Raw genomic sequence first — 57,671 nt, 5'->3', positions numbered from 1 at the left:
TTAATGGAAACCACGACGGGCAAATCAGCAAGAATAAATTCACCTATAATCAGGGTGTTTATATGGGGGCCGCGCTTGAACTTTACCATGTGACTAATAATGCCGATTACCTCGCCGACGCCGTACGCAATGCCAAAGCTACCATTAACGACACGGATATTTCGCCGGGTGGTTTACTGAAATCAGAAGGACAGGGCGACGGAGGGTTGTTTAAAGGTATTTTGGTGAGGTATCTTACTTTGCTGATTGAAGAGCCGGCTGTAAGCTCGACCGACAGGGATGCCTTTGTTAAATTTTTGAAATTTAATGCCCAAACTTTATACACCAAAGGCATTAGCCGGCCGGCGCTTTTTGTAAGTCCCGACTGGAAAAGCCTGCCATCGGGCACCACAGATTTAACCACACAATTAAGTGGCGTAATGATGATAGAAGCTGCCGCAGCCTTAAAAGCCGATGGTAAGTTTTAATTTTGAAAATATCTTCCGGAATTCATACCGGAAGATATTTTCTATCACCCTGCATATACCTATGAAAAACATAATATTAACCATCAGTTTTTGCCTGGCAATAGTTTTGAATGCTACCGCTCAAACTACTGCCAGTTATAAAGAACGTATTTCCATCATTAATAAAAACGTCTATGATGGGTTTTACGATGCCAAGGCAAATCTGTACTTCGAAACCAATGATAGTGCGGCCAATAAAGGTAATCACTCCTTTTTGTGGCCCCTGTGCGCAATGGTGCAGGCCGCCAATGAAATGGAGGCTGGCAACCCTTCAAAAAATTACATAGCTTCCGTTATGAAAGCTATTGATCAGTACTATTCTGCCAGGCAGCCGGTGCCGGCTTACCAGGCTATGGTAGTTAAAGAAAAAGTTGATTCACGTTTTTATGATGATAACGAATGGATTGCCATCGCCTTGATGGATGCCTATGCGCGCAATCATAAAAAGGATTACCTGGAAACTTCTCAGATGATTTATCGCTTCCTGTTATCGGGCCATGATATGGTTGGTGGCGGTGGCTTTTATTGGGTAGAGGGCGATAAAAAAGGGAAAAACACCTGTTCTAATGGTCCGGCTATATTGGTGGCGTTGCAATTATACCAGGCTACCCATCAAAAAGCCTATTTGGATACCGCAATCGTAACTTACAATTGGGCAAAAAAACATTTGTTATCATCTAATGGCGTTTATTACGACGCAGTGAGGGTACCATCGATGAAAGTGGATTCGGCTTATTATACTTATAACGCGGGGACAATGCTTCAATCGGGTGTGATGCTATATAATATTACCAAAAACAAAAGGTATCTCAATGATGCACAAAATGTAGCCAAAGCTGCCGAACAACATTTTTACCGGAACGGCCGCTTACCGGGCAACTACTGGTTTAACGCCGTACTGCTTAGGGGATACATTGAATTGTATAAGGTGGACAAGAACAAAGCCCAATTGCAGTTCATGATAAACGATGCCAACCGTATCTGGGCCCAGGAAAAAGATGATCAAAACCTTGTAGGCCCTAAAAAGATAAAATCATTGATAGACCAGGCCGCTATGCTCGAGATTTATTCCCGGCTGGATAATCTGAAGCTGGATTAGTTGTCCGAGGTTACAAAGTGCTATATGTCCATTTTCTTACTAAAAAATGGACATATAGCACTTTTGTGTTCATTTTATGATGGTTTTTTTATCATGTGTTCATTTTTTAACAAAAAATGAACACATTATTGATTTTTGTCGATAATTCTTTGTTAATTTGCAACATGTTCATTTTTTGTTAAAATGTGAACATGTAAATTATGCCATACGACAGGACCAAACCATTTAACGATTTACCATTACTCCCACCGGATCCGGTTATTGAGAATGATATAGATATTTTAAAGAAGCTGGTAACCGCATCAAGGGCGCTGGCAGCTGTAAATGTTGGTATTTTGCGATTGCCTAATCCTTTAATGCTGGTAAACACTATAGCGTTGCAGGAAGCCCAGGCATCTACCGCGATTGAAAATATTTTTACAACAGAAGATGAATTGTACAAAGCAGTTTCGGATACCGTGCAGGAAGACAGGGCCAATATAGCTACCAAAGAAGTTTTGCGCTACCGTGAAGCGTTATGGGAAGGCTACAGGCTAATAAAAGAGAAAAATCAGATTGATTTAAAAAGCATAACCGGCGTATTCAGGCAAATTAAACAGTTATCGGCCGGTTTGCGGTCGCCTGCATCATTAACGGTAATCCAGCGCGGGCAGAGTGAATTCAGGGCAGGGGAAGTGATATACACTCCCCCAAGAGGCCTCGGATTAATAGAAAAACTGATGGATAACTTATTGGAATATTTAAACGATGATAAGCAATACCCAACCGACCCGTTGCTTAAAATGTGTTTTTCTCATTACCAGTTTGAAGCGATACACCCCTTTTCTGACGGAAATGGCCGCACCGGCAGAATATTAAACCTGTTGTACCTGGTGCACGCAGGATTGCTGAGCCAGCCGGTACTCTATCTGTCAAAATACATCATTGTAAACAAGGAAGATTATTATTACAATCTGGGAATTGTTACGCAACGGGGATCATGGAAGCCCTGGATATTATACATGCTTGATGCCGTCGAAAACACATCCCATTTAACAAGCCAGCTTATTAATAACATTATTGCCCAAATGGAAGCGACGCTTATCCACGCTAAAGGTAAAATTAAATGGTATAGCAAGGAGGTAAACGAATTGATTTTTAGTCAGCCATACATCAAGCCCCAACTAATTGGCGATCGTTTAGGCATCACGTCCAGAACAACACTTACCAAATATTTTGGTGAATTGGTTGATGCAAAAGTTTTGAGCCAGATTAAAGATGGTAGAGAAACGTTTTATGTTAACGATGACCTGGTGCGCATTTTAGAAAACTAAGCAGGCAGCTCAGCTAAGCACCTTTGCGAATTTTGCTGTCTTTTAGTTCCCGAACTTCCTGCTGCAGGATAGCCACTTCGCCCTCAAGAACTTTAAGGCGTATTTCATTAACCCGGTTTTGAGTTTCCTGTGTTGACCGCACATCCCGGATATCGCCTTTTAACTGGAAGTAAGTTGTCATCACAGAAACAACTATACTTATCGTGCTGATAATAGTAACGGTGATGTTTTTGAGGGTGATCCCCCTGATTTCACGTTGATCGAGTGTTGTCATAACTGGTTGAATTAATTATTTTTCCGAAGCTGTAGTATCGGGTTCGGATTGTTTTACTGCAAGCTGGGCAATTGCCCCCATAGTTGTGCCCACAGCAGCTATTATGCCTGTAACGGCAACCGGAATGATGCCAACTCCGGTGAGTGAAACCGAAATAGCCACAAGGCCCGCGCCTAAAATTTGAACTTTTTTAAAAAATGAGGGCGTATCACTGGTGATACGCTCCCAGAACGAATATTTCTTTTTCATGATTGGGGTAGTTTAAACAGCCTTAGTTTTAGAATAGGCTATGAGGGGAATGAGGTTATTTAAGGATAAAAGGTAGCTTTACGCTTCAAAAATTACCTATCAAACGCGTTCTTAAAGGGTTTTTTAAATTCCTTCTGTGAATTTAAAAAGACATTAAAACGATTAAATAGTATTTACAAAGTAAGTTTATGTGTTGCTTTAGCTAAGTGGCCAGCATCGTTAGGGTGCAAGCCATCTGGTCTCAACAACGATGCGCCACCATTATTTTTCATATAGGCATAACTATCGTCGAATACAACGCCGGTTTCTAGGCAAGCTTGGTTTGCCGCCAATACATGCGCTTCATGCCGTGTTAAATCAGCGGCTATAGTTACACCATATAGCCCAACATACCCGTCTCTGCCAGACTGTTCATAATATGAGGGGCTTTCAACGATAATATCTCTTAAAGGCCAGTTCTTTGAAATGGCAATTGAAATTACTTCTTTTAGCTGTTGTTTATAATTGGCTGCGGTGAAGTTTACCAGATTTAGTCCTACATCATTAGTTCCGTATGATATAAATAATTTACCATATCCTATAATATAAGTAGGTATTAGCTGACTGGCCGCGTCCCTGAAATTTGGCGCACCCGTGGGGTTCAAGGGAGTTGAATTTTGTAAAGGACTACCGCTTACTCCATGATTTTCTTCAATATCGCCCTTTGCAGCACAATATAAAGCAGACCAACGGTGCGCGTCATTAGATGCACCAACGCCCATCGTAATGCTATCACCAAAAAAAATATGAATTTTTTGGCCCTTTAAATTTAATATGTGTTTTAATATACTCATCGTGAAATTGCTGCAAATAAGGTTGACATAGCTGTATCTAATATAGCTGCTTGTGTTGTTGTTAAGCCTTTGCCGACAGATATAAACCCTAATTCTTGTGGTGAAAACGAATCAACCGTACCTCCATCGATACTTGCGAAAGCCGATAGTTGTACACTATTGGTGCCTATGCTTGTGTTGAAAGCAGTACTTGCAATAGTTACGCCATTTCGCAAAATAAAGGCATTCGGACTTATATTGCTTGCGATAAAACGGCCATTTGTATCGATAGTAGTAGGTGTAAAAGTTACGCCACCTATACTAAAATAGCTGGTGTAGCCAGACGAGGCGGGATTCACGCTTAAATAGTTCTCTCCGGCACCCCGAACGCCGATAGCATCATGCCCAGCACCACTGCCCCCAGCTTCGTTAAGGCGAAGATAACCGGCAATGTGTATCGACTGCATGTTGCCTATGGGAATAGCGGTGCCGCCCGGGTCTGGGCTAATACCCAAATCCATATGTCCGGTTGAGCCGTCACCCTTTGAGCCGGTAGCCGAATGAGTAATAGTGCCGTGAATAACACCATCTGATACTCCCTTAAAACCTAAAACATTTGTGGCGGCCGTGCCTCCTTCAAACATCCATGCCTCTGTTATGAGATTATAAATACCATTTTGTTTCATGGTATCCCAAAATGCCTGATATGCAGCCCTGCGCGGACTTGAAATACTGTAGCCTGCTATAGATAAGCGCGCCACCCACGCCGCAACTTCAGTATTTGCATCAGGCAATATAATCTCTCCATTTTGGGTTATGGCGGTATTAAAGGAAATGCCGTCATAAAAGAATACTAAAAGATTAACGGTACCAACGCCGTTATTATAGGCAGATGATGAAGCTAATATTTTAAATGCTGATATGTCTGGGATATTAGTGCCATCCGAAATTATCCTCTGCACCGCCCCACACCCCGCAACCGCACCAACAGTATTTGGTGTTATAACCAATGCTCCGCTCATGGTATGATCGCCAACCACGGTAAGCATATTATTAAAAGGAATACTATTAGTATCTGCAATACTAACGGGTAATGAGCCGCTACCGCCGCCAGATGGTGTTACCCAGGTGGTGTCTTGATCTGTGTTGCTGGCTTTGGTTAGTACCTGCCCTGTTGTTCCACCGTCGGGTACATCGCCGCCTGTGGCTGGTAATTGCGTTAAAGGAACCTTCCCCGTGCCGTCTAATCCTGCATAGCCATTGGCTGTACCTTTGTTTGCGACGTTTTCGGGGGTAAAGCCTAAAGGTTCCTGTTTAGTGTTCGCCTTCGAGGCAATATCGTTAATTTCTGCGGCGGTTAAGGTATCGCCGGTGTTTTTGGTTGCAACTGTGTTGTTTGCCATGTCTTTAGCTTAGTATTAGGGGTAATGTGTAAGTAAATCCTTCACCTTCTGCAGGCAGTTTATAGCGTAGTTCGCCTGTGCTGGTTTTGTACAATGTATAAGCCGTCAATCCTGCTGTTGTTGCGGCCGCCTCATCTGCACAAACCGGGGCAGTTGATATAAATGCCCGCATATCAAAGCTGCCTGCCAACGCATCTATCTGCCCCTGCAATTCCTCGTCCGCCGCACTTCTCAACTCAGCCTCGTTAGCTATGGCTTCGGCATCTGTGTTATCCAGCGAAAATCCGGCCGGCCAAACACCGGCTGTCTTTGGGCCGAAAAAGGTGTAGGTTGCGGTGTTAACATAATAATCGCCATCGGTGCCGGTATACAAATTGGATGGGTTGGTGATGCCGCTTAAAATAGTTTTGCCATTGGCACCGGCGGGGCCGGTAGCGCCTTGCGGACCGGCAACGCCGGCAGGGCCTGTTTGCATGGAAAATACCTGCGCCCACACGCCTGCCGATTTTTTGTAGAAGATGCCTGTGAGCGTGTTTATATAGGTGTCGCCATTTTTGCCGGTGGCGGTTGCCGGAATGCTGGTGCCGTACAAAACGGTTCCGTCGGCTGCATTTCCGGTAGGGAAGGTGTAAACCACTGCCCAGGTGCCTGCTATTTTTTGTGCCATGATACCAGCGGCGGTGTTAATAAAAACGTCGCCATTTTTGCCCGATATATTGGCAGGCAGGGTAGTGCCGAAGGAGATGGCCGCGCCTACGGTTAACCCGGCGCCGATAAACTCCAGCAGGGTGCTGAATGCAAACTGGTAATCGGTGCCGTTTTTAACCAAAATGGAGCTGTCGGACGCAGCGATGGCGGATGCTACCGGCAGGTCGGTTATTTTTTTGTCGGTTGCCATCAGTTTAAAAATTCGGTAATGGTTAAATTGTAATTGTTATAGCTGCCCGGGTAATTAAAGTCGGTTTTATCCACACCCCTTATCCGGGGGCCGGCCTGCCTGCTGCTTTTGTTTTTGGCGTTATATCGCCATAGCGGGAAATCGGCCTTATTATCCCACAAAAACTTTTCAATGTCGTTGGCATAGGCATTGGCAATGCTGCGTTGCTGCTGTACCAGTTTTACCACTTCGGGCGATGTAAGGGCGTCGCCGTTTTCATGGCGTTTAATTACCGGGCCGGTGGCTGTATAGTGCACGGCATCGTTTTCAATAAAACGCGCGAAGGTGAAGTAAACCATAGTAGGGGCCAGGCCTTCGTACAATACAATATGGCCGTAATCGTCAAGGTACTCGCTGCCATTCAACAGGTCTTTATAAGGTTGCGGGGCATCATTCTGCAGGGTGCCATCTTCATTAAAATGGCTTAAAAAATCATAGTAAAGGGCATGCCCCAAAAAAGGTTTTAAATCCAGTTCCTGCGCTTTTTTGATGAATACCTTCAAGCGTTCGGGTTTTATATTTACAGTAATATCCTCGTATTGCTGAAACGTGGTTTGGTTGATGAGATAGATCATAGGATAGCCCCCTCTAAATCTCCCCCTGAAGGGGGAGACTTTTGATTATGTTAATAGATAAGTTTATTGTAAGCCCCCTCTGAATCTCCCCCTGAAGGGGAGACTTTGGGCCGATGGATTAATGTTTGTTTTTAACTCCTCCCTTCACGGGTGTCCGGGAGAAATAAAAAAAGCGGCGGGGGGTGCGATTCCTTCCTTGGGGAAGGAGGAGGTAGGGGTTAAATCAGGCGTTCAAGCCACTTTGCAACTCTCCGCTCGTGTAAACCCCTCCCTGCCTTTGCGCTCATTTCCGACCGCACCCCTCCCGTGGGGAGGGACTAAAAAGTCTTCCGAACACATATGGTCCTTCCTCGGGGAGGATTAGGAGGGGCTGACTGCTATTTACACATAGCCTCCGCTTCGGCTTGTTTAAAGCCATAGGCATAAACCAGGGCAGCAATTTTATTTTGCAACGGGATGGCAGATGCAAGCAGATCGTTGATAGCATTACCCGCTTTAATCCCAGGGCTATCATCGGCGGCTATGGCAGGCACTGGTGTAATAGCCCAATTACCGGCCGGATTGATATTGGTATAAAAATGACTGAATACTTCGGCAAGGGTTTCAGCAAGCTCCAGCCTGTCGGGCGCGGTATTATCGTTAAATTCGATGATGGCCTGTTTCTTTTCGCCGCCGTTGCTTAAGCCAGATGATTTGTCGGGATTAACCAGTTCCTTGGGTACTGAAAATCCTTTGATGATGCGGGCTTCAACAGATCGTTCGGTTGTTTCAAAAAGCTTATCGTTATTCTGGATAGGATAGGCCTTAAACTCCGGTTTTGAGTTTTCATCCTCATATTCTATAACAATGATTTTTTGAGCGCTTTTCGTTCCCTGGAAAGCACCTAAATCCTGCTCCAACTGCGATGGGGTATTTATTCCTGCAAATTCATCTGCATTAGGTCTGCTGTTATCGGCCTCTTCGCGGCGCGATTTCATGAACAACATGGTTGACGGCAAAAAGCCCGTGGTAACCTCCCGGTTGTTAAAAATCTTAATGCCTGCTTCGGTTTCAAAATCCTCCCAAACAGAATCTGCTTCTATCAGGGGATAATCATCAATCTCGGGATTAAAATAAAGCAGCTGCCCTTTGTATTTATCCCACCCGCCGGCATCGTCAACCTGTTGCTGCACAACCGCGGGGTCGGGGTCATATTTATCTAAGAATATAACCTTGCTGCGCATGATGTTTTTCCAGGTTTTGCGGCCCCAATCGTTATAAATGGCAAACTTGTTGGCCGTTTCGGGGCAATCGGTATCGCCCATGCGGATGTCTTCGAACTTAATGTAATTAACCGAAGCTATTTTAAAGTTGGCATTGTAATTTGCATGAATGCCGAAGCCGGTAAAAAGCGCCTTATCTGTTGCCAACGCTTTCAAAAGCTTAGCCAGGGTCAATCCTTTGGGATTGATGATCTGCTTGCCTAAACCAGTGGCTTCAAACCCATTACCGCCTATAAATTTGGTCCTTTTGTTCCAGCAATCTTTAGCCGTTGGCGATCCGGCAACCAGTTCCAGCATCCGCTGCGGGTAAGCGTTATCCAGGTCGTAATTTAATATCCCGTAGGTTTGGTTGGGCCTTACCAATATTCTTCGCTCAATTTGCGGTAAGTAAGTTTTCATTTTAATTATTGAATGAGTGAATTATTGAATTATTGATTGATAAGGGGGGGTAATTAGTGAGTTATTGAATGAGTGAATTAGTGATTGATAAGGGAGGGTGAATGGAGTGCTCGGATTTATAATCAGTCATAATTCAATGAATCACTAATTCACTAACTCGCCAATTCACTAATTAAGCCGCCAACAGCGCCTCGATTGCTGCAATAGTGCTGGTGTAAGTGGCCGAACCTGATTCGGGCGCGATGGAGATGGCGCGGGGAGGGTAGGGCTCTTTTAACTTATCGGGATTGGTTAATTTTAGTTTGTAGCCACCATCCAGGGTTTCATCGGCTGCGTTACGTTCGGCATCGGTCAGGATCAATCCGTTCACGGCACCAAAAAGTTCGATTGCCGAGTCGCTCGATTTGTAGTTGTTAACCGCTATGGCGCGTAAACGGCCGTAGCCCATCGCCATCAGCTGGCCTTTAATATCAACCGATAAGCCGGCAATATTAAAATCTATCTCTTCGGTATAACGTGGCCCCACCTGTGTTTTGGTGAGCTTGCTCATGGTGTTGAAGCTATTGTTGGTACCCTCAAACTTGTAGACCTTTGCAGTACCTACTGCTGTTAAACCGGTTATGATAAGCGGGTTGGCCACATCATATGTTAGCGTGATATCATCCTGGTTAAAAATGTAAATAACATCCTCTATTCCCGATGTTACAGGCTCGTCTGTACCCAGTTTAAAGCCCGCGTTTATTTTATTGTAAATTGACATTGATTAATTATTGAATTATTGAATTATTGATTTAGTAGCAAGTAGTTAGTATCAAGTATCAAGATTTTTGACTTTCGGACAAAAGGCTTTCGGATTCAAACTTCCTGCAGCTGTCTTGCTACTTGATACTTACTACTCTTAAGCGCTTAAGTAAAACAGCTCGTTGGCAAATTTGAAGTTTACGGCTGCTTTCATGCGGGCTTTCATGCGTACTACGTTATCATTGGTATAGGGCTTCATGTAAACTGTTGAAAGTTCGGAAGCATCGCCCAGTAAATCGACCCCTAAAAACAGGTTTGATGAACGGGCACCCAGTATAGTATTAGCCTGCCAGTGGTTCATGATCTGCAACGGAATACCCAGGTAATCCATTTTCTTCATATCCGTAAAGGCGTTGATAACGTTCAGCGCTTTGTTGGCCTGTGCCTGCGCATAGGCATAACCTACGTGTAAAGGAATCTGCAGGTTAAAATCTTCCTGGATCCGGTCGGCAGGATCAAGCTGGGCGTAAACGCTGCCCAAAACCTGCAATACGTTGCTTACGTTAATGTAGCTGATGGTTGCCGCAGATGAGGTATTCAGGAATGTTGCCGGTTTGCGGCTGTTAACCTCGTTGTAGTTGCGCACCAGCCTAAACGTGGTAGGCGTTAACACCTGGATAAAGTACGACTGGCCGGTTAAATCGATACCCGGCGCGCCGTTGGTGGTATCCTTGCTGGTACCGGTAACCTGGGTAACGGTTACTACATCGCCATCGGCTAAGGTTGATGTATCGGCCACGGTAACCACGCCTAAAGCGCTGATGGCTGTAGCACTCATAGATGTTGTTGGTTTACCCAGGCCTACTTTGTACACGCCCGATGCCGCTGCAATGGTTGGCAGTAAGCCGGCAAATGGGGCGCTAAAGGTGGCTTCTTTAGTTGATCCTTTACCTAACCAGTACAGTCGCTCGTTGGCTACCTGTATTTTGGTTAAGTAGCGCTGCACCATAAAGTCGGATAAGTCTACAATGCCTTCGTAATCCATAAAGGCGCCGGGTTTAAGGGATTGGGCTTCCCAGCTTTGGGCCAGTTTGTCCCATTGTTCCTGTTTCATAAATTCGTAAACTACGGGGTCAAGGTAGCTTTCGGTTTGCATGGTGGTGGTACCCTGGTCGTGGAAAATGCCCGATGGGTCTTGCAGTACCACTTCGTCGTCAACATCAAGGATAATTTTGCGGGCTTTAACGTCGTTAATAACGGTGAGCAGTCCACGCTTTACTGAATCGGCTTCCAGCAGCGTGCTTGCCATGAACCCGGCCAGCGCTTCGCCGGCATAGGTGTTGTTGGTGAATGTAAATTGAGCCATTTTTTTGTTTTAGAGTCCATAGACCATAGTCGATGGTCCATGGTTTGGTAATTGTAATTTTTTATCTATGGTCTATCGACTATCGGCCATCGACTATTTCGCTACCGCCCTTTTCACCGCATTTTTAGCTAATTCGCTTTGCGGGGCGAAGAAGGGTGTGGTTTCGGTTTTTGCTTTGTTGCTGCGTTTGGAGCCTTCGGGGCTGTAGGTTGATTTTATTTCGTTTTTAACTTCGGTGCGGGTTTTTTGCAGGCGGTTGCTTGCTTCTTCAAGGGCTGTGCGGGCTTCGGTTAACAGCGCGTTTTGGGCATGTAACCTGGCTTTTAGTTGCTGCAGGCGGTTTTGAATTTCGGTAGCTTTTTTTGCCGGGTTAAGTTTGCTTGTTGGTACATCGTCGTCCTCATCTTCGGCCTCGGGGTCGGCTTCGGGCGCGGGGGCTACTTTTTGCACCTGGCCTTCTTTAACGTCAATCTTTTTACCGTCGGCGGTGGTGTAGGTGTCTGTAGCCGCCGGGGTGCTCATGTCTTCGTCGTTGTACACTTCGGCACCTTCGGCCAGTTCGCCGGCGTGGTGCAGCGTGCCTTTGTCGGTAATGGTTTGCTTGTTTACCACTTTTTTGAAAAAGTTCATAATCTTATCCAAAACCGACGTGGTTTTCTCGATAAGTTCTTTGTTTTCGATGTTCATATTGTTTTTATTGTTTAAGATTTTGTTAATGCATCGCTGGTAAACCGCTGGGGCTGTGGTAGTGTATTTTTTGATGAGGGCGCTGTTGGTAATATCAGGGCTATAATCCTCCACCTGGTCAATAAAGCCCATGTCAAGGGCCTGGTCGGCAGTCATCCAGGTGACGGAGTTTATTAAACTGTTTACTGTTACTCCGTCCAACCCGGACTTGTCCATGTAGATTTGCGCCAGGCGCGATTGTACTACATTCAACATCTGCACATCTTTTAAAAGCTCATCGGCATTGCCGCCGCTGCCAACCATTGGTTTGTGGATCATGAGCAGCGCATATTTGCTCATCACTATGGTTTTGCCACCCATAGCTACTATAGAGGCCGCCGAGGCGGCCAGGGCATCAATGTAGGTAGTTACATTGCCCGGATATTTTTTAAGCAGATCATATATGGCAATGGCATCAAACGCGCTGCCGCCTACCGAGCTGATGTGCACCTCCAGGTCTTGCCCGGCGGCTTCCTGCAACTGCGTTTGTATGTATGCCGATGATAAACTGCCCGACCCGATGCAGTCGGTTTCGGTATCGTATAAGTAAATTTTGTAACTCATCTTTTTGAGATTTGGGATTTTTGTCCGGAAGTCCGGTAAGTCGGAAAGTCCGGAAGTTTTGTTTGGCTCAGATCAGCCTGAATTCGATTATTATTACTAATGTTATTAATGCCGATTGGCATAGTTCAAAGATCGGTATTAGTTTTTGTTTTGGTGGTGACAGTAGTTTGTCAGTGGTTGATTTTTTTGTCTGAACTCGAATTAAACGAATTAGTTGAATTTTTCGAATTTTGAAATTCTGTTAATTCTTTAATTCGATGAATTCCGGTTCAGGCGACTGAACTATACAAATATCGGGACAATGTTTTAATGCAATGGTGACACTAGTTTGTCAGTGGATTATTTTTTTGTCTGAACTCGAATTAAACGAATTAGCTGAATTTCTCGAATTTTGAAATTCTGTTAATTCTTTAATTCGATGAATTCCGGTTCGGACAGCCGCAACTGATTATTCTGTAAAACAATTCAACGCGCGCCAGATGGTACGCTCGTCTTTGCCAAATTTTACCTCGGCTTCCAGCACCGCCTGGTTTTTGGTGATATTGCGGATCTGCATCTGGGCGTGGATCCAAAGGTAAATTTCGCGGTAAGTGAAAATTTTGGTGGTAATAAACCCCGCCCTGTACATGGCCGAAAATACGCCATCGTCAAATAATGTGTTTGCTGTTTTGATATTCATTTTTTAAAGTCAAAAGTCAAAAGTCAAAAGTCAAAAGTCAAAAGTCAAAAGTCAAAAGTCAAAAGTCAAAAGTCAAAAGTCAAAAGTCAAAAGTCAAAAGGTATGTTCGTTATGCTTTTTGGCATGGATATTCTTCAGGATACTCCTGTTTTTGACTTTTTAATTTTGACTTTTGAATTAAAGATTCACCCTATCCACCGTTTGTGCCAGTATATTTTGCTGGTTGTTAACGTCTTTTACGTCCACATAAATAGGGGGGAAGTTGTTGATCATTTGGTAGGCTACCGTGTTGGCAAGTTCTTTTACATCATTAACCGGTTGGTTATAGTAGCGGTTGGCGTTGCCACCGTCGGTAAATATGCCGCCGATGGCGTAACCATTGCCCGGGTTTGGTGCCGAGAAATCACGGCCGCCATGGGCCACGTTGATGGCGCTTACCAGGTTGCGGGCCCAGGGATTGCGCATGGCTTCGGATACTACAACCGCTTCGCCCGAGCGCAGATAAGCGTTGGTATTATCTGTTCGGCTGTAACCGGGTAATAATGCGCCACGGCCATCAGAAATAAACTGGCCACCCCGTGCAAATTTTGGCGGCTTTTGCGATGCTATGGTTGCTATTTGCATGGCCGTCATGGCTACATCTGCCGCTATAAACGGAATGGCAGCCGGCAGGGCCATGGTCGACAACGTTTTTGTAACGGCGATGGCCCCGTTAATAACCGCCTGGGCTATTTGCATTTTTTGCTCGGCTTTAAAGGCTCTTACTTTTTCGTCGTTTTCCTTTTTCTTGTATTTGGCCTCGATGGCTGCTTTCTGGCTTTTGGTGAGGTTGGTGTTGCTTAGCTCTTTGGCCTTATCACTTTCTAATGCCTGTATTTTGGCTTCGCTGGATGATTTGATGCTGTTGCTGATGAGGGAGAAGGCCGCGCTTGAAACTTGTTGGGCGGCCTGAATGGCAAATGCCTTACGCTGTTCTTCTGATTTTTTGGTTGCTTCGGTAATTTTTTCCTGGTACTCGAGCCTTAGGGCGGCGGTATCCTTACCTGCTTCAGCTGCCTTTTGTATCTCGAAGTTGTATTTGTCTGTTATCAGTTTTTTTTCGGCTTCCAATTTGTTCCAGGGCAGAATGGCTTTGTCAACATCGTGTTGGTCTTTACTAATAAGCTCTTTTTGTTGTTGGGCTTCTACAAGTTCTTTTTGCTGTTTTTTAACTTTTTCCAGGTCTTCGGCATTCATACGTTTGATGATTTCGCCAATGCCAACGTGATATTTTTCTTCCAGTTGAGTACTTTCCTGTTGGTATTGTTCCTGGTTGATGAGTTTGCTATCATACAAACGTTTTAAAGTTGCCTGTTCTTCGGTATAACTATTGTGTTGCAGTTCAGCCTTTTTGGCTAAGCCATTGGCGGTGGCTTGTATTTGTTTGATGAGGGAATCCTGGTAGGTTTTTTCGTTGGTATCTGTATTCGTTTTTGGGGTTAACTCCTGTTTGCTTGCATCTGCTTCCTCTTTGTGCATTTGCATTTTTTCCCGATGCCGCGTTTGATCGTTTTTATGTAAGGTTCCCTTAGCGGCCTCTGTTTTTTTTGTTTCCTTTTGCGCTTCTTTATAAGTGTTGACTATTTCGTTACCTGCATCTACAGCGGCTTTTTTTGTAGCGTCAAACGCAACTTTAATTTTGTCAGTTGCATGGGTAACGCCTGTGAAACTCTGTAATACCCCGTCTGCTACCTTTTTAAAATCCAGATGCATAATACCATCAAGTATTACCGAGAATGATTTAAACCGGTTTATAATATTTTCCTTGATTATGTTTGCGAGGTTCTTTATACTATCAACAGGGTGGGTTACCGCATTGACTATAAATTCTCCTAAACTTTGAAAACCTTTCTTTACTTTTTCTACAACAAGGCCGATAGCGGCCATGAATCCCTTTAATTGCTTTATACCTTTGGCATTTTTTGTGAAGTATTCAACCAACGATTGAAGAACCAGCACCAACAATCCAAAACCAGTAGTTTTAATAGCTCCGCCAACGCTTTGAAATCCGGTTTTTACAGCCGATAGTCCGGTTTTCATGGCATTAAATCCTTTTGATACTTCTTCTATCGTAGGGCCAAACTCTTTATTCGACTCTTTTAGCTTATCAAGCGACGATTTCAGGGCTTCATTAGTGCTTTTGTGCACATCAAACACTTTCCGGCTTTTCTCTACTTTCTCTTCCTGATCGGCTATGGTATTGCTAAGTGTGCCAATTTGGACATTTAAAGCTTTAACTTCTTTTGAATTATTGCCTTGGCTTTTACTTAGTTCGTCATATTGCGCCATTAACGCCTGCAGAAAGCCTTTGTTTTGCTGCAATGAGTTTTTTGACAAATTGAGCGATTTGATGTTTTCATCAATTTGAGCGGTAATCTCCTTAATGGAATCTTTTGCAAGCCGAACTTGCACCGCCACATCCTGGTAGGCCTTTCCGCTTTTTTCGCCTGCGGTAACCAGGTCTTTCTGGCGTTTTAATAAATCATCCAATGATTTATTTATTTCAATTACCTGGTTTTTAAGTTGATCGGTGCTGGTATTTATGTCGGATACGAGCTGTTTGTTTATTTTTTCTGGCATAATTATATGTTTAATATGTTTGTTGGCATAGTTGACTTCGGCGTGAATCTGAGTTTAATATTCGCAATGTTTAAGTTGTCGATACCGGCTCCTTTAACAAACTAAAAAGCAGGTTTTATGCAATGGTGCTGATCCACTCTCGCAACCACTTAATGCTGTCGATTATTGAAAATAAGATACTTCCAATGGAGTATTAAATTCTTATTAAGAGCAACAACCGGTTAGGATATAAGCTACTAAAGTTATAGCAAGTCAGAGCCTGAGTGTACAAGTAGTAATATCATGCCGTAGATCATGAATTGATTTTATGCTTGTGTTTATGATGTTTTACCGGAGGAACAGGCTGGTTGTTAGCTTTGGAACTATCTGTAGTAGAGGATATTGTAGTTTTTATAGCTGGCGTTTTATGGCTTTTAAGTGCGTTTGGTTCCTCTAACCTCACATCTTCCGGACTCACGTAATAGTAATTATTTGCCAATATATAACCTTTGGGTATTTTTTGTTCGTAACCGGTTTTAACAAGCTGGCTATTAGGTATTATTGCATAAGTCTTATCGGCCGTAACTCCTTCAAAAGTTTTTGTAGTGCTGTCTTTTGATAAAAATGTTCCTACGAATGCCGTTCCATATTTAAAAATGCTGTCCTGTGGTATAATTATATCACTTATATCAACTATCCGTTGCTCGGTATTGCTTGTATCTAATTGGGTCGACATCTTTCTTTTTTCGAGTAATGATATCTTCATAGTATCTATATCAGATTGATTAACGGGTCTTATCATTCTTTTTAGTGGGATAGTTAAGCCAGATGTATCGGTAATGAACAACTCAGATGCATATAATTTATCATTTGCCTTTACTTTGCCCCAGGTTAATTCTATTTGATTATTGACCATCCAGATACAAAAAGCACCAACCACTGCAATTAATAATAAAGTCATCATCCTCCCGAAGCCAAAATTGCTTACTCTTTGCCCCCAGTTAGTATTTTGCTGGGTCCATTCTAATTCTACGATCTCATCAGTTAAGTTGTTATTGCCAAACAGTCCCATATGATATTGTTTTAGGTTGCTAATTTTATTGGTAAAAATAATAAACACATTTGTTTGTTGCAAATAAGCCAACAACTTTATTTTTAGTATCATCCCAGCTTCACCAACTCCACCTTAGTTGGCTGGCCTTTGCGCCAGCTGTCAATTTTATTGATGTAGTAGTAACAGCTGTCCTGCTCCAGGTAAACGGGTATCAGCAAGTCAAGATCCAGGATGTCGCGCGGCGTAAGTAAAAAATAACGCACTACCTTTTTGGTTTGCTGTAGTATTTTTTCCAGTTCGGGATAATACAAGGTTTTTAAGCCCGGCAGCATTTTGCCCTGGCCGTTGCCGGGCATATCGGCAAAGCATAGGTTGTGTTCGCCGTCGGGCTTGTAAAAATAGGGGGCCGATACATAATCGTTCACAAACATATCATTGGCTGCATCGCCATCGGTAAATTTGATGGTTTTGCCTGCCAGCCGTACTTTGGAATCGACCAATATCCGTGGCGTAACGCCGATGCTGAAACTGTTATCGTCGGCTGTATCGTCAATCATTTTTATCTGGGCTACGGTGCCGCCAATATAAGGCCGGTTAAGGGTGGGGGCAAACTGGCTTTCAAACAAATCGGCATTGGCGGGCAGCGTTTTATCGGCTACTTTTATCTGCGCGTCGGCAAAGCTTTTGGGCAGTATATTGTCGTCGGTTTTGTATTTCATGTTGTTTACCTGTGCATAGCCACCCAGCTGGAAGCTTACGGTTTTGCCTTGATCAAGACATTTACCGGTCCAGTTTTTGGCGTTGGGAATATTGCCTACAATATCCTTAAACGACGCGAAATTAATGGTACGCGTGATATTGTCGGTTTGGCAGATAACGCCAAATCGCTGCAAGGTATCTTTCAGCAGGTCTTTCTGGCTGATATCCGGAAAAATACGTTCGCATTGAACATCCTGACCATATAACACCTGCTGATTTTGAACCGTTACTGTAAATGTAGCGCCTGCGTATATTGTAAAGTTGTAGGGGGCGGCACCGTGAAAATCGTACTCGATGTGCAGCTGCTGGCCGGCGCCTAACTCCAGATCGGCTGTTTTGATAACCGTTCCTATGTATGTTTTGCCAGCCTTTAACGATTTACCACTTCCTTCGTATGTATCAAAGCCATCGTCGAAATTAAATGTCTTTATTGCCGGCGACTGCATACCTTCCCCTGGTGTATCCAAAATAATGCTGATATCTACCGAGCTTTTGTTATCACCTGCACTTCCGTAAAAATGGAACCTGGGAATGGTAAGGGTAGCCTGAACCGTAACAGTTTCACGCGCGGTGTATTTTCCATCGGTATAGTGGTTTGTTGGGTCCCATTGTACATTCGGAAAGGCAATAAGGCCGCCGGGTTGATGGCCCGAATTTTTTTTCTCTGCCTTAACGATGTCCATTCCATTGTAATAGCTGATTCCGTTGGTGGCCGGCTGATTTTGGTAATCACTGCCATGGTCAAAATTATCATTGCTAAACTGCGCTATCAGCAGCGGGTAAACCGGGTTTTTAAGTAACGAGCCCGTTGCCTTATACCCGTTACTCGCCAGCATCAAATCGATAGCTGTTTTTATAAAAAAGCCCGGCCTTAACTGGCGTACATTGATTTCGTTATCGTTGGTAACCTTGTAAACCAGGCTACCATAATCAACAACAGGCCAAATCCAGCCATCTGTTTTTACCTGCGATTTTGCCGCATTTTCTACCGTCCATTTGTGCTGAAATGGTTTAAATGGCTGTTTTGCGCCATAAGGTGTAGTGCTATCGCCCATATCATACATTTTACCTTCAATAGCATCAAAAAAATCAACATTGCCGCTTAGCACGGTTATGCTGGCTGTATTTTGTTCGATGGTGTTTAACTGGGCAATACCGTAAGGCACAATCTCTAACCCATCCTGTATAATGCGGGCATCGTAGTAACTGTAGGGTTGGGCGGTAGTAAAGGTCACATCATCCGGGAAACCCAATATTTGCCGGTTGCGCTGGGTAAGCGGCAGTTTAAACTGGTTGCTGGTATTGCCCTGCTGGTTTTTAACCTCGGCGAGGTTGTTGATCTGGAAGGTAAGCGCGATGGGGCTGTCATCGCTCAGATCAACCTGCTGGTCATTAATATATAGTTGTAAATCGTTCATCTTTATTAGTCATTATCGCTGCGCTGTCATTGGTCATTGTCGCTGCGCTTGTCATTTCGCTTCGCTGTCATTAGTCATTATCGCTTCGCTTGCCATTTCGCTTCGCTGTCATTAGTCATTATCGCTTCGCTTGCCATTTGCTTCGCTGTCATTGGATGATTTGTATGGCAAAATAAATCCGAAATCGAACATCCGAAATCCCAAATCAAAAATCACTGCGTTTGTATATTGATAGACGGCATATTAAACGTGATGCTGAATGGGGCCTGGCCGTTGCGGGTTTCGTACTCACTGAAGGTGGCGGTGTTGATGACGATGGTTTGCCACTTAACCGGGTTTTTGTTTGTCAGCATTTGCACTTTGGGCGAGTATTTGATGGATTGCAGGCCTTTAATGTCGTTTACGGACAGGTCTTCGGCCATCACCTTCACTTTTTGGCCAGCTGTTTTGCTGATCACTTCTTCAATACCCTGCTGGTTTTCCCAATCGTGCACGTAGTTTTTGATGATGGTGGCATTTTGGACATCAAGGCTAAGCTCCTGGTTAAAAACAAAACGATAATAGTTAAAGGAACCACTCAGTCCTATCCAGCGCAGGTAAACCGACTGGTCGTCAACCGCATCGTCTATCCTTATTGTTTGTGTTTGGGTGACGGTATGCGTGCCATGCTCATCGTCATATTTAAGGGTGAGGTTAAAGTAAAACGCCTCGCGCGGGAAGCTATTATTAATCATCACCCGGTTTAAGCCTAACTGGCCGGGGACAGGGAAGCTTACCTGGTTTTGCCCGGCAATAATGTATTTGCTGCCATCCTGGTTTAGTAGCCAGGAGCCATCTTCGTTAAGCAGGCTGCTTACCTCGGTTTCGCCGGCTAAGGGCTGGCGGTTAATATTTAGCAAAGTTATTTCGCAATATAATTGCCGGCCAAGCATCTCTTCGCTGTAAATAAAACCAATATCAAAAGGGTAGCCTATGGAATAGGCCGGTTCGGTAAAATCGGTTATCCAGCGGGCGCGTTGGGCTGGGTTAGTTACATTGACAAAGGGAACAAATGCAGCCAGGTTACCACCATATTGTTCGCCTAATTGCTTTGCCGCGTAAACCACGTAATAAGGGTTCACAAGGTTTACATATTCCGAGGTATGCCCTTCGGATGTGCCATCGTCCCAGTGCTGGGCATATTGTATTTGGTAGCTGGCGCTCAGGTTGTCGTCGCGAAAATTGGTTTGAGTATAATCGCTGTTATCGATGGGTAGTAAAAGGCTTTGCAAAAAGTTAGATAAATCTGCCTTTACCAGCCCTGTGCCATCGGGCCGGTTGTTTGAGGTGATGGTTTCCTGGCGGCCGGTGAGTTTATCTATGTAGGTTATTTGGGTAATTACCTTGTAATAGGGCCGCAAATTGTTAATGTTGATAAAACCCGTTGCATCGCCAACAAATGGCGTTTTAATCACCAATTGGTTATACGTATAGGGTTTTACTATTTCGTAAACACCTTTGTAAGAGCCGGCGTTTATGTAAACTTTATCGCCGGTTTTTACCAGGGAGTCACCGGCCAGGTTGGTGAGGTTTGTGTTTAACGTGACGCAGGCGTAGCCGGCTTCGTAATTAGCAGTAACGGCCGATACGCTAAAGTCTTTACGCTGATAGGTGAACACCACGGGATTAAATGCCGCGTTCCAGCGGGAGGTATTGCCGCCGATGGTTACCGATGGATCATTGATCAGCAGGTCGGATAGGGTAGGGATGTTTACTGAGCCATTAGCTGTACAGCCCAAACTGTTGGCATCTTTAACTGCTACCGAAAGTATACCACCGCTGAGGTTTGAGAATGTAGCCGAAACCTGCCACGTATCGCCAAAGTTGATACTGTATTGGATAGGGCCATAGGTTGATGATGCATTAACCGTCACCTGGGCGTCGGCTGCCCCGGGGGCCGATTCGGGCTTATCTATGTGGATAAAATTGATCTTCAGGTCGCAGGTGTTTACCGGTGGCTCCGGATCGGGCACGGCGCCCAGCTGCGGCGTACTGAAAGTAACAAAATAACCGGTTATTTTATCGGCAATAAGGCCCGAGAATATTTTAATGCTTTGCCCTGGTATGGTTACCGATCGTGTGGAAATGTTGCCATTAATATTCTGGGTAAAGGTTACAAGAACGTTGTTGCCGTTTACGGGCTGGTTAGTTTCAGAATCGGTTAAAAAAATGTGCCCGTCGCCATAAACCTGGTCTTCGCTGGGGCTGGTTGTGTTGGTAATGGTGATGTTTGCTACTATAGCCATGTTTTTATTGTTTTGATTTTTAGGTGGTCAAAAGTTGGCTTAAAATGTATCGTAGTACATGGTTGGCAGGGTGATGGTTAATCCGACACCTGTAGTATTTACATCAAACTTATTATATACCGGCAGGCATTTTGCCTTGATGCCAGCCTTGATGCGGAAGTACCTGCCTTCGCCTTCGCGATACTTTGATGCTTTTACTATAAACTGGTTGGCCATTTGCAGCGCCTGCTGCACAAAGGTTTCGTTGTCGGCAGTAAACTGCCCGAAATCTGTTTTAAATAAAAATTCAAGATAGATGGTGAATGTATTATTAACAGAGCCGTTTACCTGTGGCGATACCTCGATGGGCTGCAGCGGGTACATAAACACACACGGGAAAATTTTATCATCTGCCAGGGTGTTTAATTCGTTTTGGGTACCGTAGGCAAATGTTGGGCCGCCGGTTAATGATTGTACAATGGCTTCTATTTGGTTGCGCATGGAGGCAATTATTGAATTAGTGATTTAGTGAATTATTGATTTTAAAGTAATTTGCGAGTGAGATTATGTTAAACCAAAGAGCTTAAGACTCAAAACTCAGAACTTAAGACTCCCGACTGATTTCCCCGTACCTTTTCTGATATTCTGCTTCGGTTTTGTTGAGCAGGAGTTTGGTGAGCACCCTTTCGTAGGGCATGTTCAGAATGATATCCCATTTGGTGATATCGCCATCGGCAAGGGCGTTTATGGTGTTGATATATTTAAATTTTTCGAACGATTGTATGCCAGCCCGTTTTTCCAAAATTGTTGCAGGCGACGCCAGAAGCTTATTTTCGGTTTCGATAAGCTGGGATAACAGTAAAAAAAATGTTTGGATATGGGCAGTGCCTCCGTTACCCGCATGTTTTTTATATGGTTGATAAATTCTTCGGCCTGGTATTCGTTATAGGGTTTGCCTGTTGCCCGGCAATAAAAATAGTGGGCCAATACCTGGCAACAGGCGTTTAATGATGGGTTAAAGTTTTCTTTCCAGTCCTCTTCGCCAAATTTTTTAATGTGGTTGTTTACCTCATCGGCAATAATTTCCCGTGCGGCCATAAAAGCGCCTGCCGGCTCAACCGATAGGTTATCTAACACCTTTACCGTTTTTGGCCGGTTTTCGCCGGGCAGCAGGAAGCTAATCTGTTTGGGTATCACGTCGCTGTTGTACAGATATTTGATCTGGTAAGCCAATGCCAGTACGCTATCGGCAAAAACAAGAAAATCGTTGGCATCTTTTACCTGCTGAAGCTCGCTGACGGGTATGCCCGATAAAATGCTGATGGCTTCAATATCATTTAAGTTTGGTTTGGCCTGCATGACCATCATTTGCCCAAGCGTAACATCGCTTAATTGAGTGGGGATTTTGATGGGCAGTTTGCCCGTAGTTGTTTTTAATGTTTTTTCTATCATAATGAACCCCCAGCCCCCTGAAGGGGGAGTTTTTGATTGGTTAATTTACAGGGATAGTGTTATTGGTTAGCCCCCCAGCCCCCTGAAGGGGGAGTTTTAATGGTCGGTTAAAAACGTGAGCCAATTAGTTCATCAAACATGCTGCGGCTGGTTGTTTTAGGGTTATATGGCAGCCTTGATCTTAATTTTCTGTCCCGGTTGTTTATTGCCAGTTTATTTAAAGCAACATATCTTAGGGCATCTATCAAGTGGTTGTAGGAATCTACAGCTTCGTTGATGGTTTTGCCGCTGCGGTCAACACGCCATTTATAGCGGTCGAGCTCCTTACGCAGGTTGACGCTGGCGCGGGTTACGTTTATTTTATACCGTTTAAGTATATCAATAGAATTATTGATACTGTCGGCGCCTTTTTTTGCCCCGGTGATGTACCAGCCCATGCGCTTAAATTCTTCTATCGATTTTGGCTCGGCGCTATCGGCAATAATCTCGGTTTTAAGGCTCAGGCCTTCGGCTTTTAGCCTGGTGGCTATATCGGTATTGGTGAGCCCGGTTTGGTATATCAATTCGTGTATCCATAGCTCGCCATTTTGCAGGTAAACCTGCAGGCAGGCGGTTGGGTCGTTGGTAAAACCAAAATCCAGGCCGGTGGCAATTAACCTGGCTTCGGGCGGAATTTGTTCGCAAACATACCAGTTGGGGAATATGAGCCCGGATATTTTACCGGTAAGGCCCCGGGCATACACTTTCCATAATTCGATATCCTCGGTTTTTAACGATTCTATTTTGGCCCTGACAGTATCATCCAAAAAGGGGTTATGCCTGTGATCGGATATAATGGTTTGCACTCCCGGCCTGCCTATTACCTGTTCATGTACCCAAAAGGTGCTGTTGGGGTTATAATCTATATAAATACGTTTGCGGGTGCGCAAGGCCAGCTCGGCATAAACCGCGTAGCTTATGCCATTGGCCTCATTTATAAAAAGGTAATCGCGCTTGCCCGATTTTGCGTCCTGCGGATCGGCATAGCTTTTAAATTCGATTAAAGTGCCGTTATGGAACTCAAATATCCGGTCGCTTTTATTATAGCTTTTTACCGCTGTTTGTAACACAACCGAGCTATTGTAAATACTTAACGCATCGCGCAGCACGCCTGCTTTTAAGTTGGGAATATCCTGGCCTACTATGGTTATAACCTGTTTTGGCGCCTGGCAAGCTATACAAAACAGCACCTGCCCAATGGCGTAGGTTTTACCCGAGCTTGTGCCGCCCTGGTTAACCACAACATGGGCGTCGGTATTGAAATTTTGCCCAAACAGGATAGATACTTCAAATTTGGGGTCATTGGTTAATTGGTCATTAGTCATTGGTCATTTCGCTTTGCTGTCATTAGTCATTCGCTTCGCTGTCATTGGTCATTTCGCTTTGCTGTCATTGGTCATTTCGCTGCGCTGCCATTGGGCATTGGAGGGATGGCGATTAATTATCAAATCTTCAAATTCTCAAATTTTCAAATTCGAAAGATTCTCAAATTAAAACATCCACTTCCTTTTCGGTAGATGCAGGTTTCGGGCCGGTGCTGGTCATCTCGACTTTGAGGGTTTTGTGGGTTTCGGTTGATGTTTTAGTTGCTCCTGGCTTGTCATTCCAGCCCATGCTTTTCAGTGCGAATATGGTAGCGGTTGGTTTTTCAAAAAGTAATTGCTGGTATGCCGCTTCAATACGCAATCGGGCATGGTTAAAAGGCCTTGAATATTTTCGCATCTCTTCATATTGCTTAAAATCTGTCATACTATCAAATCCAAGGAATAAAGCCAGGCTGCTAATGGTAGGGAATTCTGGTTCACGGCTATAAATTTTCTGAATTGGTTTTGCTGAGCGTCCTTTTGGCTGCATTAATTCATACTCTCCTTTAATATATAAAAAATAATCGTCTATCAACTCGCCCAACTGTTGGGCGTTTTTGAATTTATAAGAAGTTTTCATTGCTATGTTTAAAATGCCGATTGGCATAAAGTAGAATCAAATGTAAGGATTATTTTTTAACTTACCAAAAAAATTAGCAAATAATTAGTAAATAAGTTCATTGGTTCATTAGTTCATTGGTCCTGTCTGGTGGTATAACAGGCAGGGAGTTCGGCAGCGAGAGTTTAAAGCCCTGTATTCGTTACGCCCGCGTTTACCAATGAACCAATGAACCAATGAACCAATGAACCAATGAACTAAAGTGAACTAAATTATTTTCTTTTTAAAAAGAAAATAATTACATTTGTGTATGAAATCAGTAAAAGGGCAGTATACCACAACAAACGCCAGGCAGGTGCCTTCAAAACCGTATGTAATACCTGAACATGATGCATCGGCATTTATGTTACATGATTTGTTTGTGCCTTACGAAACTTATTTTAAATCGCCCCTGGCCAAGCTTGGTGCTATAAAACACGGTTTGCAATCTGCCGCCATCACCGATTTAATTCGTGTTACGGGCGCAACGCAAATTGATGTTGCCAAATGGCTTGATATCACCGAGCCAACCCTGCGTAAACACATCCAGGGCGCAAGGGATTTAAACCAGGGCCTGAGTGAGCACATCATCCAGCTTTTTGAACTTTTTAATAAAGGTCTTGATACCTTTGGCACGCTTGATGAATTTAAAAGCTGGTTAAAGCATTACAACCCCGGCATTGATGCCATTCCCTTTGATTTGCTCGATACCATCACCGGCATCAATATTGTAATAGCCCAGCTTATCCGCATTGATTATGGGGTACTTGCTTAATTAATTATTGATTTATCGATTTATTGAATTATTGATTGTGCATGGTTGCCCCAATTTAGATAATTCGACTAAATCAATAATTCAGCAATTCAATAAATCGATAATTCAATAATTAAAACTTGCTCACCTACCGCATAAGCCAAACCAAATATGCCTATGACCGCAAAGGGTCGGGTATCGACGGGCGATGGAACTCGTTGGGGCAGTATGTAATTTATACCGGCGGTTCCCTGGCGCTTTCCTGTTTAGAAAAACTTGCCCATTCGGTAGGTACGTCGTTACAAAGCGGCAATTTTTCGGTGATCATTATTGAGGTTCCGGATAAACTACCCATCGCCGAAATAACGATCAGCCAACTTACCAAACTCAACGAACAATGGGCCAAGGTGATTAATTACCCCATTACCCAACAGTTGGGCGATGAATGGCTGCATAAAATGGAAACCGCGATTTTAAAAGTGCCATCGGCAATTATCGACCTGGAATATAACTACCTGCTTAACCCGGCCCACCCGGATTTTGAAAAAATAAAAATTCGCAGCGTAAATAAATTTACTTTCGACCCACGGCTAAAAGCACAATAAAAGCCCTGGTATTTAAATTGATATAAATAGGTAAATGGTATAATTATGCTATACTTGTAATTTTACCAAACTTTAAAATGCCAAATAATAATGCCTGGCAAAATATTCACTTTTAGTTTTGCGCTCATTGTCCTGCTGTTTGGTTGCTCGGTATTATACGCGCAGGATAAAAGGTATATTCCGCTTGGGCACTCTAAGCTTAAAGATACTATTGTTGCCACCCCGGCTGATACGGCCAATGAAAAGGATATTATCGACGTTATCAGCTCAGTTTTTGTTAAGGCCGATAAAAATGCAAAAGTCGATTCCATCGGCACAAAACCTGTACTTTCTATTTTGCCGGCTTTCGGCTACACATTGCAAACATCCCTGGCGGCTACCATATCCGGCAACATTGCTTTTCGCACAGCGCCAAAGGCCCGCATCTCTACCATCACCATAAACCCGGCCTATACTCAAAAAAAACAAGTTATTGTACCACTACTGGCCAGCATCTGGACAAAGGATAACCAGCTTAATATTATCAGCGATTTAAGGTATTTTAAATACCCACAGAGCACCTTTGGTTTAGGCAGCCATTCAAACATGGTAAACGAAAATCCGCTTGATTTCTCTTTTTTCAGGATTAATGAAACGGTTTTGCGTAATATTGGCGGCAACTTTTTTGCCGGCCTGGGCTATATTTTTGACGACCGCTGGAACATGCAGGAAAAAGGCCAGTTAAATGGCGGCGTATCCGATTATGAAAAATATGGCCCGGTACCGCGCGCTATATCAACCGGTTTAACATTTAATGCACTATTTGATAGCCGCGATAATTCTATAAACCCGGCGCGGGGTTTTTATACAGCAATAACCTACCGGGATAATTTTACTTTTTTGGGTAGCACAAGGCCCTGGCGTTCGCTTATTATTGACATACGAAAGTACTACCATTTACCCGGCAATTCAGAAAATGTTTTTGCCATATGGTCATACAACTGGTTGATAATTAATGGCCGGCCCGCTTACCTGGAATTGCCTTCAACCGCCAACGATCAAAATTTTACTACCGGTCGTGGCTATATCCAGGGCCGTTTTCGCGGCGCCCAGATGATATATCTTGAAGGGGAGTATCGCTTTAAAATTACAAGCAATGGTTTATTGGGCGGTGTATTGTTTGTAAATGGCCAGTCGTTTTCTGCAGGGCCAGGTACCGGGTTGCAGGCACCACAACCTGGTTATGGACCGGGCTTGCGTATTAAGCTTAATAAAGTATCAAAAACAAATATCGCAATTGATTATGGCTTCGGCCGGCAGGGCTCCAGGGGATTGTTCATTAATGTAGGCGAAGTTTTTTAACGCCCCACCCCAAAGCTTTTTAAGGGTGTTTGTTAGTTAAATATGGGCATAATTTATAATATTCCGAAAAATAATATCGTAGCGGTGTTTATGTATCATATGGGCGTTAAAAAAAGTTAAATATTTACTAAATTAATTCCGGTTGATAAATTTTTAGAATTTTTATTGTTAGCTTTATGCATCAAATAACCTAATGAATAGCATCCGGTTTACTAAATGGTTTGTTTTATATGCTTTACTTATCTCGGTGGTGGTTTCATCATGTCAGAAAGATGAGAGTGTAAAGGATATGGAGACTGCCAAACCGGTAACGGCTGCTGATAGCACAGCCTTAGGTATTATTAATAACCCGGGTAATTTTTTGGCCGGAAAAGGAACGTTAAAAGTAACGATCGAGGATTCTACCTATACTTTTGATGCCGGAACAGATTCGATAGCATTCATTAACGTTCATAACGGCGATAACAAGTATTTTGGCATTACAGCCATCAACAAAGCGCATACCATGAGTTTTGGAATAAGCTCAGAAGGTTTTGCCTCTGCCAATATTAACAGCAAGGTTGCCGGCAGCCAGTTTTTGTTTACGGTTGATGAAAAAAAACCACTGCTGCAATACACGCTAACGAAATTTGTTGGCAAGGATGATTCGGGCAAAATAACTATTGATAAATACAACAAGGATAATATGATAGCAAAAGGTACATTCTTTACCTTTTTGGCTAAAGACGATAAAGAAAACTCGCCATTTTATCGTGTAGAAGGCAGTTTCGAGCTCCAGCTTAAATAATTATCATTTCATTTAATAGCCTTTATTTATAGTGTGAGTTAATATTGCTTGCGTAATTTAAAGGTAAAAAAGCCGTTGCAACCAAGCTATTTACAAAGGTAGCGGGTAAAATACCCCTTATTTTTTGTACCTTTATGCAAATTTTAAAGACATTGATGAAAGTATTTATTGCAGGGCTTCCTTTAGAAGTAGATGAGGCCGAATTAACAGCAGTTTTTGGTGATTTTGGGCCGGTTAAATCGCTCAGGATCATTAAAGACCGCGAAACAAAAGAGAGTAAGGGTTTTGGGTTTGTAGAGATGGTGAACGATAACGAAGCGAAGGAAGCGATAAGGTGTATGAATGGCGCAAGTTATTATGGACGCAGGATTACGGTTAACATAGCCGAAGACAAAGGGCCTGGTTTTAACGGCGGTGGCAACACCGGCGGAGGCAAAGGCGGTTTCAGGCGCAACTAAGAGCTTTAAAATTTATTCTTTTTTAGATATGAGCCGGGCTATGTCCGGCTTTTTTTGCGTCCGAAAATTGGGGTTAAACCCGCCCTGTTTTTCTTGTTTAAATGCAAGGTTTTAAATTTGATTATCTGATAGATAAATGCCTAATTTAGTATTACTTATAATACCAATTTCTTTGGCTTTCATATTTAAATTATATTATATGCCTAACCTATACAAATCTTTAAAATTTGGCACTTATAAGCCCTTAATGTCCTGGTTGTTTTACAAATTAACCTAAACAAGTGCAGGCGTCTGTAAAAGTATCGGCTATTTTAGTTTTGCTGTTATTTACGGCAATCATATCTTTTGGCCAGGCCCCGGATATCAGTTATCCAACTCCAAATGTTTACAAGATTAATACGATTATAACGGCGTTAAAGCCTTATAATACAGGTGGCGCGGTACCGGCAAATGCGTATGGTGGTGTTAGTACTTTTGCAGGTAGCGGCGTTATAGGTAATGTAAACGCGCAAGGTGCATTGGCATCATTTCATGCACCTGTGAGTGTTGTTACCGACAATGCCGGAAATGTTTATGTAGCCGATTCTCAAAATCACCAGGTCAGGAAAATTACGCCTGCCGGGGAAGTGTCTGTATTTGCGGGCGATGGCACACAAGGAAATGTTGACGGTAAAGGCATTGCTGCAAGGTTCTCGATCCCGGTGTATATAAGTAAAGATGTGGCCGGCAATCTATACGTTGGCGACGGCGTAAACTCAAGTATCCGGAAAATTACCATGGCGGCTGATGTATCGTCTCCTGCAACAGGTATTTATCAGCCTTATGGCGTGGCTGCAGATGCGTTGGGCAATTTATTTATATCGCAACCTTTTAATCATGTTATCTTAAAAATTACCCCCGGCGGCGTAAAAACGACATTTGCCGGCAGCGGCAACAGGGGGACACTCGATGGCAAAGGTATTGCGGCAAGTTTTAATGGCCCTACCGGGCTTGTTGCAGATGCTGCAGGTAATATATATGTTGCCGATGGCGGCAATTCTATAATCCGCAAAATTGCGCCCGATGGTACCGTAAGCACGTTTGCAGGTAACAGGAATATTGTAGGCGCTATTGATGGTAAAGGCATTAATGCAAGCTTTAATTTTCCCAATGGTTTAACAATTGATGCATTGGGGAATATATATGTTGCCGATACGGGGAATAATCTTATACGCAGAATAACACCCGATGGTGTGGTAACTACTGTAGCGGGCAGCTCATCGGGCAAGGTTAACGATATCGGAAAAAAAGCAAAGTTTTTTGCGCCGCTTGGTGTTGCCGTTGACGCCCTTGGTAATTTGTTTATAGCAGACCAGGGCAATAATATAATAAGAAAAATACAGGTAACCGGATACAGCATTGATAAGCCCTTGCCTGCCGGATTGATTTTTGACCCGGCAACAGGAGCTATCAGCGGAACACCATCAGAAGTATGGGCACCAACCCAATATACAGTTACGGCCTATAATTTAAGTGGAGAAAGCAGCTTCGCACTCATGATAGAGGTAAAGGCCAATGCTTTGCCCCCGGTGGTTAGTGCACCTGATATTAGCTACACTACCCCTAATGTGTACAAAAAAAATGCACTGATTGTACCGTTGAAGCCAACTAATACCGGCGGCGAGGTGCCTGCGACCATTTACGGCCAAACCGATGTGCTGGCCGGCACCGGTTTACATGGTGCGCAGGATGGCAACGCCAACCAGGCACAGTTTACAGAGCCGTATGGAATGACGACTGATGCCGAAGGCAATATTTACCTTGCCGATGCCGACAATTACCGTATCCGTAAAATTACGCCAGATGGTATAGTATCAACCCTTGCGCCTGATGGAATTCCGGGAGGGCCAAATTTTGCTTCGCCCAAATTTAACCTTCCGTATGGTATTGCCAGGGACGCGGCAGGTAATTTGTATGTTGCTAATTATGCTAAGCATAACATATTAAAGATAGTACCTGATGGAACGATTAGCGTATTTGCCGGCGGCTTGCTAATTGGAAGGCCCAAGGATGGACAAGGTACAGCGGCCAGTATTATAAACCCGAACGCCATAGCTATAGATGCTGCCGGCACCCTTTATGTATCTGACGGTAGTAACCTTATTCGTAAAATTTCGCCTACAGGCTATGTATATACGTTTGTGGGCAGCGGTGCAGCAGCCACTGTGGATGGCAAATACAATACAGCAAGCTTTAAACAGCCTGCAGGGATTGCGGTTGATGCCGCAGGCAACCTATATGTTGCCGAACAAGGAGGCAATGTTATAAGAAAAGTAAGCCCTTTTGGCGATGTAACAACTTTTGCAGGCAGCGGTACATTTGGTGCCGGCGACGGTACGGGTACAGCAGCAAAGTTTGCTTTCCCAACCGGTATCACAATTGATAAATCGGGAAACCTGTACGTAGCCGACCGGGGCAATGGTACAATAAGGAAAATAACGCCCGACCAGGTGGTTACCACTATTGCAGGCGGGGGGCCAAGGGGCACCCAGAGTGGAGTTGGAACAGGTGTTTATTTTAGTAGCCCGGCAGGCATAACTTTGGGCCCCGATGGCAATTTGATTGTATCTGAATTTGACGGCAATTATTTAAAAAAAGTAATAACCACGGGCTACACTATTGATAAGGTCCTACCTGCAGGTTTGGTGTTTGATCCTAAAACAGGCATTATAACTGGAACGCCAACAGTGATATGGCCAGCTACCGATTATGTTGTTACAGCTTACAACGCCGGAGGGAGTAGCAGCTTTACGCTAAACATTGAAGTAAGGGAATTTGTGGGCAACATTACTGCATCGGCAGTAACTGGTGATATAAATATTTGCGAGGGGGCGCCTTCAAATTATCTGCAATTTACGGTTGAGGGTACAAATTTAGCTTCAAATATAGATGTTACCCCCCCGGCCGGTTTCCAGGTTTCCGCCAGCCCGGCGGCGGGTTATAGTGATTTTATGTTCCTTGTATTGCAGGGCAATAAGGTTAAGCCCATAACACTGTATGTGAAATTAAAAAATAACTCACCTGCCGCGTCATATGCAGCTGAGTTGATATTATCATCAGCCGATGCAGGAAATGTTAATGTGCCGCTTACCGCCCAGGTAAACAAATTGCCGGTAGTTAACCCGGTTGTAAACCCGCAACCTTATTGCGATGGTGCGGTAACATCACCCATACTTTTTACGGGTACCGGCGATGTTTATAGCTGGACAAATGATAACCCGGCTATTGGTCTGCCGGCTGGAGGTACAGGAAATATAACTTTTACAGCTATTAATAAAACCAGCTTGCCTTTAATGGCCACTATCACCGTTACGCCCAATTCGGCCACGGGCTTAATGTGCGCCGGTAAACCGGTTACTTTTACCATAAAAGTTAACCCCGCGGCAACGCCAACGGTTGTCATCAACCAGGTTAATATACCGTGTGCCGGTCAGTTAGTATCTTTTAATGCTACGGCAGCCAATGCAGGTGCCAATCCTGCATATCAATGGCAGGTAAACGGGGCCAATGCAGGAACTGATAACGCAGTTTTTAACAGCAGCACTTTACAGGCCAATGATGCAGTTACCTGTACCGTAACGGCTGCGGACTTGCTTTGCAGTGCACCAGTTACGTCAAATACACTCAGGGTATCTTATAGGCCCGACGCCGCCCCGCCAACGGTAAGTATTGATAAGACAGGTGACATTAGCGGCTGCGCGGGCGGTAGCTTAGTGTTTACGGCTACAGCAGTAAATGAAGGCCTTAATCCAACTTATCAGTGGCTTTTAAACGGCTTGCCGGTTGTTAACAACTCCGGCAAAACTTATAGCACTAATACATTGGCCAACGGCGACATGGTAACCTGCACAGTTATCAACAATGATGGCTGCACACCAATTGTTTCACAGGTATCGGCACCAGCAAATATTATTATAACACCGGTACAGGTAAGTACCGTAACCATTAGTTCATCGGTTGCTATACCCATATGTGCAGCCAGCACGGTTACTTTTACCCCGTTGCCTACCAATTATCAAACATCTGAAGGCTTACCTACCTATGTTTGGTATTTGAATGGCGCTCCGGTTGGCAGTGCCGATACTTATACCACTAATACCGTTACCGACGGTGACGAGGTATATTGCCTTATGACTACATATGGTAAATGTGTTACGCCTGCACCTGTTCAATCAAACATAATTAAAGTACTGATAAAGCCGGTTATTTTGCCAACGGTTAGTATTAATCCGAACGGGACAGTCAGCTCGTGTTCGGGAGCTGCGCTTTCTTTGACCGCCACGGCCACTAACGCGGGTAGTAACCCAACTTACCAATGGATGGTAAACGGGCAGCAAATTAATAATCCGGGCAGTGTGTATGCCACCAGTACGTTGGCCGGGGGCGATAAAGTGACGTGCATGGTTGTAAATAACGATGGTTGCACACCTGTTTCCTCGCCGGTATCTGAAGTTGCAAATATTATTGCCGATCCTGTTCAGGTGAGTACGGTTACTATAGCGGCATCGGTGCCTATGCCTGTATGCCAGGGTAAAGAAATAACTTTTACACCTACACCGGCAAACTATCAAACCGGTAGCGGTGTGCCAACGTACTTATGGTATTTAAATAGCGCACTGGTAAGCAACAGCGATACTTATACTACTAAGATGTTAGCTGATGGCGACCAGGTGTATTGTGTTATGACTACGTATGGCAAATGTGTTGCCCCCACGCCGGCCCAATCAAACATCATCGATATAAGCCTTAAGCCCGAAGCTGGTTGTATCATAGCGCCCATAGTTATACCCAATGCATTTACGCCCAATGGCGATGGCCGTAATGATACCTGGAGCATACCGGCGCTGGCAAATTATCCGGGATGCATAGTAAACGTGTTTAACCGTCATGGTATTTCGGTATTCAGATCGGTAGATTATAAACAGGCCTGGAACGGAAATTACAATAACGGTATTGTACCATCCGGAACGTACTATTATATCATCGAGCCCCAAAAAGGGCACGCGAAATTATCCGGGTATGTAGTTGTTATAAGATAACAGGATAAAAGCAAAATAAGCAAAGCCCGCTGCTTAAAGCAAGTCGTTTTTTATTTGGGTAAAGTAAATTAGCAGGCCTGCGATAATTCGGCACTATTAACGCCGAATTTATCCAATAAGTTATCGAGTTTGCTATTTAGCTCATTTAACTGAATTTTACCTTCGTTAAAGGCTTGGGTCAGTTGTGCTATGTCAAATTCAATGTCAGACAAAACGGTGGTTTTGTTTTCTGGCTTACTCTGCCTAAGCTGTTGCTGATTTTCCAACGCGTTGATTTTATATTCGGCAGCGGTAAGCAGGTAAAGTTGTTGCACATCATCTGTATAAATGTTGTTACTTACTTTACTAACTTGTTGTTTGTTAAACATTACTAAAATAATTGCGGCAACGATACCACTAATTAAAAGCGACATTACAGGATCCATCTTTATTCTTCTCTTCGTTTATAATTTAGTTTGCCCGGCTTTGGAGTATTAGCTGTGGCATTGGCTGAAATAAATATATGGCTATTGTGTATGAATGTTTAATATGTGTTAATAAATTGGTCAAATGTTAATAACTATTTGGCAAACGCCAGTTATTAAGTGGTTTATAGCCGATAATTCCGGTATTTATTGGCGTTTGCCGGTAATTTTTTACGTGACAACAAATGCTTTAATCAAGCCTTTTTTCGTAGCAATAAAATGTTAGCCCCGGCCTGAAACCCAGGTTAATTTCTCCGGCAAAAATGTATCCTAATTTAGGGAATAGCTTTTGTGTAGCCTGGTTATGCATGTTGGTATCAATTCGTAGCGTTTTTATACCGCGGCTAATCGCTTCCAGTTCGGCCTGTTGTAATAAAGCGGCGGCTATACCCCGGCCACGATACCGGGGGAGTACTGCAAGCCTGTGGGTAACAATTGCAGTTTCGGTAATATCCCAGCCTGCCTGAGCGTATTCGGGCTCCTGGTTGGTGGTTATGGCGGCAACGCCGGCAATAAGGCTATCTATTTCGGCCACCCAAAGGCAACCCTGTGCTATATCATCGGTGAAAACGCCGGTATTGGGGTAGGCATTGTCCCACTGAAGGTTGCCCGAAGCTATCATGCCCGGGATAACACCGGCGATAAGCTGCATTATAAAAGGAATGTCATTAAAGGTAGCGAGCCTGATAAGCATAATTAAAGTTAAGCATGGCAGATTAATTGGTGAAATTAAAATTAATACACTTCTATGGGATAAACACCACAAGAAATTTACAAAGCATAATTGCCACGCAAATGATAGTTGTTGTTTTATTTTGAAATTGATCGGTGCCGGGCATGTGCATGTTTAGTTTGCAGCTGCGCTATTACCAGGCAAACTAAAAAAGCCAGCATTCCGTAAAAGAGAACGTTTTGCAAGGCACTGCCAACGCTGAGTTGGTGGGAGATAAATTGTGATGCCCTGCTTGCCATAATGTGTTGCTATATTAGATAAACGAAGTGCTTATTAAATTGTTATACAACTTTTAGGAATTTTATAAGGGTTTAAGCTTTTATTTTAATACAAATACCGGTGCAATATAAATCGATTATTGCAGGGTAGTAGTCCGTTTGTTTATATCTTTGCCGGGGTATATAAATAGCGGGCATTAAAGGTAAATAATAAAATATGATTCCCGAAGAATTTTTGAAACAAATAAAAAGGGAATCGGCTGATATAGAGGGCTTAACTAAGCGCAACTATTTTGCGCACCTTGATAAGATGTTTAAAATGGTGGCTTACGATGGCAATCGTTTAAATAAAAAGCACAACCTTATGATTGCCCCTTATCTGCAATATTTGAGTGATACCAGCCGGAATGACTTCAGGGAAGGCCTATCCCAGGCCGAAGTTGACGAACTGGTTGAGAGCGTGAAGACAGATCTCGACTGTATCATTTTCAGGATGAGTGCTCCAATGGCTTGAATGCAGTATCTACATACTCCACAATCTGCACATCTGAAATCTACATATAGTTTTTTTTCTTATTAATGATTATGTTTTTTATGAATGTCTTTTACCAGGCAAAGCTTTTTGATATCGGCAACGTTGATAGGGAAGGGGGCGTACTTCAGGCGGTTGCCAACCATCTCGGTAGTATTATCTGAGTGTGCTATCACTTCATCCGGCTTATCGCCGGCCAGCAGCCTTTTATACATGCGATAATCGCCCCATTCAATGTAATATACCTCGCCGGGTAATATTTTCTTATCGTGAATAATTTTTAAGGCTACCCAACAGCCATTCTCCAGGTACGGGTACATGGAGTGCCCCCAAACGGGCAATGCAAAATCGCAATCCTCGATACCCGGAAAGTTCATACGCCCAACAGGTTGGGAATCATTTATATCATTATAGACCTCGACACCCGAGGCGGTTGCAATAATTTCATACATTGGAATGCCTTCCTTTGTTTTGTTTTCTGTATTTTTTTCTTTATTTATGATCTTATGTTCGCAAGATATGAATTCTTTGTATTTTTCTTTAAAAATTCTGAATTTATCCGGATCGATATTTTGCCTGCTCTTTACAATTTCGGTGATGGAGCTGGGCGAGTTAAAACCTAACGCTTCTGCAAGTTGCGCGTTGCCTGCAAACGCTTTTCCCTTCAATTGAGTATATAATATAATAAACTCCAGCGTCTCCGGGCGAATGGTTTTGATTTTATTTGGTTTTAATGCATCATCCATATAGATATTTTTTTACAGATTTTTCTTGATTATATTAAAGATAATTCTTTATATTTGTCGTGTTCTCTTTTGCTAATTTAAGACAAATTAAATCAAAAACAAATTTAATTACATGGAATTTACAGAAGTGTAATACAGAAATATTTAATCGATTAATTACAGAAAATCTAAATAAACCAAAATCTACACATATGCATATTGCCTACTCTGCACTAAATCAACCAAATGGAACAGCGGTATTTTCACCAGACCCCAATAATGATAATAGCGATTTGCCCGAGCCGCTGCTTCGTTACCAGGCCTACCTTGCTGCCTGCCAAAAACTAAGTAAAGAGATCATAGCTATTCAAAAATACAGCCCAGGCTGGCAGCCCGCTTTCCGTTGAGCAGTTTGCCGTTGCCGGTTTGCAGTTAGCAGAGTTGCAATAGTTTACACGATAAGGGCATAATATCCAATGAACTAATGAACCAGTGAACCAATAAACTAACAAAAAATGAAAATTACACAAAAACTAAAAGACCAATTATGGTGGATGATTATATCTGTTGATTATGATTATAGCCGCATAGCTATTGCCGATCACGAGCTTACCGATGATGCTTTGATTTTATGGCTGGAGGACAAACAGGATTTTAAAAACTCGCTGGATGAATGTTTGCTGCTGGATGTAAAGGCCCGTGATTTTGCAAAAATAATCAGGGCCGAGAACCTGAACAGCTACGAAGGCAGCAAAATGCACCCCACAAAAAACTTTGTTTATAAAGCCCGTATTGAAATTAACAGCCCGCTTAAATGGTATCAGGAAGATGCTTCGGGCGTTGAGCAACAATGGGCGCGCGAAGCAACATTAAAAGCTATACTTACTCAACTTGTAGAAACAGAGGCTGCTGGTACCTATGATTGATTTATGCCATTTGGAATTATATACATATTGAAAATGGCATCAACCAATTTGAATACGGTCCGCTATTATCGAGGTTTATTCTTCAGTGTGCACCAAAAAATGAATTAAAATCAGCATGTTAAACATTTATCGTGCTGATTTTAACTGCCATCAATTCGCTTCCGGTTTAATAATTTCATCACCAGTAATAGGTGATTTCTGCGGGCTTATTTTACTTTTACCTGTTGTTGTTCTTTTTCCAGTTGCTCTATCAATTCCTCTACTTCGCTTAGCGCCTCTGCCGGCTGGCTGGCATAATTGAGTTTGCGGAAACGCCACTGGGCAAATGCGGGCTCCTGGAAACGATTTATCAGTTTAAAAAATTTGGGGAAATTGTGTACTTCTTCCAGTAATACGCCGGTGACAATGCCATTATTATCCAGTATCTCGCGAATGGTATATTCCTTATCCCGGGTTATCCAAATCTCAAAATCGCGGCGTATCTCTTCGCTTTTTTCGGGATCTATCTTATCGTTAATGCAAATTACCTTGTCTCCTGGTTTCATATCGTTATAAGCGTTTTAAAATGGTGTTTTGTTTTCGCCATATTAAGTACGATACAAAGTACTGCTTTTTAAATCAAATTTTAAAAGCACCCGGGCTAAATTACAGCGTAATAAAACAATTATAAAGTGTCAAAAGCCGGGCCTTTATTTAACCATTCATTAAGCTGTTAACAACTTTTATTAAATAAGCCGTAACCAATAGTTTCAATTAAGCGTATTAACAGTAGTATTCAAATTTATTTTAATGTTATGGACGCTTTTTACTTTTTCGTAATCCTGGGATCGGCTGCTGTATTTTTAATATTACATTTTGATAAACAACAGCGCCGTAAAGTAAATAAAATACTACATCAAACCAGCGATGTTGAACCATTGCTGCTGATGCAAAGCCTTGGCCAAAAGCTGGATAGGTTAAATAATGCCCTCAATAAAACTGTTGTACCAGTAAATATCGAACAACAACTCGATAAATTTACTTCTGATTATAAATCGGGTCGGATAAGTATTACCACCTACAATAAACATCTTAGCGAATTACTACGCACGGTAGAAGTTCATTAGTTTGTTCGTTCATTGGTTCACTTGTTCATTAGTTCATTGGTCTTTTCTGGCGGGGTTGCAAGATAGATACAAGGCATTCAGCCAAAAAGCCCTTTGTTCACTATACCCGCGTTCCAATGAACCAATAAACTAATGAACCAGTGAACCAATAAACTAATAAACAAATTGTTTATTATTGCAGGCATAATATGTCTGACGAAGCAATCATAAAACGGCTAAAAGTAATTGTACAGGAGCATGGCGGCCAAATGGGCCTGGCCACTGCTATTGGTGTCGACCAGGGTTTTATCAGCAAGGTGGTAAACAAAAAACAGGACATCAGTTATTACCTTATTCGTAAACTTTGTTTTCAGCTTAAATACTCGCCCGAATGGCTCATCCTTGGCACAGGCGAAAAAAAAATCAATAAACCCGAGTCGGCCAAGCTAATTACCGAAATACAAATGATGCGTACCGAAGTAGATATTCTTCAGGCCAGGATGCGCGCTTATGAAATGGAGCTAAAAGAATTGCGCCAACAGCTGCAGGGCAATGATAGAAAAGCGGGTTAATAAGTAAAATTAAAAATATAGTGGCCGGGCTTCGTGAAGATGCCCGGCTTTTTTATTTTATATTCTGTAGTATATAAGATCTCCTAATTAATTTCACATTTGTTCTTTTATCAAATAGAAATCAATGAGTTAGCTTTAAGCTTTGTGCATTCTGCTTTTAGCTTCTACACATTATCAGCAAAATTGCTTTTTGTACTCGGTGGGGCTCAGGCCTTTATATTTTTTGAATATTTTGTTAAGATGGCTTTCGTCGGCAAAATTGAGTTCGTTAACAATTTCGTTTATACGCATATCGCTGTGTAACAACCTCATTTCAATCAGCCTTATTTTATACATCGAAATGTACTGCTGTAATGTATCGCCGGTTTGTTTCTTAAAATAACGGCCCAGGTAGCTTAACGAGATGCCAAAGTGCCGCCCCAGGTTTTCGGCCCTCAGCTTTTTGGGGTCGAATATGTTTTCCTGTATGTAATGCAAAATCTCCAATACCGTTTCGCCGGTGTTTTCCTTAATGTTTTTAGGAAGTTTCAGTGCTATATTGCGGGCAACTATCGTGATAATGGTATTCACTATCTGGGTGATAATGGTATCGCAATAAATTTGTTGATTTGTTTGTTCCTGGATAATGCTTTCAACCAAATTGGCTATCAGCGGCTTATCAACTTTGTTTTTTAAAATACAGCCCGGCCGGTGGCTTGCATTTTGAAGGATATACTCCATCCTTTGTATCATCGCTTTATCTTTTGATGCGCTACCTTGCACGTAGTATTCATTAAACCGCAGGAAAAAGAATTTGGTTACCGTATTTATTTCAAAAGAATGTGTATCCTGTGGGGTTAATAAAAACAAATTACCCTTACGATAATTGAACTTGTTTTTATTGATGAATTGCACGCCCGTGCCGTCTACAATATATATCAGCTCAAAAAAGTTGTTGCTCCTTGTTACTTTGGGAAAATGCTCCAATACCTTAAAATCAACTTCAAACGGACGATATAAATTCTCTTTTTTCATCAATTCAAAAATACAGAATTAGTGAAAAAACTTACAGGAGATGCATGCCAATATCTGTATAAATTTGCATCATCAGAATGAATTTAGATGTACTACGGAAACATTTGAGCTATACAAGTAGAACATTGAGAGATAAAAAATTAACAAAATCATGAAAAAAATAACATTTATGCTGCTGGTAATTTTTGCAGCGACTAACCTGTACGCCCAGGAAAATAAGAAGCCGTTAACCGAAGAGTTAACAGGTACCTGGACGCTTGTATCTGTTGATAACATTTACCCGGATGGCAGCAAGGTGCATCCTTATGGCGATAATCCGCAGGGGCTGCTGATATTTGATGCTCAGGGAAACTACGCCATCCAGATTTATAAAGCATTACGGACGCAGGTTGCATCGGGTGATAAAAATAAGAGTACACCCGAAGAAAATGCGGCAATGGTACAGGGTAGCAACGCGCATTTCGGCAGGTATTCGGTTGATGAAAAAAGCAAAACCATTGTTTTTAACATAGCTCATGCATCGTTCCCTAATTGGGAGGGTACTGTACAAAAGCGCTCATACACCTATACGGGCAGTCAAATTAAATATGTGGTAACGCACACTACCCAGGGCGGGCAGGCTGTTATTGCCGAGGTTGCCTGGCGCAGGCTGTAATAAATGGGTTAAAAACCATTCTTTTTTATTTCGAGCTTCAGGCTGAAGTCAATTCAAGCCTTGCAAATTGATATTATCTTAAACTTTTGCCATGAACTATCAACTATTTGCAATATTTAGCTATAATAGCGGGCGCGTCTTTCGATCCAAATTCGGCGGCTTTGTTCATGTCGGCGCAGGCACCCGCCTTGTCGTTAAGGGCTATTTTGGCCAGGCCACGTTGCAGGTAGGCGCGGGCATGTTTAGGGTTAAGCCGTATGGCCTGGTTACAATCAGCAAGGGCACCGGTGGCATCCTTTAAATTTACTTTGGCTGCGGCACGGTCGGTATAGGTATCTGCGTTGTTTGGGTCGGCTTTTAAGGCCGCGGTAAAATCGTCAGTAACACCCTGTGCATCGCCCAGGTAACTTTTGGCAATACCGCTATGTGCCAGTGCCTTTACATAAGCAGGGTTAATATAAACCGCGTTATGATAATCATCGGCGGCGCCGGTATAATCTTTTAAAATGAGTTTTAAATCGCCCCTGAATAAAAATGTTTCTTCGTTTGAGAATATAGAAACCGCCTTATCAAGATCTTTCATCGCCGCTTTATAGTTGCCCTGTTTGGTTTCTACATAACCCCGGTTTTGATAGGGTAACGCGGCAGCATCAGATGTAGAATCGATTTTTAACGACGTGTTAAAATCGGCCATGGCGCCCGTATAATCCTCCTTACCGGCCTTAACCAACCCGCGTTTAAGCAATATGGCTGTGTTTTTTGGATCTTTGGCCAGGCCGGTATCATAATCGGCCATGGCGCCGGCAATATCGCCCGCAGCTGCTTTGGCCTCGCCACGGTGCAGGTAAAAATTTGAGTTGGCAGGGTTTAAGGCAATGGCTGCTGTAAATAGTTGTAGGCCGTTAGTTGTATATTTATAAAAATCGGTCACCTTGCCCAGGCGCACGTAAGCTTCTTCTTTTTTAGGCGCTATGTTTATTAGTTTTTCAAAATCTTTTACCGCGCCATTTTTATCATTCATTTTATCCTTTTCAATAGCGCGGTTTAAATAGGCGTAGGTGTAATTGGGGTTTACCTGTATGGCTTTTGTATAATCATTTATGGCGGCTGTCATATCGCCAAGATCGCGGTGGGTATCGCCGCGCACCAGGTAGGCTTCGTCGCTTTTGCCGTTAATTGTTATTGCCAAGGCCAGGTCGGCCATTACGCCGGTTGTATCCTTCATGGCCAGTTTTGCTTTGCTGCGGCTTATGTAGCCATTAATATTTTTAGGGTCAATAGCTATCGCGGTATCGGCATCCAGCTTAGCTCCCGAAGCATCACCTGCAGATAGCTTTGCGTATGAACGGCTTTGGTAGGTTTCGGCGGTCTTGTTACCCAGCAAAATCGACTTGTCAAAGTCATCCATAGCAGCGGCATAATTTTTCGTGTTGCTTTCAACAATACCGCGGTAAAGGTATAGCAGCCCAAACCTGGGGTGTTGTTCAATTGATTTATTAAAATAATCAAGTGCACCTTTGTTATCGCCCATTTTGCTTTGGGCATTGGCCAGGTAAAGAAAAACGTTTTTGAGCTCGGGGTTTATAGATGCGGCCATTTTATAATCTTCAATAGCCCCTTTAAAATCCTGCAAATTGGCTTTGGCGTTTGCGCGATATAAGTAGGCCTCGGCGTTTTGAGGGTTCATGCTGATGGCCGTTGTATAATCGGTCACGGCCCCGCTTTGATCGCCTATGCTGGCTTTTGCGCCAGCCCGGTACCCATAAACGGCGCTTTTTTTAGGATTTAATTTAATAGCGATATCATAATCGTCAATGGCAGCAGCATAGTTTCCTTTGTTGTTTTTAGCAAGGCCGCGGTATTCGTAAATTTCGGCCTTATCGGGCGACAGCTGTAACGCTATTGTAAAATCGGCAATGGCGCCGGCATAGTCCTTCAGATTGGATTTTGCGTTGCCGCGATAGAGGAACATTTCGGCTGTTTTTGGTCCTAATGCAATTGCCTTGTTAAAATCGTCGATGGCAGCCTGGTAGTCTTGTATATTACTTTCGGCGTTGGCTTTATAAAAATAAGCGGTTGTAAAATCCGGCTTCAATTCAACGGTTTTGGCGTAATCGGCAATGGCCGATTTAAAATCACGGAGGTTGCCGTTTGCATTTGCGCGATAAAAATAGGCATCGCTGCTTTTATCGTTTAGTTCGATGGCACGGGTGAAATTCTGAACAGCTCCTTTATAATCTTTTTCATTAGCCCTGGCGTTTCCGTTTTGAATATAGGTACCGGCCGTTTGGGCAAATGCAGTAATGGGTAAAAGTAAGAGGAATAGGACTTTTTTCATTTAAGAAATGGCTGCTAATCAAATATCGACAAAAATACCGATATCGGTAGAGCAAAGGCCATACCGAAAGGCAATTCATTAAAATTCATGCTAAAATACCCACGGAAATAAAGTGGGGAGGAAATTTGGGGCATAATAGCCCCATTTATAGCTGTGCAGCGTGGACCGTACCAAATTGATGCCGGTAGTTTTTAAGGACAAAGAGGCTTATTTTGTATTACTCTTCCAATATTTGGCCCCTTTTTTTACCATAACTGATTATAGCAGTACAAATCAGGATGCAAAAAATGAGCCCGATTTCGATACCAATGTGGCTTAAAGGTATGCTGCCAGTGTTTTTTGTCAGTAAAATGCCCGCGTCCGGCAATAGCAACCCGAATAACGGGAAGCAAAAAAACATTCTCAATATTATTAATTTTTCCATAATTATTAACATTTAGTATGATAATACTAAGGTAGTGATTATTTCTTTATGATTTAAATAAAAATTAAAATTTAACTGTAGTACAAATCAAACCAAGGTTTGTTTGCCTGTTGGTTGCATTTTGTATGAAATATTTTTTTGACGGCCAACAAGTACCGTATGCCATTAATTTCATCAGCTTAAAGTATGCTGCCGGTGTTTTGAAAGGTGTTGCCGGTATTTATTTAGCGCGTGGTGTGAAAATTATAATACAGGCGCCTGCTAAAGCTATCATGGCGCCAATTATGTCATACTTGTCGGGCTTAAACCCATCAACCCGCCAGGCCCATATCAGCGCCATTAGTATAAAAATACCACCATAGGCAGCATAAACCCGGCCGAAGCCAGCCGATTGCCATGTTGCCACTATACCGTAGCCCGCCAGTATAATGCCGCCCAGAATACCATACCAAAGTGGTTTATCTTGTTTTAACCATTGCCAGATTAGATAGCCGCCGCCAATTTCGCATAAACCGGCAAGTACGAAAACTACAAGGGAACGCAGGATGTTCATAGTGCAAAATAATAGTTTTTGAATAGGGATTTTGATATTTGGAAAAAAGAAAAATATATTTTTAAATAAGCGAACGCTCACTTATATTTGTTGTATGAGACCGCGCGATGAAAACAAGGAGTTATTGATACGCCAAAAAGCTATAGAAATGATAGTTGAACATGGTGTTGACGGTTTTGGTGTAAATAAACTTGCTAAGGCTGCGGGTGTGTCGCCGGCTACCATTTACATTTATTATAAAGATAAAGACGATTTAATAGTTCAATTGGGTATAGAAGTTGCCGGCAAAATGATGGATTACAGCTTTAAAGATTTTAGCCCGGAAATGGATTTTGCCGAAGGGTTACAAATACAATGGCGCAACCGTATGGCATATTTTATAAACTTCCCTCTCGAGATGGAGTTTATCGAAATTATGCGTTATACCCAGTATTATGAAGAGGCAACTAAAACCATCACAAAAAACTTCGGATCGGTGTTGGGACCGTTTATGCAAAATGCTATCAAAAAGAAACAGCTTGTTTCGCTGCCGTTTGAGGTGTACTGGTCAATTGCTTTTGCACCTTTATATCAACTGATAAAATTCCATTTCCAGGGGCGTACCTATGTAAACAGCACTTTTAAACTCAGCGACGAGTTGATGTTGCAAACGCTTCAATTGGTTTTAAAAGCGCTTAAGCCCTAAAAAATTGATTTGTTAAAAAAGAATATTCAAAAAAAGAAGCTAAATACCTATGAAACTTAACCATATCAACCTGCCTGTTACCGATGTTGCCGCCAGCTGCGCTTTTTTTGAGCAATATTTTGATTTTGAATGTACCAGCAAAAAGGGAGACAACCAGATTGCCATATTGCAGGGAACCGATGGATTTACGCTGGTATTAATGGCCAATAGTTTTAACCGCGGCGGCAATTCTGTATTTCCGGATGCATTTCATATTGGTTTTTTTGTAGATAGCCGGGAAAAGGTGACAGCGATACATAACCGGCTTTCGAAAGATGGGTTTGAAGTAGGGCAGGCCCCGGCCAGTATGCGCGGCGGCTATGGGTTTTATTTTAATGCCCCTGGCAATATACTTACCGAGGTGGCCTGTAATAATATTTAATAAAAAAGCGATTCATCATTTATGACACCAGCATCAGCCTATAAGAACCCACACCATGTAATGTTGTTTTTTGAAGAAAACCAGGTTAATGATACCTGCATGGCCGAGCGCATTATTTATTATCAGCGCCTTAAAAACGCCGGGAAAGTTTTGCTCAGCGGCAACTTTTGGAACCAGGCGCGTAATTTTGTGATTGTACATGTAGCATCTGACATGGAATTAGAGCAAATTATTGATAATGACCCGGCGGTAAAGCAAAATATTTTAAAGCTGGTGCGGGCCATGCCTTTTTAATCTATCCTGGCACCCCGTTAAAACACCTATTGTGCTATGGGTTAAAACACGGGGTAATTACACTTGCATATGAACGCTGCCGGTGATAGTTTTGGTAAACTATACAATGGAGTCATTTGAATTAAAAGTTGATCAAAGAACCTATAAGGTTATACAGTCAGCTATAGGAAAAACCACAGTTTTTAGCGTCTTTAACCACTCTTCATTTCATACCATAACTAAGGTTGGCGCCGATTGCTGGGAGGTGGTTGAGCATCGCTTTGGCAATCATAAAATTCCCCTGCAAATAATAGGCAAACGTATCGACGATTATTTTGGTTTATAGTTAATATTGTGCTTTAATAACCCTTTTTTGGTAATTTGGAGATGATTAATTAACTATAATTAAAAATATATTTTCCTTTTACTTATGATAATTGATTTTTATTGAAAAAGTTGTATCTTGTAACTAAGATACTAACCTGTAAACCTATATTTAATATCCCATGCCTGGTTGCGCGGAAAGCCAGGCATTTTTATTTGGTGTATTCGTGTTTGCACGTAAATTCCCCGGTTATAAAACCGTAAAACCCGCATGGTAAATCCGTAATATTCCTGATTGTTTTAACATACAGATAGGATACTTTTGAACAATAAGTTATGTAATCAGGGACAATAGCTTAGGGGCAGCCGCCAGCAGTAATGCAGCGGCTGTTTTTTTGTTTTATATTTTAGCGATTGTACCAGATTTCACCGGTTTGATGCATGGCTACTTTAAATCTTAGTATGCAGGCGTCTGTTCATTTTAAATAAAATGATTAGTTTTATGGTAGTAAACCAACACATCAACCATGACTATCCGCAGTATGTCGAAACTTGCTGTACAGGCAACTGTGCTTTGTATATTTTGCCTTGGTTTTTATGCGGCACACGCGCAAAAGAACAAGCCTTTTAAAGTAATAGCTTTTTATACCGGCCGTAACGATAAGGCACACATCAGTTTTATGCACGAGGCCAATAAACGTTTCCCCAAAATGGGTAAAAAATACAATTTCACTTACGACTCTACCAACAATTGGAGTAATATGAACGCCGCTTTCCTGGCCAAATACCAGGTAGTGCTGTTTTTAGATACCCGGCCGGATGATCCTGCCCAACGTGCTGCGTTTGAACAATATATGAAAAACGGCGGCGGCTGGATGGGGTTTCATTTCTCGGCCTTTGCGCTTACACCATCAGATTATCCTCAAAACTGGAACTGGTATCACAATGAGTTCCTGGGATCTGGGCAGTATGCAAGCAATACATGGCACCCTACACCCGCTATTTTAAGGGTTGAGGATACCAAACACCCGGTAACCAAAGGCATACCGGTAACTTTTAAAACACAACCCAACGAGTGGTATCGCTGGGAGCATGATTTGCGTAAAAATCCGGATATCGATATTTTATTATCCGTGGATTCAACCAGTTTCCCGCTGGGTAACGGCCCTAAACCATATGAGATTTGGCACAGCGGCTATTATCCTGTTGTATGGACAAACAAAAAATACCGCATGGTTTACTTCAATATGGGCCATAATGATATGGACTATGACGGGGGCACCGACCGAACCTTATCTTACACATTTGATAACGATACACAAAACCAGTTGCTTATTAATAGTTTGTTGTGGCTGGGTCGAGGGAAGTAGCTTCTCGGTCTCCTAAAGAGGAAGTTTAACCTTTTCAGGACGCTGATCACAGCAGCACTTTTATTACATTCGCTTTCTGAACATGCTACCCACTTCATGAAAAAACTAAAACTATTGCACCGCCACATCCTCGCTTTAGAAAATAAAGAAGATGTTAATTTAACCGATATGCTTTGGCAGCTCATCTGCTATTCGCCCAAAATGTCGCCAAGGTTACAGCAACAGCAATTGTTAGATGAAGCCCAAAAGTTTACGTTGCCGGTTGATGATCCGCATTTTGCAAAATCGGTATTAAACTTTAATGGTTTTATTTGGGGCAACGGTAGTAAAAAGGTTTTGATAACCCATGGCTGGGGTTCAAAGGCCATTGATTTTGATGAGGTGATAGCCGGGTTAAAAGCAATTGACGATATCCAGATTATTGCCTTTGATGCGCCGGGCAATGGCAGTTCGGAAGGGGAACTATCCAACCTGATATTATTTGCAAAAGCTGCCGAGGCGGTTATCAGCCGATATGGCGCACCGGATGTTATGATAGGCCATTCGTTGGGAGCCATGGCCAACGTTATAGCCATAAACGAAACTAATATTAAACCGGCCTTACAGATCAGCATTGCCCCGTTAATTAAACTAAAAGAAAACTTTAAAGCCACCATGAATGCCGCCGAAGTACCGGTATCGGCGCAGGAAAAGTTTTTTGAAAGTTTCAGGGAACTTTTTGAACTGGATGCCTCTTACTTTGATATCAACACCAAGCACATAACGGGGGCGCTAAAGCACTGGCTGGCTTTTGATAAGGAAGATAAAGTATCGCCATATGATTATCTGCAGGAGTTTTTGACCTTTAACCCGGATATTGTTACGCACGAATATTTGGGACTTGGGCACGAAAGGATTGTTAAAGATGCCGGGGTTGTGGCGGATATTGTTGAATTGGTGACAGGGATTTAAAATAGGTGAAAGAGATTTGAAAATATGTTTTTGCGAGGAACTATCAGGTAAAACCTGAAAAAAATGGTTATGACGTGCAAGGGATATAGTTAAACAAATATTCAAAACTACCGTCATTGCGAGGCACGAAGCAATCCCCTACATGCTAAATCCCACATTGTTCGGGATTGCTTCGTGTCTCGCAATGACGGATATTTGATATTGATAGTCAATAGCTTACAATTGCGTCATTATAAGTAAGCAACGACATATGGAGTGTTAAGCAACTTCATTTTGTACCCCCGAATAATATTTTAATTCAATCAAATCATGTGGCAGTGTTTTGCTATTCCAGCATGAATGGATAGCCAAAGCCGTGCCAACAGCCGTAGCCTGGGCCATTGATGCGGCGTAAACCTCCAGTTGGGGGTAGGCCAGCGCCAGCAGGTGCATGAATACGCTGTTTTTACTAAAACCGCCATCTACAAAAATCCTTTGCACTTTACAGTCTTGCAGTACGTAGTTAGTTGATATGCTTTGCTGATTAACAATATCTATCATCAATTGGTAATAGGCTTCAATATCATCAGCAAAATCATTTAAATCCCGCTGTTCAAAAACCGACTTTTGCAGTTCACCATCCTGTTTGCTGCTCTTTAACGCGCTGCTGCGTAGGTGTAGCTTTGCGGCAATAGCCGCATCGTAATTAATGGTACGGTAAATAATAACATCACGGTTAAAGTGATCTGCTATTCGTTTTACCTGTTGTTCATATTCGTACCCTGTAAACAGGCGCGATGCTTTTACCGGGCTGCCTTTGTATTGCAGGTAGTTAAGGCAGTCGTTTTTTAGCTCATCAGCCGTAAGGGGTGTTTGGTTAAATGGGTTTAAACTAATAGACCATGTGCCGGTTGATATGAGCACAAAGGGCATGTTAAAACTTACCAGGTAGGGGATAAGCGCCGCCGAGCTATCATGCAGGCCAACTCCCACACAAAAAGTAGTGCCCGGAAATACCGATGGTAAAACACTATCGGCAGGCTTTAGCGGGGCCATTTTAGGCAGTATGGCCTCATTATTTACCCATGTGTGGTAGTCATTTGCAGCAAAATCCCAAAGGGCAGTATGGCAGCCTATGCTGGTTAAATCGGAAACCATTTGGCCGCTTAACAGGTAGCTCATGTATTGGGGCAGGTGCAGGGCGTATTTAAGTTTTTCAAAAACCTCTGGCTGCTGGTATTTAAGCCTGTACAATTGCAAACCCGAGTTGAGGTTGCCCAAAACCGGCGAGGCAGTTTCACGCGCAAACCGGGCTTCATCGTCATAGGTTTGGTAAAACTGCCTGCTCAACTCTGGCGGATATGGTTTAAGGTAATTATACAATGGGGTTAGCGGCGTGCCATCTTCATCTACATAAACAAAGCTTGCGCCGTAGGTAGAGAAGTTAACCGCTTTCAAATCAAATTTTTTATGCTTGAAAATCTCGCGCAGCGAATCAAATACTGATAGGCGCAGGCTATCGAGATTTTCGCATGGGTCGCCATCTTCGTCGTGGGTTTCGGTGAAGCGGGCTGTGCGTTCAAAAACTATCTTGTAGTTCTCATCGAACAGGAACAGCTTCTTGTTGGTTTTACCCACATCAAAAACAGCTATAACAGGTATTTGCGCCATATTATAATCCGGTTGATACAGCTTTTGCTCCGCGTTCTTTAATCAATTGGCTACGTACCGCCTGTGTCCTGTACAGGGCAAGAGGATCCAATGCTCCGCCGGCGTGTAAACGTGCCTCGGCTAATAGCGATCGTACATCAGTACGGTAAGCATGCTGCAATATTTCCTGCGCTTTAACTACATCATTATCTTGCTGGGCTTGTTTTAGCGCAGTTACATCAACTAATAAGGCCTGTGCGTAGGCAATTTTAATAGCCTCTACCGATTGGATCAGATCCTCAATAGGGTCTTTCACGTTATGCGATGCATCAATCATCCAGCCAATGGCGGTCGCGTGGTTCATGCCGCGGGCATCCATACCCTCTACCAGTTCATTAAATATCAGGAACAACTGGTACGGGTTAATGCTGCCGACGGTAAGGTCATCGTCGCCATATTTAGAGTCGTTAAAGTGGAAACCGGCCAGCTTACCTTCCATCAGCAATAAAGAAACAATTTGCTCAATATTGGTGCTGCCCAAATGGTGCCCCAAATCGACCAGGGTTTGTGCCTTATCGCCTAATTTGGACGACAGCAGGTAGGATTGGCCCCAATCGCCAATAGTTGTCGAATAAAAATTCGGCTCGTAAGGTTTATATTCCACCCAAACTTTCCAATCGGCAGGTAGGGCCTCGTAAATTTCCTGTAGGCTTTCCAGCGTACGCTCAAAAGCGCCACGCATGTTTAGTTGCCCCGGGAAATTTGATCCGTCGGATAACCAAACCGATAATGCTGTTGAATCCAGCTCGACACCGTACTTTATAACTTCGATATTGTGGGCAATAGCCTGCTTGCGCACAGCTTTATCCACGTGGTGCAATGAGCCATATTTATAACTCAACTCCTGTGTTGCCTGGTCCTGAAAGGTGTTGGAGTTTACGGCATCAAAATGCAGCCCCAATTGTGCGGCGTGCGCTTTTATAGCATCGGCATTTTTGGGGATATCCCATGGGATGTGCAGCGAAATGGAATTACTGCTGCGGTTTAATGCATGAATTAAACCCACATCTTCAATTTTTTCTTCCAGGCTGCGTGGTTCGCCACCGCCAGAGAAACGACCAAAACGTGTGCCGCCGGTACCTAAAGCCCAACTTGGTATGGCGATATTAAAATCACCTAATTTTTTCAGGATGGTGTCCAACCCTTTTATATCTTCAGCAACAAAATTAAACTTACGCTGGTGCGCGGCTTGTTGCTGATGGTTAGTTTCTTCGATTATGCTCTTCTCTAATTGCATTATTTATCGGTTATAATTTTCTTCTCTTGTAAACTAAACTATGTCATTGCGAGGAGGAACGACGAAGCAACCTCGTAGCCATACATGTGCCGATTGCATGGCCGGAATGCATTTGGCGACGAGGTTGCCACGCTATCGCTCGCAATGATATAGTCCTCTAAAGACCATGAACCATGATCTATGAACCATTTGCTTAACGAACAAACGCCATTGCCACCCCACCATCAACATTCAACACGTTGCCGGTTGATTTGTTGAGCAGGCCGCCGGTAAAGGCGAAGCAGGCGTTGGCAATATCTGCTGGTAAAATCACCTCGTTTAATAAAGTGCGTTTGGCGTAGTAGGCTGGCAGTTCGGCTACGGTGATACCGTAAGCTTTTGCACGTCCCTCGGCCCAGCCGCCAGCCCAGATGTTACTATCGCTGATAACCGCGTCCGGGTTAACTACGTTTACGCGGATGTGATCGGCACCTAACTCGGCGGCGTTTAAGCGGCTCAGGTGTAGTTGCGCAGCCTTGGCAGAGCCATAGCCCGCGTTGTTCGGTCCGCTAACTAAGGCGTTTTTGCTTACAATATTGATGATATCGCCACCGATAGCTTGCTTTTTCATGATGGCCACGGCCGCCTGCGTAATAAAGAACTGGCCTTTTACCAAAACATCATACAACAAGTCCCAATCTTTTTCGGTATGATCGCCAATGGATTTGGAGATGGATAAACCTGCGTTGTTAATCACAATATCCACCCCGCCAAAAGCCAGGGCAGCAACTGCTAAAGCCGAGTCAATTTGTTCGCTGTTGGTAACGTCAAGTACAGCAGTGGCATACGAGTCTTTGCCGTACAGTTTTTTAAATTCTTCGCCTGCGCTTTCCAAACGTTCCGCATTCATGTCGTTCAGGATCACAACGGCACCTTCATCAACAAACTTTTTGGCGATGGCTTTGCCTATGCCGCCGGCGCTGCCGGTTATTAAGGCAATTTTGCCCGATAAAGCCTTTGGTTTTGGCATGCGTTGTAGCTTGGCTTCTTCCAATAACCAGTATTCAATGTCAAATGCTTCCTGGCGCGGCAGCGATGTATATTCTGATATAGCCTCGGCACCCTTCATTACATTGATGGCGTTGGTATAAAACTCTGCTGCAACACGGGCGGTTTGTTTATCTTTTGAAAAGGAGAATAAGCCAACACCCGGATAAAGGATAATTACCGGGTTGGTATCCCTGATGGCCGGGCTGTTGTCGTGCTTGCAGGTATTATAATAATTGGTATACATTTGGCGGTAGGCCTCAAACGCCGGCGTCAGGCGTTCCTGTAAAGCTTTAACGTCGCTCAAATCTTCGCCGGGTGTAAGATCCAATACCAGCGGGCTAATCTTTGTACGCAAAAAGTGATCAGGACAACTGGTTCCTAACGGCGCCAAACGGTCAAGATCATTGGAGTTGATAAACTCCAGCACGCGGGCATCATCTGTAAAATGCCCAACCATATGGCGCTCGCTTGAGCAAAAACCGCGCAGGATAGGGGCAATAGCGGCAGCCTGTTTTTTACGGCCGGTTTCGTCAAGGCTTTCAATTTTTTGACCACCAAAAACAGGGGCTTTTTTGCCATAGTTTTCTTCCTGGTATTCGGCACAACGCTCAATTACTTCTAATGTGTTCACATAGCTTTCATAAGCCGTATCGCCCCAGGTAAACAAACCGTGCGAACCTAACATAATGCCACGGATGCCTGGGTTTTCGTCAAGACATTGCTTCAATTGCAAGCCCAGCTCAAAGCCCGGTTTTTTCCACTCTACCCAGCCTATGGTACCTCCAAAAAGCTCTTGTGTTATTTTTTTACCATCTTTTGCTGCAGCGATAGCGATGGCTGCATCAGGGTGCAGGTGATCGATATGTTTGAAAGGTAAAAAGCCGTGTAAAGGAGTGTCAATAGAGGGAGCTTTTGATGCCAGATCGTAAATACAATGATTAAACAACTCAACCATTTCGTCCTCATGTTCTACACCGCGGTAAACATTTTTAAGGCTGCGCAGCCGGTCGATATATAGGGCCGCCAAACCGCTTTTTTTCAACGTGCCAATGTCGCCGCCTGATCCTTTAATCCACATTACTTCAACATCACTGCCGGTTAAAGGGTCTTTGGAGATTACTTTGCACGAAGTGTTGCCCCCGCCATAGTTAGTTAACCGCAAATCGGCACCTAATAAGTTTGATCGGTATATTAATAATGCTACCTCGTCGCCGGCGAGCCCGGCTGCTTTGGCATCATCCCACAGGTAGCTTACGTGCTTAAATTGTGTTGTTTTGACAGACATATGTATTTAATTATTGAATTGTTGAATTATTGAGTTAGTGATTTATTGAATTAGTGAGTTAGTGATTTATTGAATTAGTGAGTTAGTGAATGTTTACTGTTTAACAATTATTGATAAAGCCGCGTTGCCGTTCAACTCACTAATTCACTAACTCACTAATTCAGTCATTATTTTAACGAGTTACCGTAGCCTACCACAAGCACAGATAATATAATTACCGCTATGCCGGCTATAACCGTAGTAAAGGCTTTTTTGCTAACGCCTTTCCATTCTTTTAGCACCAGGCCCCAGGTGTTGGCTATCAGGATAATGAAGGCCATGTGTAAAATCCATGAACTGGCTCCGTTGCCCATTTTGCTTTCGCCCATACCGTAAAAAAAGAACTGTAAAAACCAGGTGGTGCCGGCCAGTGCAGCAAAAAGGTAGTTTTTAAGCAGCGGCGTTTTTTTATCGGTATAATTACCAAACGTTTTGTTGCGGGCGTTTAGCACCATGCACCAGATAAAGTTGGTGGTTAAACCACCCCATAATATAATAATGTACGTTACATTGTTTTGGTACAGAAAGTTACCTTGCCCGGGATGCCCGGCCTGCCAAAGGTGGTTTGCGGTATCGGCCATTGATTTACCCGCTTCGATGCCAAAGTTAAAGCAAGCGCTTAACACCCCCGATACTACAGCTACCAGGATACCCAGCCCAAAACGGTAGTCTTTGTTTTCGTTGGCGATGGTTTTATCGGACGATAGCTCTTTCTCCTTCATCATGCCGGCTTTACCGCATATAATTATACCTGCAACGCATAGCAATATGCCTAATAATACAAACTGCCCCCATTGGTTATGCAACATCATGCTAAACGTATCCTTACCCTCTTTTGGAACCAGGTCATAATATACCGATGGTATTAAAGCGCCGAATACCGAACAAAGGCCCAATATAATAGTACTGCCCAGTGATACCCCAAGGTATCGTACACCTAAACCATAGGTGAGCCCTCCAATGCCCCATAGTAAGCCCATTATGTAAGTCCACCCGATAACGGATGTGCTGGTATGGCTAATGATATTGGCAAAGCCAGGTATGGTTAGCCATGCAGCCAGCGGCGGAACTATAAACCAGGAAAAAATGCCACCTACTATCCAGTAGCTTTCCCAGGCCCAGCCCTTAATTTTTTTGTAGGGAATATAAAAACTCCCCGAAGCGAACCCGCCGATAAAATGGAAAAAGACTCCAAAAATAATTTGCATACTCTTAACTGGTTTAAATTGGTAAAGCTAATGTAGGCAATAGTAATCCGGGAACTGTCATGGACTGTCATGAGTTAGGCGGGGCGGCAATGTAGAGGATTTTCGCGCAAAGACGCAGAGACGCAAAGTGATTTGCTTGTTTTATCTTAGCGTCCTGGCATCTTGGCGCGAAATCAATTTTTTAATGCTTTCCTCAATGAAGTTGGGAGAATGGTATTGACTTAAGAACGTGCAAACCGTATAAGCGGTTCAATATCACCTTTATCGGCGGCTCTTATAGCGGTCAGGTAAAATTTTCTGCTCTGGTCTGCTTTTATTAGGTTTGAACTTCCCCATGAATACACCGGCAACTTAAAAAGGTGTTCAATTATAATATCGCCTAATAATCTGGAATGTCTGCCGTTGCCGTTTGCAAAACAGTGAATGCTAACTATTCGATGTTTAAAACGGATTGCTATTTCGTTTGGTGGATAAATTGCTTTATCTACCCAGAATCTTGTGTCATCTAATAGATTTCTAAGCTCTATGCCTACTTTAAAGTAATCCACTCCCAGGTTTTTATTTGTGTTTCTGAATTTACCTGCCCATGACCAGGTGTCACCAAACATACGGTAATGAAGTTCTTTAATAAACCCCTCCGTTAACACTTTATCCGATTTGAATTTCCGTATTAAGGTCCACTCTACAGCTTTTTGAATGTTCAATTGTTCAAACTCATCCAGTTCTGCTCGTGTAGTGATGGTAGCAATGAGCAAACCCTCTTTTTCCTCTTCGTCCAAAGGAGTTTGCCCATCCTCGTATTCGAAATTTATTCCCATAAATATTTGGGCAACTCTGCTTTGATTTCTTCTGCTTTCTCGTTTATAGCTTTCTCTATCCTTTCTCCCGAATTTTCCTGGTCTTCCAATTTCATTGAATTAGATGTTCGCAACACAATCTTTTGGGCAAGCTCCTTAGCTCGTTTTTCAATCATTAATTCGATAGAACCATCCTTGGGTATTATCCCATATACAAATTTCATGTCTAAAGCATTAGCAGCTTCCTGCAGGCGGTTTAAACTTATAGTGCCCAGGGCTTCCCGCATTTCCAGGTCATTTGCGCTTTGTGCCGTAATATTTAAACGATTGCCTAATTGTTGTAAAGTCATTTTAAGAGATACCCGCACAGCATTTAACCAGCCTTTTGACGGTATAATAACATTCTCAACTGATTTAAAAACGGTAAGTTTTTTATCCATTTGTTCAATAATCAATTGTTGTTTTCTGTTTTTCATACGCTTTGTCGCTTTACTATCAAACAAAGTTAAGGCTATAGTCTGAAATAAACAAGATTATTTCAGACTATAGCCTTAAAAAATAAATTATTTATCAGTCTTGAGACTGATATTTTTAAAATCGATTTTTATCGTTTATTAAACGGCTTCTCAAAAAAGTCATCAACCAGTTTGTTAAACTCGTCTTTATGTTCAACAAGCGTTGGGTGGCCGGAGTTGGGTACAATCCATAAATAGGATTTAGGGATATTTTGAGAAATAATTACCGTATGCTCAACGGGGATAAGGTCGTGGTCGCCGCCTATAATAAGCGATGGGCACTTGATTTTGTGTAGTTCGGTTAATTTGATGTGCGGTTGGTTATAATCCAGCATGAATATTTTCCAGTCGTTTTTTTCTTTAGCAGTTTTCCAAACCTCATTTTTATGTGCCGCGTAGTTTTTCTGCATATCTTTCCACAAGCTGGGTATTAACCCGGTTGAGTCGGGCCAAAGGTTTGCACCTGTCGACGCCAGTTTTATAACTTTATCCGGATGGCGCATAGCCAGTTCCAGCGCATTAATGCCCCCGTCGCTCCAGCCAACCACGTAAGCCGAATCGATATGCATTGCATCCAGCAGGGCGGCAAAATCATCGGCCATCTGTTCAAAGCTCAGTGAATCGGCTGCATCGGTTGATTTTCCGTGCGCCCGGCTATCTACCGCTATAACTTTATATTTTTTTGCAAAATATGGGATGTTGTTTTTGAAGGCGCTTATTTTATCGCCGTTGCCATGTATCATTAGCAAGGGTTTGCCGCTGCCATACGTTTCGGTGTACAGCTTAATGCCACGTATGTTGTAATATTTGCCCACCAATGCATTGTCGCCATAAGGTATTTGTTTTTCCTGGCTATAACTGGTTTGTACAAGAAAGATGAAAACGAACAAGGCAAACAACAATTTTTTAAATGGCATATATCAAATGGTAATTAGTAAAACATAAATATAAAAATTAAACATGATATCTATTGCATCCCTTGTCGCTTTGTGATTTTGGCATTTTTTGAACCCAAATAACGTTAAAATGTTAACTAATACTACCTTTGCGGAATTTAATTAAACATACATTTAAACTAAGTACGCCAAACAATATCTTAATTATGGCATTTATAGTTAAAATATTTAAAGTACCTATATACAAAATTCTTCATGTTTTCCATCTACCTAAAAAGTACGCGTATACTTGTATTTGCTTGTTTTTTCTTCGGTTTACTTTCTGTTAAAAGTTTATACGGACAAGAAGGCGGCGCATCAAAGCCGGTTACAAATCACTTCAAGTTTAAAACGGTTATCATCGATGCCGGCCATGGCGGTAAGGATCCAGGCGCGCACGGCGCTACTTCAAAAGAAAAAGATATAGCGCTTAGCATAGCCAAAAAACTGCGCGATTTGGTAAATAACGAAATGCCCGGTGTTAAAACCCTCATGACCCGTAGTACGGATACCTTTATCGAACTGCATAAACGCACCGAAATAGCCAACAGCAACCACGGTAACCTGTTTATTTCTATCCATTGTAATTCATCGCCCCAAAAAAGAGCTAAAGAGCACGGTACCCTGGTATTGGTTTATGGTTTTCACCGCAGCCAGGAACAGCGTGAGGCATTGCGCGAGAACGCTTCCATTTTTATTGAAGATGACTACAAGAACAAATATAATGGGTACGGCGAAGATAATGTGGTGAATACCATTGTGCTGAACGCTTTTCAGCAAAAGTACCGTAAGCAAAGTATTCATTTTGGCGATATGATTATTCACCAGATTAAAAAAGCGGATGGCCGCCATACCTTTGGCGTAAAAGAACAGGGTGTACTGGTACTGGCCCAAAGCGGTATGCCGGCGGTGCTGGTTGAAACAGGCTTTATCAATAACCCGGCCGACGAAGAATACCTGAACTCAAAAGACGGACAGTTCACAATCGCTACATCGATTTTAAGGGCACTTAAGGAGTACAGGGATAGTTTGGAGGGAAGGTAACTTTGTCGAACAAAATCAAATTAAACGCCGGTTATAATCTTATATTATCGCGAAAAATATTTATTTAACGTGAGTTCGGGATAAGAAAAGTGTATAAAAAGAGAGCAAAGGGCATGGTTTTTGTTTATAAATAGTTGACAATCAATTTATTAACTA

General features: G+C 42.9%; 56 protein-coding genes (1 of these 56 running past the window's edge). 23 read left to right on the top strand and 33 right to left on the bottom strand.

What is annotated here, in order from left to right; translation table 11 throughout:
* From BMX56_RS18345 to BMX56_RS18335, 3 genes are all read left to right on the top strand, one after another.
* Positions 1-467: the final stretch of a glycoside hydrolase family 76 protein gene (locus tag BMX56_RS18345; protein ID WP_090651134.1), read on the top strand. It extends 694 nt beyond the left edge of the window; only the last 467 of its 1,161 coding nucleotides appear in the window; its start codon lies beyond the left edge, outside the window; its stop codon occupies positions 465-467.
* A 61-nt stretch (positions 468-528) separates the two neighbouring features.
* Positions 529-1,605 (top strand): glycoside hydrolase family 76 protein, encoded by a 1,077-nt coding sequence (locus BMX56_RS18340; RefSeq protein WP_090651364.1) that lies wholly within the window; start codon positions 529-531, stop codon positions 1,603-1,605.
* Between the two features lie 200 nt (positions 1,606-1,805).
* Positions 1,806-2,918, top strand: coding sequence for a Fic family protein (locus BMX56_RS18335; RefSeq protein WP_090651133.1), 1,113 nt, complete (start codon positions 1,806-1,808; stop codon positions 2,916-2,918).
* 13 nt (positions 2,919-2,931) lie between these two features.
* On the opposite strand, the gene BMX56_RS18330 is transcribed toward BMX56_RS18335, so the two are convergent.
* The 19 genes from BMX56_RS18330 to BMX56_RS18235 form a co-directional block, all read right to left on the bottom strand.
* Complete coding sequence (locus tag BMX56_RS18330) at positions 2,932-3,192, bottom strand: hypothetical protein (protein ID WP_090651132.1); 261 nt, start codon at positions 3,190-3,192, stop codon at positions 2,932-2,934.
* A 15-nt stretch (positions 3,193-3,207) separates the two neighbouring features.
* A complete protein-coding gene (locus BMX56_RS18325) occupies positions 3,208-3,441 on the bottom strand; it encodes a hypothetical protein (protein WP_090651131.1) in 234 nt (77 codons plus the stop codon).
* Between the two features lie 173 nt (positions 3,442-3,614).
* Complete coding sequence (locus tag BMX56_RS18320) at positions 3,615-4,274, bottom strand: SGNH/GDSL hydrolase family protein (RefSeq protein ID WP_090651130.1); 660 nt, start codon at positions 4,272-4,274, stop codon at positions 3,615-3,617.
* Entirely contained in the window at positions 4,271-5,656 is a 1,386-nt protein-coding gene (locus BMX56_RS18315; protein ID WP_090651129.1) for a hypothetical protein, read from the bottom strand. The genes BMX56_RS18320 and BMX56_RS18315 overlap by 4 nt, the downstream gene beginning before the upstream one ends.
* Positions 5,657-5,660: 4 nt before the next feature.
* Positions 5,661-6,554 carry a hypothetical protein gene (locus BMX56_RS18310; RefSeq protein WP_090651128.1) on the bottom strand — a complete coding sequence of 298 codons (894 nt, stop codon included), beginning with the start codon at positions 6,552-6,554 and terminating at the stop codon, positions 5,661-5,663.
* Positions 6,554-7,168 carry a DUF6712 family protein gene (locus BMX56_RS18305; protein WP_090651127.1) on the bottom strand — a complete coding sequence of 205 codons (615 nt, stop codon included), beginning with the start codon at positions 7,166-7,168 and terminating at the stop codon, positions 6,554-6,556. The genes BMX56_RS18310 and BMX56_RS18305 overlap by 1 nt, the downstream gene beginning before the upstream one ends.
* 377 nt (positions 7,169-7,545) lie before the next feature.
* A complete protein-coding gene (locus BMX56_RS18295) occupies positions 7,546-8,829 on the bottom strand; it encodes a hypothetical protein (RefSeq protein ID WP_090651125.1) in 1,284 nt (427 codons plus the stop codon).
* Between the two features lie 172 nt (positions 8,830-9,001).
* A complete protein-coding gene (locus tag BMX56_RS18290; protein WP_090651124.1) occupies positions 9,002-9,589 on the bottom strand; it encodes a hypothetical protein in 588 nt (195 codons plus the stop codon).
* A 138-nt stretch (positions 9,590-9,727) separates the two neighbouring features.
* Positions 9,728-10,936: a hypothetical protein gene (locus BMX56_RS18285; RefSeq protein WP_090651123.1), complete on the bottom strand. Its 1,209-nt coding sequence runs from the start codon at positions 10,934-10,936 to the stop codon at positions 9,728-9,730.
* 93 nt (positions 10,937-11,029) lie between these two features.
* A complete protein-coding gene (locus tag BMX56_RS18280) occupies positions 11,030-12,226 on the bottom strand; it encodes a head maturation protease, ClpP-related (RefSeq protein ID WP_090651122.1) in 1,197 nt (398 codons plus the stop codon).
* A 448-nt stretch (positions 12,227-12,674) separates the two neighbouring features.
* Positions 12,675-12,905: a hypothetical protein gene (locus BMX56_RS18275; protein WP_090651121.1), complete on the bottom strand. Its 231-nt coding sequence runs from the start codon at positions 12,903-12,905 to the stop codon at positions 12,675-12,677.
* Between the two features lie 177 nt (positions 12,906-13,082).
* Positions 13,083-15,524 (bottom strand): hypothetical protein, encoded by a 2,442-nt coding sequence (locus tag BMX56_RS18270; protein WP_090651120.1) that lies wholly within the window; start codon positions 15,522-15,524, stop codon positions 13,083-13,085.
* A 292-nt stretch (positions 15,525-15,816) separates the two neighbouring features.
* Positions 15,817-16,668 (bottom strand): hypothetical protein, encoded by an 852-nt coding sequence (locus BMX56_RS18265; protein ID WP_090651119.1) that lies wholly within the window; start codon positions 16,666-16,668, stop codon positions 15,817-15,819.
* Positions 16,665-18,734: a hypothetical protein gene (locus BMX56_RS18260; protein ID WP_090651118.1), complete on the bottom strand. Its 2,070-nt coding sequence runs from the start codon at positions 18,732-18,734 to the stop codon at positions 16,665-16,667. The genes BMX56_RS18265 and BMX56_RS18260 overlap by 4 nt, the downstream gene beginning before the upstream one ends.
* A gap of 212 nt (positions 18,735-18,946) precedes the next feature.
* Entirely contained in the window at positions 18,947-21,019 is a 2,073-nt protein-coding gene (locus BMX56_RS18255) for a hypothetical protein (protein ID WP_090651117.1), read from the bottom strand.
* Between the two features lie 39 nt (positions 21,020-21,058).
* Positions 21,059-21,499, bottom strand: coding sequence for a hypothetical protein (locus tag BMX56_RS18250; protein WP_090651116.1), 441 nt, complete (start codon positions 21,497-21,499; stop codon positions 21,059-21,061).
* A gap of 243 nt (positions 21,500-21,742) precedes the next feature.
* On the bottom strand, positions 21,743-22,450 hold the full coding sequence (locus BMX56_RS18245) for a hypothetical protein (RefSeq protein ID WP_090651115.1): 708 nt from the start codon (positions 22,448-22,450) through the stop codon (positions 21,743-21,745).
* A gap of 107 nt (positions 22,451-22,557) precedes the next feature.
* Complete coding sequence (locus BMX56_RS18240) at positions 22,558-23,814, bottom strand: PBSX family phage terminase large subunit (protein WP_090651114.1); 1,257 nt, start codon at positions 23,812-23,814, stop codon at positions 22,558-22,560.
* Between the two features lie 160 nt (positions 23,815-23,974).
* Complete coding sequence (locus BMX56_RS18235) at positions 23,975-24,433, bottom strand: terminase small subunit (protein WP_177183855.1); 459 nt, start codon at positions 24,431-24,433, stop codon at positions 23,975-23,977.
* A gap of 289 nt (positions 24,434-24,722) precedes the next feature.
* Between BMX56_RS18235 and BMX56_RS18230 the strand changes: the two genes are divergently transcribed.
* From BMX56_RS18230 to BMX56_RS18205, 6 genes are all read left to right on the top strand, one after another.
* Positions 24,723-25,226, top strand: a complete 504-nt coding sequence (locus tag BMX56_RS18230) for an antitoxin Xre/MbcA/ParS toxin-binding domain-containing protein (protein WP_090651112.1) — start codon at positions 24,723-24,725, stop codon at positions 25,224-25,226.
* 119 nt (positions 25,227-25,345) lie between these two features.
* Entirely contained in the window at positions 25,346-25,810 is a 465-nt protein-coding gene (locus BMX56_RS18225; protein WP_090651111.1) for an RES family NAD+ phosphorylase, read from the top strand.
* A 90-nt stretch (positions 25,811-25,900) separates the two neighbouring features.
* Positions 25,901-27,151 carry a BamA/TamA family outer membrane protein gene (locus BMX56_RS18220; protein WP_090651110.1) on the top strand — a complete coding sequence of 417 codons (1,251 nt, stop codon included), beginning with the start codon at positions 25,901-25,903 and terminating at the stop codon, positions 27,149-27,151.
* A gap of 193 nt (positions 27,152-27,344) precedes the next feature.
* Positions 27,345-27,938 carry a hypothetical protein gene (locus BMX56_RS18215; protein ID WP_090651109.1) on the top strand — a complete coding sequence of 198 codons (594 nt, stop codon included), beginning with the start codon at positions 27,345-27,347 and terminating at the stop codon, positions 27,936-27,938.
* A gap of 155 nt (positions 27,939-28,093) precedes the next feature.
* A complete protein-coding gene (locus BMX56_RS18210) occupies positions 28,094-28,396 on the top strand; it encodes an RNA recognition motif domain-containing protein (RefSeq protein ID WP_090651108.1) in 303 nt (100 codons plus the stop codon).
* 281 nt (positions 28,397-28,677) lie between these two features.
* Positions 28,678-33,474, top strand: coding sequence for an NHL domain-containing protein (locus BMX56_RS18205; protein WP_090651107.1), 4,797 nt, complete (start codon positions 28,678-28,680; stop codon positions 33,472-33,474).
* 68 nt (positions 33,475-33,542) lie between these two features.
* Here BMX56_RS18205 and BMX56_RS18200 read toward each other — a convergent pair whose 3' ends face one another.
* The gene (locus tag BMX56_RS18200) at positions 33,543-33,887 is read right to left on the bottom strand and encodes a hypothetical protein (RefSeq protein WP_143065469.1); all 345 of its coding nucleotides are present in this window, start codon (positions 33,885-33,887) and stop codon (positions 33,543-33,545) included.
* 241 nt (positions 33,888-34,128) lie between these two features.
* The gene (locus tag BMX56_RS18195; RefSeq protein ID WP_090651105.1) at positions 34,129-34,632 is read right to left on the bottom strand and encodes a GNAT family N-acetyltransferase; all 504 of its coding nucleotides are present in this window, start codon (positions 34,630-34,632) and stop codon (positions 34,129-34,131) included.
* Positions 34,633-35,106: 474 nt separating this feature from the next.
* Here BMX56_RS18195 and BMX56_RS18190 point away from each other — a divergent pair, with 474 nt between their 5' ends.
* Positions 35,107-35,403, top strand: coding sequence for a hypothetical protein (locus BMX56_RS18190; protein ID WP_090651104.1), 297 nt, complete (start codon positions 35,107-35,109; stop codon positions 35,401-35,403).
* A gap of 62 nt (positions 35,404-35,465) precedes the next feature.
* Here the strand turns inward: BMX56_RS18190 and BMX56_RS18185 are convergent, their stop codons facing one another.
* On the bottom strand, positions 35,466-36,167 hold the full coding sequence (locus tag BMX56_RS18185) for a S24 family peptidase (RefSeq protein WP_090651103.1): 702 nt from the start codon (positions 36,165-36,167) through the stop codon (positions 35,466-35,468).
* A gap of 191 nt (positions 36,168-36,358) precedes the next feature.
* On the opposite strand from BMX56_RS18185, the gene BMX56_RS18180 reads away from it, so the two are divergent.
* Positions 36,359-36,553: a hypothetical protein gene (locus BMX56_RS18180; RefSeq protein WP_090651102.1), complete on the top strand. Its 195-nt coding sequence runs from the start codon at positions 36,359-36,361 to the stop codon at positions 36,551-36,553.
* A 108-nt stretch (positions 36,554-36,661) separates the two neighbouring features.
* Positions 36,662-37,072, top strand: a complete 411-nt coding sequence (locus BMX56_RS18175; RefSeq protein WP_143065468.1) for a hypothetical protein — start codon at positions 36,662-36,664, stop codon at positions 37,070-37,072.
* 206 nt (positions 37,073-37,278) lie between these two features.
* On the opposite strand, the gene BMX56_RS18170 is transcribed toward BMX56_RS18175, so the two are convergent.
* Complete coding sequence (locus tag BMX56_RS18170; RefSeq protein WP_090651100.1) at positions 37,279-37,617, bottom strand: hypothetical protein; 339 nt, start codon at positions 37,615-37,617, stop codon at positions 37,279-37,281.
* A 249-nt stretch (positions 37,618-37,866) separates the two neighbouring features.
* On the opposite strand from BMX56_RS18170, the gene BMX56_RS18165 reads away from it, so the two are divergent.
* Positions 37,867-38,178 carry a hypothetical protein gene (locus BMX56_RS18165; protein ID WP_090651099.1) on the top strand — a complete coding sequence of 104 codons (312 nt, stop codon included), beginning with the start codon at positions 37,867-37,869 and terminating at the stop codon, positions 38,176-38,178.
* Positions 38,179-38,366: 188 nt separating this feature from the next.
* Entirely contained in the window at positions 38,367-38,729 is a 363-nt protein-coding gene (locus BMX56_RS18160; protein ID WP_090651098.1) for a helix-turn-helix domain-containing protein, read from the top strand.
* A 174-nt stretch (positions 38,730-38,903) separates the two neighbouring features.
* Here the strand turns inward: BMX56_RS18160 and BMX56_RS18155 are convergent, their stop codons facing one another.
* Positions 38,904-39,743 carry an AraC family transcriptional regulator gene (locus BMX56_RS18155; protein ID WP_090651097.1) on the bottom strand — a complete coding sequence of 280 codons (840 nt, stop codon included), beginning with the start codon at positions 39,741-39,743 and terminating at the stop codon, positions 38,904-38,906.
* Positions 39,744-39,894: 151 nt separating this feature from the next.
* Here BMX56_RS18155 and BMX56_RS18150 point away from each other — a divergent pair, with 151 nt between their 5' ends.
* Complete coding sequence (locus tag BMX56_RS18150; RefSeq protein WP_090651096.1) at positions 39,895-40,398, top strand: lipocalin-like domain-containing protein; 504 nt, start codon at positions 39,895-39,897, stop codon at positions 40,396-40,398.
* A 103-nt stretch (positions 40,399-40,501) separates the two neighbouring features.
* On the opposite strand, the gene BMX56_RS18145 is transcribed toward BMX56_RS18150, so the two are convergent.
* Positions 40,502-42,736 carry a tetratricopeptide repeat protein gene (locus tag BMX56_RS18145; protein ID WP_090651095.1) on the bottom strand — a complete coding sequence of 745 codons (2,235 nt, stop codon included), beginning with the start codon at positions 42,734-42,736 and terminating at the stop codon, positions 40,502-40,504.
* A 160-nt stretch (positions 42,737-42,896) separates the two neighbouring features.
* Here BMX56_RS18145 and BMX56_RS30225 point away from each other — a divergent pair, with 160 nt between their 5' ends.
* Positions 42,897-43,055: a hypothetical protein gene (locus BMX56_RS30225; protein WP_177183854.1), complete on the top strand. Its 159-nt coding sequence runs from the start codon at positions 42,897-42,899 to the stop codon at positions 43,053-43,055.
* Between the two features lie 325 nt (positions 43,056-43,380).
* Here BMX56_RS30225 and BMX56_RS18140 read toward each other — a convergent pair whose 3' ends face one another.
* Positions 43,381-43,713: a YnfA family protein gene (locus tag BMX56_RS18140; RefSeq protein WP_090651094.1), complete on the bottom strand. Its 333-nt coding sequence runs from the start codon at positions 43,711-43,713 to the stop codon at positions 43,381-43,383.
* Between the two features lie 94 nt (positions 43,714-43,807).
* Between BMX56_RS18140 and BMX56_RS18135 the strand changes: the two genes are divergently transcribed.
* From BMX56_RS18135 to BMX56_RS18110, 6 genes are all read left to right on the top strand, one after another.
* A complete protein-coding gene (locus tag BMX56_RS18135) occupies positions 43,808-44,398 on the top strand; it encodes a TetR/AcrR family transcriptional regulator (RefSeq protein ID WP_090651093.1) in 591 nt (196 codons plus the stop codon).
* A 49-nt stretch (positions 44,399-44,447) separates the two neighbouring features.
* Positions 44,448-44,819, top strand: coding sequence for a VOC family protein (locus BMX56_RS18130; protein WP_090651092.1), 372 nt, complete (start codon positions 44,448-44,450; stop codon positions 44,817-44,819).
* A gap of 21 nt (positions 44,820-44,840) precedes the next feature.
* Positions 44,841-45,113, top strand: coding sequence for a YciI family protein (locus tag BMX56_RS18125; RefSeq protein WP_090651091.1), 273 nt, complete (start codon positions 44,841-44,843; stop codon positions 45,111-45,113).
* Between the two features lie 106 nt (positions 45,114-45,219).
* A complete protein-coding gene (locus BMX56_RS18120) occupies positions 45,220-45,438 on the top strand; it encodes a hypothetical protein (RefSeq protein ID WP_090651090.1) in 219 nt (72 codons plus the stop codon).
* A 505-nt stretch (positions 45,439-45,943) separates the two neighbouring features.
* Complete coding sequence (locus BMX56_RS18115) at positions 45,944-46,786, top strand: ThuA domain-containing protein (RefSeq protein ID WP_218152450.1); 843 nt, start codon at positions 45,944-45,946, stop codon at positions 46,784-46,786.
* Between the two features lie 96 nt (positions 46,787-46,882).
* Positions 46,883-47,737 carry an alpha/beta hydrolase gene (locus BMX56_RS18110; protein ID WP_090651089.1) on the top strand — a complete coding sequence of 285 codons (855 nt, stop codon included), beginning with the start codon at positions 46,883-46,885 and terminating at the stop codon, positions 47,735-47,737.
* Between the two features lie 258 nt (positions 47,738-47,995).
* On the opposite strand, the gene BMX56_RS18105 is transcribed toward BMX56_RS18110, so the two are convergent.
* The 7 genes from BMX56_RS18105 to BMX56_RS18075 form a co-directional block, all read right to left on the bottom strand.
* Positions 47,996-49,387 carry an FGGY-family carbohydrate kinase gene (locus BMX56_RS18105; protein WP_090651088.1) on the bottom strand — a complete coding sequence of 464 codons (1,392 nt, stop codon included), beginning with the start codon at positions 49,385-49,387 and terminating at the stop codon, positions 47,996-47,998.
* Position 49,388: 1 nt separating this feature from the next.
* Entirely contained in the window at positions 49,389-50,663 is a 1,275-nt protein-coding gene (locus tag BMX56_RS18100; RefSeq protein WP_090651087.1) for a sugar isomerase, read from the bottom strand.
* 193 nt (positions 50,664-50,856) lie between these two features.
* Positions 50,857-52,977 carry a bifunctional aldolase/short-chain dehydrogenase gene (locus tag BMX56_RS18095; RefSeq protein WP_090651086.1) on the bottom strand — a complete coding sequence of 707 codons (2,121 nt, stop codon included), beginning with the start codon at positions 52,975-52,977 and terminating at the stop codon, positions 50,857-50,859.
* A 167-nt stretch (positions 52,978-53,144) separates the two neighbouring features.
* Positions 53,145-54,224 carry an L-rhamnose/proton symporter RhaT gene (gene rhaT, locus BMX56_RS18090; protein ID WP_090651085.1) on the bottom strand — a complete coding sequence of 360 codons (1,080 nt, stop codon included), beginning with the start codon at positions 54,222-54,224 and terminating at the stop codon, positions 53,145-53,147.
* A 221-nt stretch (positions 54,225-54,445) separates the two neighbouring features.
* On the bottom strand, positions 54,446-55,042 hold the full coding sequence (locus BMX56_RS18085) for a mobile mystery protein B (RefSeq protein ID WP_090651084.1): 597 nt from the start codon (positions 55,040-55,042) through the stop codon (positions 54,446-54,448).
* A complete protein-coding gene (locus BMX56_RS18080) occupies positions 55,033-55,497 on the bottom strand; it encodes a mobile mystery protein A (RefSeq protein WP_090651083.1) in 465 nt (154 codons plus the stop codon). The genes BMX56_RS18085 and BMX56_RS18080 overlap by 10 nt, the downstream gene beginning before the upstream one ends.
* A gap of 128 nt (positions 55,498-55,625) precedes the next feature.
* Positions 55,626-56,453 carry an alpha/beta fold hydrolase gene (locus BMX56_RS18075; RefSeq protein WP_090651082.1) on the bottom strand — a complete coding sequence of 276 codons (828 nt, stop codon included), beginning with the start codon at positions 56,451-56,453 and terminating at the stop codon, positions 55,626-55,628.
* A gap of 234 nt (positions 56,454-56,687) precedes the next feature.
* On the opposite strand from BMX56_RS18075, the gene BMX56_RS18070 reads away from it, so the two are divergent.
* Positions 56,688-57,515 (top strand): N-acetylmuramoyl-L-alanine amidase family protein, encoded by an 828-nt coding sequence (locus BMX56_RS18070; RefSeq protein WP_090651081.1) that lies wholly within the window; start codon positions 56,688-56,690, stop codon positions 57,513-57,515.
* Positions 57,516-57,671 lie beyond the last annotated feature (156 nt).

It is taken from the genome of Mucilaginibacter sp. OK283, from assembly GCF_900110415.1.
In the GTDB taxonomy this organism is placed as follows: domain Bacteria; phylum Bacteroidota; class Bacteroidia; order Sphingobacteriales; family Sphingobacteriaceae; genus Mucilaginibacter.
This window is presented reverse-complemented; position numbering and strand designations above follow the sequence as displayed.

Excerpts from the sequence above, each read along its gene's own strand:
- BMX56_RS18210 (WP_090651108.1), top strand. The coding sequence starts at position 28,094 with ATGAAAGTATTTATTGCAGGGCTTCCTTTAGAAGTAGATGAGGCCGAA.
- BMX56_RS18260 (WP_090651118.1), bottom strand. The coding sequence starts at position 18,734 with ATGAACGATTTACAACTATATATTAATGACCAGCAGGTTGATCTGAGC.
- BMX56_RS18170 (WP_090651100.1), bottom strand. The coding sequence starts at position 37,617 with ATGAAACCAGGAGACAAGGTAATTTGCATTAACGATAAGATAGATCCC.
- BMX56_RS18180 (WP_090651102.1), top strand. The coding sequence starts at position 36,359 with ATGCATATTGCCTACTCTGCACTAAATCAACCAAATGGAACAGCGGTA.
- BMX56_RS18315 (WP_090651129.1), bottom strand. The coding sequence starts at position 5,656 with ATGGCAAACAACACAGTTGCAACCAAAAACACCGGCGATACCTTAACC.
- BMX56_RS18235 (WP_177183855.1), bottom strand. The coding sequence starts at position 24,433 with ATGAAAACTTCTTATAAATTCAAAAACGCCCAACAGTTGGGCGAGTTG.
- BMX56_RS18255 (WP_090651117.1), bottom strand. The coding sequence starts at position 21,019 with ATGGCTATAGTAGCAAACATCACCATTACCAACACAACCAGCCCCAGC.
- BMX56_RS18320 (WP_090651130.1), bottom strand. The coding sequence starts at position 4,274 with ATGAGTATATTAAAACACATATTAAATTTAAAGGGCCAAAAAATTCAT.
- BMX56_RS18120 (WP_090651090.1), top strand. The coding sequence starts at position 45,220 with ATGGAGTCATTTGAATTAAAAGTTGATCAAAGAACCTATAAGGTTATA.
- BMX56_RS18305 (WP_090651127.1), bottom strand. The coding sequence starts at position 7,168 with ATGATCTATCTCATCAACCAAACCACGTTTCAGCAATACGAGGATATT.
- rhaT (WP_090651085.1), bottom strand. The coding sequence starts at position 54,224 with ATGCAAATTATTTTTGGAGTCTTTTTCCATTTTATCGGCGGGTTCGCT.
- BMX56_RS18125 (WP_090651091.1), top strand. The coding sequence starts at position 44,841 with ATGACACCAGCATCAGCCTATAAGAACCCACACCATGTAATGTTGTTT.
- BMX56_RS18195 (WP_090651105.1), bottom strand. The coding sequence starts at position 34,632 with ATGCTTATCAGGCTCGCTACCTTTAATGACATTCCTTTTATAATGCAG.
- BMX56_RS18165 (WP_090651099.1), top strand. The coding sequence starts at position 37,867 with ATGGACGCTTTTTACTTTTTCGTAATCCTGGGATCGGCTGCTGTATTT.
- BMX56_RS18110 (WP_090651089.1), top strand. The coding sequence starts at position 46,883 with ATGAAAAAACTAAAACTATTGCACCGCCACATCCTCGCTTTAGAAAAT.
- BMX56_RS18310 (WP_090651128.1), bottom strand. The coding sequence starts at position 6,554 with ATGGCAACCGACAAAAAAATAACCGACCTGCCGGTAGCATCCGCCATC.
- BMX56_RS18155 (WP_090651097.1), bottom strand. The coding sequence starts at position 39,743 with ATGAAAAAAGAGAATTTATATCGTCCGTTTGAAGTTGATTTTAAGGTA.
- BMX56_RS18185 (WP_090651103.1), bottom strand. The coding sequence starts at position 36,167 with ATGGATGATGCATTAAAACCAAATAAAATCAAAACCATTCGCCCGGAG.
- BMX56_RS18100 (WP_090651087.1), bottom strand. The coding sequence starts at position 50,663 with ATGCAATTAGAGAAGAGCATAATCGAAGAAACTAACCATCAGCAACAA.
- BMX56_RS18265 (WP_090651119.1), bottom strand. The coding sequence starts at position 16,668 with ATGATACTAAAAATAAAGTTGTTGGCTTATTTGCAACAAACAAATGTG.
- BMX56_RS18335 (WP_090651133.1), top strand. The coding sequence starts at position 1,806 with ATGCCATACGACAGGACCAAACCATTTAACGATTTACCATTACTCCCA.
- BMX56_RS18240 (WP_090651114.1), bottom strand. The coding sequence starts at position 23,814 with ATGACTAATGACCAATTAACCAATGACCCCAAATTTGAAGTATCTATC.
- BMX56_RS18285 (WP_090651123.1), bottom strand. The coding sequence starts at position 10,936 with ATGGCTCAATTTACATTCACCAACAACACCTATGCCGGCGAAGCGCTG.
- BMX56_RS18220 (WP_090651110.1), top strand. The coding sequence starts at position 25,901 with ATGCCTGGCAAAATATTCACTTTTAGTTTTGCGCTCATTGTCCTGCTG.
- BMX56_RS18340 (WP_090651364.1), top strand. The coding sequence starts at position 529 with ATGAAAAACATAATATTAACCATCAGTTTTTGCCTGGCAATAGTTTTG.
- BMX56_RS18115 (WP_218152450.1), top strand. The coding sequence starts at position 45,944 with ATGACTATCCGCAGTATGTCGAAACTTGCTGTACAGGCAACTGTGCTT.
- BMX56_RS18330 (WP_090651132.1), bottom strand. The coding sequence starts at position 3,192 with ATGACAACACTCGATCAACGTGAAATCAGGGGGATCACCCTCAAAAAC.
- BMX56_RS18175 (WP_143065468.1), top strand. The coding sequence starts at position 36,662 with ATGAAAATTACACAAAAACTAAAAGACCAATTATGGTGGATGATTATA.
- BMX56_RS18130 (WP_090651092.1), top strand. The coding sequence starts at position 44,448 with ATGAAACTTAACCATATCAACCTGCCTGTTACCGATGTTGCCGCCAGC.
- BMX56_RS18085 (WP_090651084.1), bottom strand. The coding sequence starts at position 55,042 with ATGGGAATAAATTTCGAATACGAGGATGGGCAAACTCCTTTGGACGAA.
- BMX56_RS18160 (WP_090651098.1), top strand. The coding sequence starts at position 38,367 with ATGTCTGACGAAGCAATCATAAAACGGCTAAAAGTAATTGTACAGGAG.
- BMX56_RS18075 (WP_090651082.1), bottom strand. The coding sequence starts at position 56,453 with ATGCCATTTAAAAAATTGTTGTTTGCCTTGTTCGTTTTCATCTTTCTT.
- BMX56_RS18250 (WP_090651116.1), bottom strand. The coding sequence starts at position 21,499 with ATGCGCAACCAAATAGAAGCCATTGTACAATCATTAACCGGCGGCCCA.
- BMX56_RS18325 (WP_090651131.1), bottom strand. The coding sequence starts at position 3,441 with ATGAAAAAGAAATATTCGTTCTGGGAGCGTATCACCAGTGATACGCCC.
- BMX56_RS18230 (WP_090651112.1), top strand. The coding sequence starts at position 24,723 with ATGAAATCAGTAAAAGGGCAGTATACCACAACAAACGCCAGGCAGGTG.
- BMX56_RS18095 (WP_090651086.1), bottom strand. The coding sequence starts at position 52,977 with ATGTCTGTCAAAACAACACAATTTAAGCACGTAAGCTACCTGTGGGAT.
- BMX56_RS18140 (WP_090651094.1), bottom strand. The coding sequence starts at position 43,713 with ATGAACATCCTGCGTTCCCTTGTAGTTTTCGTACTTGCCGGTTTATGC.
- BMX56_RS18245 (WP_090651115.1), bottom strand. The coding sequence starts at position 22,450 with ATGATAGAAAAAACATTAAAAACAACTACGGGCAAACTGCCCATCAAA.
- BMX56_RS18280 (WP_090651122.1), bottom strand. The coding sequence starts at position 12,226 with ATGAGTTACAAAATTTACTTATACGATACCGAAACCGACTGCATCGGG.
- BMX56_RS18200 (WP_143065469.1), bottom strand. The coding sequence starts at position 33,887 with ATGTCGCTTTTAATTAGTGGTATCGTTGCCGCAATTATTTTAGTAATG.
- BMX56_RS18135 (WP_090651093.1), top strand. The coding sequence starts at position 43,808 with ATGAGACCGCGCGATGAAAACAAGGAGTTATTGATACGCCAAAAAGCT.
- BMX56_RS18275 (WP_090651121.1), bottom strand. The coding sequence starts at position 12,905 with ATGAATATCAAAACAGCAAACACATTATTTGACGATGGCGTATTTTCG.
- BMX56_RS18290 (WP_090651124.1), bottom strand. The coding sequence starts at position 9,589 with ATGTCAATTTACAATAAAATAAACGCGGGCTTTAAACTGGGTACAGAC.
- BMX56_RS18295 (WP_090651125.1), bottom strand. The coding sequence starts at position 8,829 with ATGAAAACTTACTTACCGCAAATTGAGCGAAGAATATTGGTAAGGCCC.
- BMX56_RS18145 (WP_090651095.1), bottom strand. The coding sequence starts at position 42,736 with ATGAAAAAAGTCCTATTCCTCTTACTTTTACCCATTACTGCATTTGCC.
- BMX56_RS18070 (WP_090651081.1), top strand. The coding sequence starts at position 56,688 with ATGTTTTCCATCTACCTAAAAAGTACGCGTATACTTGTATTTGCTTGT.
- BMX56_RS18215 (WP_090651109.1), top strand. The coding sequence starts at position 27,345 with ATGAATAGCATCCGGTTTACTAAATGGTTTGTTTTATATGCTTTACTT.
- BMX56_RS18150 (WP_090651096.1), top strand. The coding sequence starts at position 39,895 with ATGAAAAAAATAACATTTATGCTGCTGGTAATTTTTGCAGCGACTAAC.
- BMX56_RS18105 (WP_090651088.1), bottom strand. The coding sequence starts at position 49,387 with ATGGCGCAAATACCTGTTATAGCTGTTTTTGATGTGGGTAAAACCAAC.
- BMX56_RS18190 (WP_090651104.1), top strand. The coding sequence starts at position 35,107 with ATGATTCCCGAAGAATTTTTGAAACAAATAAAAAGGGAATCGGCTGAT.
- BMX56_RS18080 (WP_090651083.1), bottom strand. The coding sequence starts at position 55,497 with ATGAAAAACAGAAAACAACAATTGATTATTGAACAAATGGATAAAAAA.
- BMX56_RS18270 (WP_090651120.1), bottom strand. The coding sequence starts at position 15,524 with ATGCCAGAAAAAATAAACAAACAGCTCGTATCCGACATAAATACCAGC.